Below are 57,671 nucleotides of genomic sequence, written 5' to 3'. Positions count from 1 at the left end.
AAATGCCAGCAAGCGCCTTGGTGCGTACTGCACCAAACTGCCAGCAACGCGAACACCACTTGTGTTTATGACTTGGAGTGGCAGTCGCTCAGACCTTATGACTCTGGCACATGAACTTGGCCATGCGTTCCATAACTGGGTTATTCGTGATTTGCCACTTTGCCAAACTTACTACCCAATGACGTTAGCAGAAACCGCCTCTATCTTTGCAGAAAACATCGTTCGTGATCATTTGATTTCGAAAGCGGAGAGCGTTGATGAAAAGCTAGAGATGTTGTGGGAAGAGTTGTCATCTGCGCTAGCTTTAATGATCAACATTCCGGTTCGCTACGAGTTTGAAAAATCGTTCTATGAACGCCGCCAGGATGGAGAGTTAACCGCAGATGAATTCTGTGAGTTGATGTCTGAAACTTGGAAAGAATGGTATGGCGACGTAATGAGCGAGCCGGATCCGTACTTCTGGGCAAGCAAGTTACATTTTTCTATCGATAGTGTGAGCTTTTATAACTACCCATACCTATTTGGTTTCTTATTCAGCAAGGGTATTTATGCACAGCGAGAAACCAAAGGCGGAGCGTTTTACACCGATTACATCAATTTGCTGCGCGACACCGGCTGCATGATGGCGGAAGATGTTGTCGAAAAGCATCTATCGATGGATTTAACTCAACCAACGTTTTGGCAGCAGAGCGTTGAGCTAGTGCGTGAAAAAGTCGATGAGTTTGAGCGTTTGCTCGCACAGCGCGGCTAAGTTTTTCGCATTGTTGATGCATAATCTGCTTTATAGCTACAAAAATTTGATCAAATCATAATGATCTTAATCAGGGCTGTGGTAAAGTTCACAGCCCTAACACTTTGTAATTGTTTAAAAATTAAACGCCTCAATGCTTGATTTGAGTGCCTGGCGCGAAAAGGTATCGGATTTTCGAGGGAAATAGTGATTTCTACTCATAAGTGAGATCGCAGCAACAAAAATCCTTTGTACAATTTATTAACATACCCGCCGTGCTATTAAGGAGTAACGCATGACGAAGTCTCTCTTTCGCCAATCGTTTTTAACTGACACGTTAGATGTTCATATCGATGTTGCACCAGCGGAGCAGGTGCTTTCTAACGGTGTAAAACTTAAACTCTATCAGCGTGGTGTATTAGAAGTAATCCCTGCGAATTATACTCAGGATACGAAGAACATCATCATCTCTTGTGGGGTTCACGGAGATGAAACCGCACCGATGGAGCTGGTGGATTCCATTATTCAAGACATAGAATCTGGGTTCCAGACGGTCGATACCCGTTGTCTATTCATTATCGCTCATCCAGAATCCACTCTGGCGCACACGCGATTCCTTGAAGAAAACCTCAACCGTCTTTTTGACGAAAAAGAACACAAGCAGACAAAAGAGCTTGTCATCGCTGATACACTAAAGTTGCTCGTTCGCGATTTCTATCAGGATACCGACCCGACAACACGCTGGCATCTTGATTTACACTGCGCGATTAGAGGTTCGAAGCACTATACGTTTGCAGTAAGTCCTAAGACTCGTCATCCTGTGCGAAGCAAGGCATTAATCGATTTCTTGGACAGTGCACACATTGAAGCTGTGCTCTTATCAAACTCACCATCGAGTACGTTTAGCTGGTACAGTGCCGAGAACTTTGGTGCGCAAGCTCTCACAATGGAGCTTGGTCGTGTGGCTCGTATTGGTGAAAATGACCTCGATAAATTGACTGCGTTTGATTTGTCTTTACGTAATTTGATTGCGGAAACGAAGCCAGAACACCTACCAAAACCATGCATTAAATATCGCGTAAGTCGCACAATCGTTCGCCTGAACGAAGACTTTGACTTTATGTTCGACGACAATGTTGAAAACTTCACTTCATTTGTTCACGGCGAAGTGTTTGGTCATGATGGCGACAAACCATTAATGGCGAAGAACGAAAACGAAGCGATTGTCTTCCCGAACCGCCATGTCGCAATAGGTCAACGTGCAGCTCTGATGGTTTGTGAAGTGAAAACCCGTTTTGAAGAGGGCGAGTTGGTTTACGATTAATCCAACATTGCTTTGAGAAGTTAATTGCAATTTACCGAGGCTTAACTGTAAGGTTAAGCCTCGTTTGTTTTTATCGGCCGCTATGGATTTTCAACAACTTATCCTGAACAAGGAACGACGCTGGCAACGTAACCTGATGGTTATGTCGATCGTGCTCGCTGTACTCTCTGCCATCCACTTGATGGTCGGAGAAATTTTCCTTTCTCCTTTTCAATCTTTATCTGCATTTGAACATAAGCTACTGGTGGACTTGCGTTTACCGAGGTTGGTGTCTGCGGCAATTATTGGTGCTGCGTTAGCGGTATCTGGCGCGACGTTACAAGTGTTGCTTGGGAACGTTTTGGCTGAACCCGGCGTGCTTGGTATATCTGGTGGTGCAAGCTTAGCAATGGTCTTAATCATGTTCGCGTCACCTGTTCTTCCCACCCCGATTGTTTTTATGTTGGCAGCGATTGCAGGCTCGATGGTATTCACGTTTGTTTTGGTGGCGATAGCAAGGGCAATGCATCTGACGACGGCTCGATTGCTTTTGGTTGGTGTCGCATTGGGTATTTTATCGAGCGCGATTGTGACGTGGGCATTTTACTTCAGTGATGATCTTAGCCTACGCCAACTGATGTATTGGTTAATGGGCAGCATTGGTGGCGCAAGTTGGTATCAACATACCGTTACCTTGGTGATGTTACCAGTGCTTATCTGGTTATGTTGTAAAGGCAAGTCGCTTGATAAATTGATGCTTGGTGAGATTCATGCGACCCAATTGGGAGTCGATGTACATCAAATGCGTTGGAAGCTGATCCTCGCCATTTCTGTTTTGGTGGGTAGTTCAGTCGCTTTGGGTGGCATCATCAGTTTTGTTGGTTTGGTGGTCCCGCACTTGTTGCGTTTGGCTTTTGGTACAGAAAACCGTTATTTATTGCCACTTTCTGCAATATCTGGCGCTGCGTTACTTGTATTTGCGGATATCGGCGCAAGGCTGTTATTGGACGCCGCAGAGCTACCTTTAGGTGTCATGACAACATCGATTGGCGCACCTATTTTCATCTGGATGCTGGTGAAGAGTCATGATGCACGTTAAACATATGTCGGTTGGTAGTCGATTATTGCCTCTTTCTTTTGAATGCAAAGCAGGCGAAATCGTACATGTCGTTGGGCCTAATGGTTCAGGTAAGAGTACTTTATTGGCTGCGATTTCTGGTACGTTAAGCTACCGAGAGGGTATGAGTGGTGAAGTGTACGTTGGCGACAAAAACTTGCTTACTTTACCGTTGTCAGAGCAAGCTCATGTTCGAGGTTATTTGTGTCAGCAATCACGCCCAGCGTTTAATGTCGATGTTTTTCAGTATCTCGCTTTATCTCTGCCAAGTGGTGCTGAGATTGCGGATATCAAAGTGCGTGATGCCGTCAATATGGTGGTGGAGCTGGTACAACTTCAAGATAAGCTTCATCGCAGTATTCAAACATTATCCGGTGGTGAGTGGCAACGTGTCCGATTAGCAGGCGTATGTTTGCAGGTGTGGCGTACCATTAATCCTTTTTCGCAGTTTTTAATTTTGGATGAGCCAGCAGCACCATTAGATATTGCGCAAGAGGGGCTGCTCTATCAATTGATTAACGCTATGGCGGCGCAGGGAATTGGAGTATTGGTTGCTAATCACGATCTCAATCGCACATTAAAGCACGCAGATAAAGTATTGCTGCTTAACAACGGTGTGCTGCACTCATCAGGAAATGCCGATACTGTGCTAACGGAAAAAGCACTCGGGGAAGTGTTCAATACTCAAGTCAAAAAGGTCATCGTAGATGAGCAACCTTATTTAATCTTTGATTAGTATTTAGGGACAATAAAAAACGACCTACTTGAGGTCGTTTTTTAATCGAGATAGCCAAACTCAACGTTTACTGAGTCAGCGGTTTTAGATCTGCTGGGCGGTAGTAAACTGATTTGAGTACTTTGCCTTTACGAATGGTTTTACCTTCCGATACGAAATCTTCGGCGCATTTCGCGATAATGTATTCACCTTTCTGCACCGCCATCAACTTGATGCCTTGTTCCGCGTAGAATGCTTCTGTTTCTGAGTACTCTTGCTCGTTACGGCATACTTTGCTCATGTTGCTTGAGTGTACTTCATCCCAGCAAGGAATAAATTCGATACCACGGTTTACTGCAACGTTTAATAGAAGATCAATTAAGTAGCTGATCGCTAGGTTGTCTTCTACTTTGCTGTGGCCAAGATGAACGAGACGGCCCATTAATACATACACGCTGTCTACGATGGCATCTGCTTGCTCAGTTTTACAATCTGCTTCTGCTAGCTCTGTTAGCTCTTCGATCGCCAAAGAGGTGTGTAGTGTATCTGCTTGTGCATCAAGGCTTGCAGCGTCTGCGACTGGTAAGTCGAACGTACTACGGAACTCGGTGATATCACGGTATAAGTGATCAAAAATCTCTTGGGTTAGCTTTGACAGTTGCATTCTAATTTCCATTGAATCGATTGAAGCGGCAATGATACCAAACCGCACTTTGAACCCCAAGGGCATTGAATCCAACTGGTGATAAATCTGCCTTTGGGTAATGGTGGAGCTTAACGAAATAGGTAAGGAAACAGCTTTTTACGTTCTTCCTCTGAAAGGGCGGAAACACGAGCGATGTTCGTATCGGGAATGGATTCAGGATCAGGATAGTGTTTTAGTACCTTTTCCATACTCTCTTCGCGAATCAAATGGAAGATCGGGTAAGGAGAACGATTGGTCAGGTTTTCGTCGTCTTCAGGCCTTGCGCCGCCAAAACAGTAATCAGGATGGAAAGTCGCTACTTGGAAAATACCTTCCCAGTTTTGCTGCTTAATTAATCCTTCAACCCAATCTATGCAAAAGTTGTAGTCCCAGAAATCTTGTAGCATGTTGGGAACCACAACCAACGTGGTCTCAAGTTGTTCGGGCTCTGTGTTACTCAGCTCAATCAGCTGCAATAAAATATCTTCAAGAAGCGCTTCTTCTTGAGTCGCTTCACTAACAAAGATTTTGATTTGTTTATTACGTTGCGGTTTGGCAGCAAACGGACATAGGTTGAGTCCGATTACCACATCGTTGAGCCATTGATCGACCTGTTGAGTGATCGCTTCGATATCTGTGTTTTGTGTTGAACGCGTTGACATACGACTTTCTGGTTTTATTAAAGTAGCGCAAGCATAGCAGAGTTGGTTATCCAAGTAACCAGAGAGGTATTACGTAAATGAGCGTACCTTAGCTACTCTTTAAACTCGCAGTGTCAGGTGTTTGGTCAGTGTGCTTTCTTTCGGCGATGTGTTTCAAATACGCAATCGCAGCAAACATCGCTAGGTAGACTGCGCTTCCCCCCAGAAGAACACTCGACCAACCACCATGTTGCCAACAATAAAGAAGTAAGAATCCTCCCAAACTACCGCCTACGTAGTAGTGTACTAAGTAGAGCGCTGTCGCGGTGGCTTTGGCGCGAGTGGCATTCTGACCGACCCAACCGTAGGCGAGGGTATGAGTAAAGAAGGCACCAAAACTTATCAGCAACAACCCAACTAGCATTGCAGTCAGGCTTTCAACCGCAGCAATCCACATTCCCGTCATGCTCACTATCGCGCCTAAGAACATACCGAGGATTGAGGAATAACGTTTACTCCAGTGGCCTGCACAACGAGAGGAGAAAGTCCCTCCCAAGTAACAAATAAAGATCAGTGAGGCCAACCCGACGGGTACATTGTGAGGTTCACTCACCAGACGGAAACCCATTACGGAATAAAGGTTGACGAACAAAGCAAAGTTGAGTCCTCCTATCAGCATCGCGAACCACACGCGTTGGTTTTTAAAATGACCAATAAGCGCACGATTTTGATGGCGCAAACTGCTTGATGACGGGGTGAAGTTGCGCTGTGTTGGCAATAAATAGTGAACACCAATGACACCAAGAAGAGTGAACACCATCATAACTTCAATGGCGACATCAACACTGAAATTGTCCGCCAATAAGCCGCCGCTAATACGCCCTGCAATACCGCCTAATGAGTTAGCCGCAATGTACGTTCCAATTGCCATCGAGAAAGCGTGCTTGTCGAGCTCTTCTGCCATGTAAGCCACGGCGACCGCAGCAAAAGCTGCGAGCGCGACACCGATCAGTGCTCGACATACCACCAAAAACAGAAATGAGTCACCAAACAGCATCAAAGCGGAAAGGGTAGGAATCGAAAACAGACCAACCATCATGACTGGCTTTCTTCCCACTGATTCTGACAACACAGCCATTGGAACGAGGCTAAAAGAGAGAGCGAGTGTTGAGGCCGCAAATAACCAGTTCACTTGCGTTTCTGAGATCGTGAAAATTTGAGCAAAAGTGGGCAGCATTGGCTGTAGTAGGTATAAATTTGAAAAAACCAAGAAGGAACCAAGCGCAAGCGAGAGCGTAATGCGTTTGTATTCCGGTGTGCCAAAACTGACCATGAATCCTGCCTAATGTGAGCAAATGGAGAGACTGTGATCAATCTATCAGTTCGTTGTAAATTAAAAAAATATATTAAAAATATGGACACCATATATTTTTGATCTAATGGAATCGAAACAACTTAAACATTTTCTGGCGGTCGCTGAACATGGAAACATTACCCATGCGGCGAAAGCCCTGCATATTGCCCAGCCCGCATTAAGCATTTCTATCAAAAAGTTTGAGCAGTCTTTGGGCGTTACCCTATTTCGCCGTGATGATAAAAAAATCAGCTTAACGAAAGAGGGTGAAACGCTACTTGTACATGCTAAGCGGGTGATTCAACAGTTGCACGACGCGCAGCTCGCGATTGATGAGTTGAAAGGTTTAGCGAAAGGCGAAGTACGACTAGGGACGCCATCAATGATGGGTAGTTATTTCTTTCCACGAATTGTTATGGCGTTTAAAAGCCAGTTCCCGGAGTTAAAATTGACCTTGGTCGAAGCTGGGACTCAATCGATTCGTCGTATGCTGCTCAATGGTCAACTCGATATCGGTGTGATCAGTTGTGATAACGTGCCTGATGACCTAGAAACTGACCATTTGTTTACTAGCCAAATGGTCGCCGTTGTTTCACCTGAGCATGAGTTAGCCCAGCGACACGCTCTTACTTTTGATGAGTTCTTTGAACACGATTTGGTTATGTTTCAGCATGGCTATTTTCACCGTGAATTTTTGGATCAGGTGAGTGAGGAGCATGGGTTTACCATGAAGTCATCATTCGAGACCAACTTACTGCCTTTGATTTTGAGTATTGTGAAACAAGAGTTTGCGATTACCGCGTTACTGGAATTGGTGACTCAACATGAGTCGGGCGTTGTTGGCCTACCGTTTGAACCACCCGTTACGCTAGATCTGGCACTTGCTTGGCGCAAGCAGGGGTATTTATCAATAGCAGATCGAACGTTTATCGACTTTATCAAGCGCTACGTTTAAACGCAGCGCAGATTCATTGTTCGAGCACTAGTCGCCTTTGTACATCTTCTCGAAGTTCTTTGGGTTCCAGCCAATCATTACCCGATCACCAATTTTTAAAACTGGCACTGAACGAGCACCAAGCGCATCAAGTTCTTTGCGACCGCGTTGCATCTTAGCATTGCACAAACGATAGTTAATATTTTTCGAATCCAGATAACGTTGAGCATCTTTGCAGTGAGGGCATTTGTCTTTGACGTAAAGGACGACACGTTTCATTGAGTTTCTCTCCATTATCATTGGGAGGCGAAGTTTAACGGCCTTTCACCATAAATGAAAGGCGAAAGCTAAGGTGAAACTGTCCTTTATCTCAGGTATATTGAGCGCCTTTATTTTGTCATAACAGACGTTAATTCTATGCATCCGTCACTTCGATACATTCAAGGCTACCCACAAAACATCGTAGAGCAGGTGAGCTCATTGATAGCGAGTGGCAAGTTTGTTCCTTGGTTCGAAAAGCGTTATCCCGATAGGCACCAAATCAAAAGCGAAAGGGCGCTCTATGAGTACGCCATGGCAATCAAAAACCGCTACATGAAGAAAGCCGCGCCAATCAGTAAAGTTGTCTACGATAAGAAAATTAACGCGGTAAACAACGCGCTTGGTTTGCACAGTGTAATCAGTAGAAACCATGGCGGTAAGCTGAAGTCGAAAAACGAGATTCGCATTGCCAATGTATTTAAGGATGCGCCCGAGCCACTATTAAGAATGCTGGTGGTACATGAGTTGGCGCATACTCGTGAGAAAAACCACGACAAGGCGTTCTATCAGCTATGTTGCTATATGGAGCCTGAGTATCACCAACTCGAATTTGATGCTCGTTTGTTTATGATTTACCTCGATTTAAAAGCGAATTTGAATGAAGAACAATAATCACAATGCGAAGCAAGCAAAGCCAAAGACTTCAAAGGCGGCTCAGAATAAAGACGCGAATAAAGCCAAGCCGAAGCGTGTTAAAGACAAAGTTGCGCGCAAATCTCCGCAGCCTGCAGGAAAGAGCGAAGTCGAGTTCATAAAAATAGCGAAGAATGGTTTGCATGAGCGTAATGTTCATCGAGGTCGTTACGATTTTAAAAAACTCGTGGAAAGTGAACCACAGTTAAAGCCATTCGTTATCAAAAATCCGAAAGGGGAAGACTCCATAAACTTCTCTGATCCTAACGCTGTTAAAATGCTCAATAAAGCATTGCTTGCTGCGTATTATGGTATCGAGTTCTGGGACATTCCCGACACCTACCTTTGCCCACCGATTCCGGGCCGCGCTGATTACATTCACCGAGTGGCAGAACTACTTGATGGTGAAGCAAAAGGTCAGTACGCGCACCAAAAAGTGAAAGCGTTGGACATTGGCGTGGGAGCAAACTGTATTTATCCGATTGTTGGTGTAACAAAATACGGTTGGCACTATACGGGCAGCGATGTCGATCCAAAATCCATCCAATCGGCTCAAACGATCGTAGAGCACAATCGTGTTTTGACGGGAAAAATTGCACTAATACAGCAACACAATGATGCCAATATTTATCGAGGTATCATTCAACCGAATGATCGTTATGATGTGACGACATGTAATCCGCCATTCCATCGTTCGGCGGAAGATGCCGCTATGGGCAGCCAGCGTAAAATCGATAATCTAAAAGCAAACCAGCGTAAGAAGGGGCTAAAACCTCAAACCGCACAAGTAAAGACAAGTAAACCTGCGTTGAATTTTGGCGGTCAAAACGCTGAATTGTGGTGTGAAGGCGGAGAAGCGGCGTTTATCCGAAAAATGGCGAATGAAAGCCAAGCTTTTGCTGCGCAGGTCTTGTGGTTTACGACACTTATATCCAAAAAAGACAACGTTCGCCCGATGCGCAAGCAGCTTGAAAAATTGGGTGTGAAAGCCATTCGTGTGGTTGAAATGAGTCAAGGACAGAAAGTGAGCCGCTTTGTAGCTTGGTCATACATGGATAAGCAACAGCGTAAAGCATGGATTGAATTAAAGTAACATTGACCGTTTCACACTGAGCAATAAAGTAGAAAGCCCGCTGATATCAGCGGGCTTCTATTTTGGGAGATCTAAAACTTAATGATGGGCTCACAATCTAGTGAACTGAGAGTGACAAAGGTATCTGTTTTGGCGTAGTACAAGCCACAGTTTTCACCTCTTATCTGCAACGTATATTGGTCTGGAAGATCCGTATAGCTGCCATCCAACAGTTGATTGTTGTTGCCTTTTACTCGTCCTTTTTCAATCAACAAATGCGGTGAGGATTCAAATACGTTATTCGCGATTCTAGGTGCTGGTGTCCCTTGGATTTCTGCGATCGCGTTTTGAATCTCTATGACTGTTTCCGGAGAGTTCTTTTTACTCAATGCTTCAACGGGTTCTTGTGACATAGCTTGGCATCCTATCAAAGAAATCGAAGTGCCTAAGAAAAGCGCAACCCGAATCAGCATTCGTAAAAAGTTAGTTGATCTCAACATGAATTGCCTCTGTTCGTAGCGGAGAGCGAAGATCGCTTAACTCCGGAGATGAAATGTTACGCGGCATGGCGTTGAAACTTGAAGAGGAGACTGGCGGACAGGTTCCAGTTTCCATGTAGTTTAGTGCCGCAGAAAGCATACCTTCAGACGGATCGCCTAATGGTTTTGTTAGGTCATCATTGACCCAGCAACCTTCCACTCTATTGTTTAAGCCTAGCTCGGTATTGATTTGGCTCTTTGGAGTAGGAATAAAACCATCAGAGAAGTCGCCAAATTTTTTCTCGTTCGCTGACTTGAACTGAATAGTGTAGTACATAGTGCCGCAGTTTTGTTCTGCTGAGAACCCATACGGTTTACCTGTGGTTGTTGAGCCTATTTGGATAACCTCAACATCAATGCCGCGCAAAGCGTTGATCAACAGTTCACTTGAGGAAGCCGTGCCTCCTGAAGTCAGCACATATACGCGCTTTTTGTTCAGTGTCGGCAGCATTTGGTCCGAATACTTTTGTGCTGCCCAGTCTATTGCTAGATTCGTAAAGCGATAGATGTTATCCCCATCTTTAATGGTACGCATCACTTTGTCGTTGTGAATCAATTCACTGAAGACTCGGTTCTGACCAGCACCGCTTAGCATGTAGCCTACTTGCGAGGACTGAAGTACTAAGCCACCGCCGTTGTAACGTAAATCAACGACGATCTCGTCAACATTCTCTGCCGAGAGCGTACTGAACGCCTCAATAAGTGGGGCTTGAGCGCTTGGTTCAAATGAGTTGTATTGTAGATAGCCGATCTGCATACCATTGTGTGCGATCACTTTGGCATTTTTAACTGGAGAAGTCATGACATCAGAGGCGGTAAGCGTCACGGTTTTCTCTAGGCCGTCAACACTCTCAAATGTGAAGGTGTAATCTTGATTGATGTCAGGGTTAAACAGCGTTCTATTAATAAAATCAATGTCGGACTGACTACCGGTGTTAACCACATCAATATTATTGATTTTCAGAAGCTTATCACCACGAGCAATGCCGCTTCTATCAGCTGGAGAGGCTTCTTCAGTATAGGAGATACGAACGTCTCTAGGTTGTACGCCACGTAGGAATGCCCAGTTAAAACCAAACCCAGCGACTAAACCAGATTGCGATGACTTCATATCATCTTCGTAAGGGACGGTAAAGTGGAAGCGATCTTTCGGTTTACCAGTCGTGGTAGTAGCAGAGGTGATCAATGTGTTGAAGTAATCCGTCACGGTTTTGTAGTTTGCTGGATTATTATCAGGAACTTCGTCATACCAAAGGTAAGTTTCGTTAGTAAAAGCTCTTAAAAAGAGTTTTTCGTGTAAAGCAGAACCTAATTCATCTGGATAGGCGGCATAATTGTTATATGGGTCTCGACCCACTCGTGGGGTTTCACATTGGTTGACAAACGAGCTTGATGGTTGGCTAAAATCACCGGCTTTCCATGTTGGTCCGGTTGCGCTGCTAGTTGACGGAGTAGATGAACCATCACCGCCGCCACCGCCACAACCTTGTAATAATGCGAGAGTGACTGCCGTTGCTAAAGAATACTTAAATTTCACTTTTCTATGTCCTTATAAATAATAGAATTATAATTATCTGTTTTGCTTTTGTTTTTATTAGCTAAGTGAATGTATTAATTTAATTCGTTCGTCTGCAAATTTATATTTAAAGAGTGTGAGGTAAATAACGTAAAAATGTTTATCTTTTATTCTTATAAATCCATTAGTTATTCCTTAAGTTCCTTAGTAGTTTCAGCGTAATAATAAGGAAAAAACAAAGATGAAATGGAGGGTTCTCTTAGTCGACTAATTGTTGTTTGCTAAATAGAAAGTAAGTTTCGGGACGGGAAACTCTACTTATTAGAGATTTGGTAGGAATAAATGATGCGTTCTAGGTTTGGGGTAAATTTTTAATCTGATGTTTTAATTTATTTTAGTCAAATGGGCGACGTGCTTTAACAGGCTTCCATCAATATCCGGCAAGTCATCTGCGAAAAATATCTGAGCGCCAGGAGTGCAGCGCATTAATATATTTGTTAGTTCACCTTCGTTGTTGGAAGTGTTAACTGCGTTAAGTTTCGCTAATTTATTACAAAGCTCGTCCTCTATTTGCACTTTTTGCTCTTCGGTGAGCCTAATGCGACCCACACACACACCTGGGTTGATGTTATGAGAAAGCGACTCTTGTTGAAATCGCTCTTTGAATAAGGTGTCCAATGCGGTACCTTCTTCCATAATAAATCGACGACCAGAACGGTAAAACAAGCCGTCTCCGAAGTTTTCGACATATCCTAGAATTTCCGCGATACGCAAATAGAATCGTAAGCTTGTATCAGAAAGTCCGTAAGTATGGGCTATCTCTTGCGGTTTAATATCACGAGAAGTCAGCATATAAATAAAATCAAGTAAATAAGGATGCTCAACGAAAAGGGCACTCTCTTCATCTGTTAGCATTTGCTCGTTTTGGTGCTGAAGCTCGTTGGCTAAGGTTGCGAGTTCGATGAGATCGGTATTCAGGTAGTTCAGATAAACAAGTACTTTATCCAAACCTAAAGCAGGATTATGTAGGTGGCGTTTAATACTAGATAAAGGGATGCCACTTTTCTCTGACAAGGAATTATAGCAAAGCCCTTCTTCTTTAATCTTTTGTCGTAGCGCTGCGAGTAAAAACTTTGGTCCAACATTCATCCTTGAATATCACCTTATTCGTTATTCCGTTTACTGGCTGATATTTTGCCTTTCAAGCAGCAGGTTTCGAATCGCTGTGCCTGCTTCTAGAATGTGTTTTTTCAGCAGGTACTTGGCGCCTTCTATATCGCGATTCTGGCACATTTCAAACAAGCTTAAGTGCTCTTCTTCTGCCTTTTTAATGCCTGTTGTAAACAATAGCTGCATGCGTATGTATCGGTCACACTTTGTGTTCAGGTTGTAAATGACGTCCATAGTTTCAGGCATGTTAGCTGGCGCATATAGGGCTTTATGGAATTCGTAGTTGTAGTTGCTCCATTCTTCTACTTCGTCGCCACTGTTCACTACAGACTCGAAACGTTCGCGAACTTCTCGCGCGCGTTCAAGGTCAGCGTCCGTCATGTTCTGAATCGCACGCTCTAAAATGTGGCACTCCACGACAGCGCGCAGTTCAAATAGCTCATTGATTTTCTCTGGAGATAGCTCGGTGACCGTCGCACCTTTGTGAGGTTCAAAGCTAACGAGTCCTTGTGCTTCCAATTGAACTAACGCTTCACGCACAGGAATTCGGCTAACATTAAACTCTTTTGCTAACGCATCTTGACGTAAAGGTTGACCAGTTTTTAACTCGCCCTTCAAGATCTGAGTTCGAATTGCTTCCTCAACGAGCTGAGTGCGCGTTTTAAAAACAGGTTTCTGTGACATTGAAGTCTCCCGTGAAATTAATATTGTATCCAATCCATTTTACTTTAGTAGTTTATTGTTTTTCTGGCACAAACCAACTAGGAAAGAAGGTTTTGAGAAGTAGAGTGAAATAAAAGGCATCAGTTGATGCCTTTTTGAGCCATTTGGTGATCTTATTGGGAGACTCTGCCATCTATGGCGCGTTGAATACCCAGTGGGTTCGACGCTTTTAATGAATCCGGCAATAAAGATTCTGGCAAAGCTTGATAAGCTACGGGACGCAACCAACGATGAATAGCCTCCGCTCCGACAGATGTTGAGGCAGAATTGGTTGAAGCAGGATATGGTCCACCATGAACCATAGCGTAACCAACCTCGACGCCAGTTGGCCAACCGTTGAATACAAGGCGTCCGGCGATTTCTTCCAAACTTGGAAGCAGTTGCTTCGCTTGTTCTTCGTCTTCAGCGGTGGCGTGAAGGGTTGCGGTGAGGGAACCTGCCAGCGAATCACTCAGTTTCAACATGTCTTCGAAATCTTCACAGGTTACGATTAACGATTGAGGGCCGAATATTTCTTCCTCCCATTGCGGGTTTTTACGCCAGTTTTTACTGTCCGTCACGAACAGTGCTGGTGAAACATTGGTCGCTTCTGCTTGTTCAGAACGAGTGACGTTAATGCCTGTTTCGGAAGTTCGCTTATCCACTTCGGATTCATATGTTTCTCGGATTCCTTGCGTTAGCAAAGTGGCCGTTGATTGTTGTCGAATTAACCCTTGAGCGGTTTCGATAAAGGCTTGCGTTTCTGGGCTATTCAAGACAAATACAACGCCTGGTTTTGTACAAAATTGTCCACAGCCCAAAGTCATAGAAGCCACAAACTCTTCAGCCAATGATGCGTTTGCTCGTATGGCTGAAGGGAGAATAAATGTTGGGTTAATCGCCCCTAGTTCGCCATAGAAGGGGATTGGCTCTGGTCTTTGCTGAGCTAGGTTAAACAGCGCACGGCCACCACCGACTGAGCCTGTAAAACCAACCCCTTTAATTTTTGGATGGGTAACGAGTGCTTGGCCAAGTGCGCGTTTGTTGCCTTGCAATAGCGTGAAGATGGCTTGCGGTAAGCACTCTTTCTCAAGTGCAGCCTCAATACACTCAGCAACAAGTTGACTGGTGCCAGGGTGGGCGGTATGGCCTTTTACAATCACAGGACAGCCAGCTGCCAGTGCCGACGCAGTATCACCACCTGCAGTAGAAAATGCGAGCGGAAAATTAGACGCACCAAACACGGCGACAGGGCCAATTGCGATTTGCTGACGACGAATATCTGGTTTCGGCAGTGGTTGACGGTCTGGGTTTGGCGTATCGAAAATTGCTTGATGGTGATTACCCGAGCTCACAACCTCGGCAAATAGTCGTAATTGGTTGGCGGTACGTCCTATTTCACCGCTTAAACGTGCTTCGGGAAGGGCAGTTTCTAAATGAGCACGAGCAACGATTTCTTCACTCTTCTTTTCCAATTCAGAGGCGATAGAGCAAAGTAAGCTCGCTCGCTTTGCATTGCTTAGTTGGCGAAACTCACGCGCAACGCTTTGGGCGGCTGAGGCTGCTTGATTAACTTCTTGCTCCCCATGCACCGGAAACTCTGTGGGTAGAGGCTCACCAGTAAAGGCGTTGACTGCGTAAAAAGTGGTTGGTTCTTGTGGGTTCATCATTCTTCCTTACTATCCTTATTACTTTACTTCAAATCCGTACGCATATGGGTCTTCATCGTCTACCCATATCGTGTTGTGACCGTATACTTGTGCCCATCCTTCAATACTTGGCAAAATAGCGGCTTTGCCATTCACTTCGGTAATGCCTTCTATACGTCCTTGAAATAGGCTGCCGATGATACTTTCGTGAACAAAGTCTTCCCCTTGATTGAGTTTGCCTCTTGCATGCCATTGCGCCATACGTGCACTTGTTCCCGTACCACATGGCGAACGATCCAACGCTTTGTCGCCGTAAAACACAGCATTTCGAGCGGTGGCGTTTTCTTGAGTGGGCTCTCCGGTCCATAGCACATGAGAAACACCGCATACTGTTGGATCTTCTGGATGTACGCACTCAACCGCTCGAGATACCGCTTCGCGAACTTTTGGAGAAAGCATCAAAATTTCATCTGGAGAGTAGTGTTCAAGTCCGGCGTAGTTTTCTTGAGGGTCGACGATTACGTAATAGTTTCCGCCATAAGCAACATCGACAGTGAGCTCACCTAAGCCCTCTATGTCCACGGTTACGTCTTGGTGGGCAAGGTAAGCCGGTACGTTAAATATCTTTACCGACGTGACCTTGTCACCTTTTGTTTGGTAGTGCACTTCGATTTGTCCTGCTGGGACATCAAGTATCAAACGACCTTCTTTTTTGGGAGTGATAAGGCGATTCTCGATAGCGGTAGTGACGGTTCCGATGGTGCCGTGGCCACACATTGGTAAGCAGCCACTGGTTTCAATAAACAGAATTGAAGCGTCTGCGTTATCGCTGCAAGGAGGCAAGACAACTGACCCCGACATCATTGAGTGTCCGCGAGGCTCAAACATGAGTGCCTGACGAATCCAATCATAATGCTCAAGAAAGTATTGGCGCTTTTCGCTCATGGTATTGCCTTCGAGTGGAGGCACACCGCCTGCTACCAGCCTAACTGGGTTGCCGCAGGTGTGGGCATCAATACAGAAAAAAGTTCCTTGTCTCATTTTTCGCTCCTTGCTGAAAAAATGGTTGAATTAAACAATAGTGATGTTAACGTAATGTAAAATATATTGTATACAATCTACGTTTTCAAGTGTGACTCGGAGCATATTTATGTTGGTCAAGGATGAAACCAAAAAGGAAAAGATCGCCGTGATAGGTGCGGGGATTATTGGCTTATCAATTGGATTGAAGTTGCAGCAGCAAGGTTATCAAGTCACGATTTTTGATCCCAATGGCGTGGGGAATGGATGCTCTAAAGGAAATGCAGGTCATATCGCGACTGAGCAAATCTTCCCTCTTGCAACGCCAGCGCTGCTTCCACAATTACCTAAAATGCTGCTAGATCCCAAAAGTCCGGTTTCGATCCGTTGGCAAGATATTCCAAACACAATCGGGTGGATGATTTGTTTTCTATTACAAACAAAGCCATCAGCCGCGGAGCGGGCAAAAAACGCGATTAAGAGTCTTAACGAGCGGTCAGTGGCAAGTTGGCGTGGCGTGCTTGATTCAATCGGAAAAGCGCATCTAATAAAAATGAATGGTTCATTGCTCACTTTTGAAAACGAGAAACTGTTTCAGAATTATCAAAGCACGCTTAACTCACTGGCTAAAAACGGTGTGACGCATCAAGTTTGGACACAAGAGGAGATTCGAGAACGGATACCTGATCTCAGCCATAAGGTTCGTGTCGGCGTCTTTTTTCCCGATACAGGTCATACGCTAGACCCTTATCAGCTCTGTGTTGAGCTAAGTGAAGCTTTTGAAGTTCTTGGCGGTAAGGTTTTACAAAAAGGTGTATCTGCGTTGGCGAAAAATGGCGAGGTGCTGGTTGAGTCTCAAACGTATTCATTTGACCGAATCATTGTTGCCGCTGGTGTACATTCTAAGCCTTTGATACGGCAGCTAACCGGAGTCAAAGTGCCTATTCAAGCCGAGCGAGGTTATCACCTAATGGTGGACGACAAGCATGATGTACTGCCATTTCCTATTAGCTCTGCCGATAGAAAATTCATCATGACTCCGATGTCAGGTGGGCTACGCTTGGCAGGCACTGTTGAGTATGCCGATGTAGAATCACCACCTAATATGAAACGTTCAGAAATGCTTTTTCAGTTAGGTGATGAGATGTTTGAATCGGAGTTAAATCCACTCAAGCAAGGAGAAAAGTGGATGGGTAATCGGCCTTCAACAGTCGACTCGTTACCGGTTATTGATAGCATTTGGGATGGAAATGTATTACTGGCATTTGGCCACCAACACCTTGGATTAACTCAAGCGGCGATTACGGCAGATCTCCTTTTAGAGCTTATCGAAGGAAAGCCGACATCGATTGATCTTTCACCTTTTTCATTACAACGATTTGCCTGAAAAATTTAATATTAAATATTGTATAAAATATATCAAATGCTAATGTTAACTTAATTTTAACAAAGCTGGTATCCAACAGCCGTACTCGGATGCCTCCAGAAAAACAACCAAAAGGAGTAAAACATGTCACGAATGACCAAAGCACCATTGGCGCTGTTGATTTCAGGAATGCTGTTGGGGACCTCTGCTTATGCTAAAGACAAATTGACGGTCGTATCTTGGGGTGGTGCATTCACCAAGAGCCAAGTGGAGGCATATCACAAGCCTTTCATTAAAAAAACAGGTGTAGAGATCGTATCCGAGGATTTCAGCGGCGGATTAGCCGAAATTAAAGCGCAGGTGGAAGCGAACAACGTGCGCTGGGATTTGGTTTCTCTCGACAAGCCGGACATTGTTCGTGGTTGTGCAGAAGGGCTATTAGAACCAGTGAGCCCAAGTATTTTGCCTCCGGGCGCAGATGGAACACCAGCACAAGAGGATTTCATTGATGGTGCGATTCACGAATGCGCAATCAATACCATCGTTGTGTCCACAGTATTAGCGGTGAACGAAGACGCGTTTAAAGGTAAGGCTTTGCCTAGCAAGTTGACCGATCTTTTTGACCTAAAAACTTTTCCAGGTCGACGTGCATTGCAAAAACAACCTCAGGGCAATCTTGAGTGGGCACTATTGGCTGATGGTGTAAAGCCAGAAGAGGTCTACAGCCTGCTCGAAACCGAAGCGGGGCGTGAGCGTGCTTTTGCTAAGTTGGATACGATCAAATCAGAAGTACTGTGGTGGACAACTGGTGCCCAGCCACCTCAAATGCTTGCTGACAAAGAAGTGGTGATCGCCTCGGCGTTTAACGGCCGAATTCACAATGCCCGTAAAGATGAAGGTCAACCATTTCGGATTATATGGGACCGTCAAATGGGTTACATGAATGGATGGGCGATACCTAAAGGGAGTGAGAACACAAAGCTTGCATTGGACTTCATCGCTTTTTCTTCAGGAACAAAACCATTAGCTGATCAAGCTAAGTACGTTGCCTATGGGCCTACGCGTAAGTCGTCTTCGGCGGAGGTGAACCCAGACATTTTAGCGAACCTTCCTACCGCACCTCAAAACTTCCAAACCGCCTTCCTGATTAACGATGAATGGTGGTCAGACTACGCGGATGAACTAAATGAAGAGTTCAATACCTGGCTGCTTAACTAGGCGTTAATTTGTGTGTGGGGCCGAGTTTTCATCCATAAGCGAGGTTCCGTACTTTTCCTCAACTGTATTTATGTTTTCGGAGAAATGATGAAAGTCATCGAAGCACAGCAAGTCGCGCAATGTTTAACAATGAAGTCTCTTATTGAAACGATGCGTGAAATGTACTCGCGGCCAGCGACAATACCTCAACGCCGAGTCATACCCTTAGAAGAGGGAGAATACGAGGCGTTTGCGCTACTTCCAGCTTGGAACCAGGAGTTGATTGCGGTGAAAGCCTTTACGTATTTCCCGCATAACCCTGAGCAAGGCAAAGATACGCTTGCATCTAAGCTACTTGTTTTCAGACGAAATGATGGTGAGCCGGTCGCACTCGTAGACGGTAAAGTTTTAACGTTTTGGCGCACCGCCGCAGCTTCTGCACTGGCAGCGGACTATTTAGCGCGTCCTGATGCCGATCGTCTGTTGATCTGCGGAACGGGCAATCTTGCGCCTTATTTTGCGTGGGCATACGCTGCGGTTCGCCCACTTAAGCAGGTTTACATTTGGGGGCGCAACTCAGACAAAGCCGAGGCGACGGTAGATGCCATTGTGTCATCTTCAGAGTATCAGTCGCTTCCTGATGAGCGTCGGTTTCGCGTTTCAGTTGTAGAAAATGTGGACCACGTTATCAAACACGTTGACATCATCAGCTGTATTACCGCATCAGCAGAGCCTTTGTTTGATGGCGCAGACGTGCAGCCGGGCACCCATATTGATTTGGTCGGTAATCATGACTTGGACAAGCGTGAATGCGACTCTAAAGCAGTGCAACGAGCGCAGGTGTATGTCGATAGCCGCATTAATGTATTAGCCGAAGCGGGCGATCTTCTCATTCCAATTCAAGAGGGCGTGTTCACGTCAGACGATATCAAAGGGGAATTACCGCAGCTTTGTGCCCAACAAATCTCAGGACGTCAAAACGATGAGGTCATTACTTTATACAAATCAGTTGGCAGCGCTTTGGCTGATTTGGCCGCTGTAAAGGCGGTGTTGTTAGAAAATGGCATAGATAGCCATGCCTGAGCATTTTTGCTCGTTTATTTAAATTGCATACAATATACACATAAGGAAAGTAGTTCATGAAAATTGATTGGAAAGGTGTTTATCCGGCGGTCAGTACGCAATTTCGTCAAGATCAGTCAATCGACTTAGACGCAACGCAAACTGTTATAGACAACCAGATTAAAGATGGTGTGAATGGCATTATCTGCTTGGGTACTGTCGGTGAGAACTGCGCGTTGTACCCGGAGGAGAAACGCCAGGTCTTGCAAGCGGCAAAAGAAGTCGTAAATGGCCGTGTGCCTTTGATTGCTGGTACAGCAGAGTCTATTACCACAGCAGCTGTTGATTACATGCAGGATGCGTACAAAATTGGTATCGATGGTTGTATGGTGATGCCTGCCATGGTTTACCGCACGTCTGAGAGCGAAACGTTCGAATATTACCGCACGCTAGCAGAAGCAACGCCAGAAATGCCAATCATGATTTACAACAACCCGGTTGCTTATGGTGTCGATGTAAACCTCGATATCATGGCGCAACTGGCTGAGTTTGAAAGCATTGTAGCTATCAAAGAGTCGACCACTGATACTCGTCGTATCACCGAGCTTTACAATAAATTTGATGACCGCTTTACCGTGTTCAGTGGTGTTGATGACATCGCTCTTGAATCATTGATGCTAGGTGCGACTGGCTGGATTTCTGGTTTAACCAACGCATTCCCAGAAGAGTCCGTCGCGATTTATAAACTGGCAAGCCAAGGTCGTTATGCTGAAGCGTTAGAAATCTACCGTTGGTTCTTACCGCTGCTGCGTTTAGACACCATTCCTACGCTGGTTCAGTGCATTAAACTGGCCGAGCAAGTCTGCGGGCGTGGATCTGAACAAGTTCGTGCGCCACGCCAACTTTTACAAGGTGAAGAGCGTCAACAAGTCATTCAAATGGTTGAACATGCGTTAGAAACCCGCTTAGACCTATCCAAATACAATCTGTAATTGTGCTGTTTAGTAGAGCGTTAACTGACGCTCTACTCATTCGTAATATTCAAAAAATGAGAAGAGGGAAGTCATGAGCACGGAAAACAAGGACTATGTCAGCTTTCAACACGTTAAGAAAACCTACGATGGCACGAATTTGGTGGTGAAAGACTTCAACTTAGATATTGCTCCTGGAGAGTTCGTTACTATGTTGGGGCCGTCAGGATCGGGCAAGACCACTTGCTTAATGATGCTAGCGGGCTTTGAAACCGCGACCGGTGGAGACATTTATATCGATGGCGTTCCCGTTAATCATCTCGCGCCGCACAAGCGCGATATCGGTATGGTGTTTCAAAACTATGCGTTGTTTCCACATATGACCATTGCCGAGAATCTTGCGTTTCCTTTAAAGGTGCGAAAACTCGACAGTGACACGATTCAAAGCAAAGTTCAGAGTGTATTAGAAATGGTCGAGCTTGAGCATGTTGCGACTCGATACCCAAAGCAGTTATCAGGTGGTCAACAACAACGTGTTGCGCTAGCGCGAGCATTAGTGTTTGAGCCTAAACTCGTATTGATGGATGAACCGCTCGGCGCATTAGATAAGCAGTTGCGTGAGCAAATGCAGATGGAAATTAAACATTTGCATGAAAAGCTTGGCATCACCATTTTGTATGTGACGCACGATCAAGACGAAGCTCTCACTATGTCCGACCGTATTGCGGTTTTTAATCACGGCGAAGTGCAACAACTCGCGACACCAACCGAGCTTTATGAATCTCCGAGTAATACGTTTGTTGCGCAGTTTATTGGAGAAAACAACCAACTCTCAGGTTTAGTCAAAGAGTGGAACGGAAAGTATTGCCAAGTGCTCGTTGGGAAAGAGTTATTTACTGCGAAACCTGTCAGAGTCTCTGAGCAAGGGCAGAGGACAACACTTTCCATTCGACCAGAAAAGATTGTTATTCAACCAGAGAAAGCGTCTTGTGAGAACCAAGTCTCGGGTGTCTTACGAGAATTGATTTATCACGGTGATCATTATCGTCTGGTCGTCGAAGTAGAGAGCGTTGGTCACTTCATCGTTAAAGTACCTAACGATAATCGTAAACACTTGCAGTTAACGCCTGGCTCAATTTGTCGTATTGGTTGGCAAAGTGACGATTGCCATGCTCTTGATGGGACACAAACTCAAAGTAGCGAGGTAGCAGCATGAGTCGAGAGCTAACCGCATTAGATTCTGTATTGGAAATCGAACGTCAAGTTCATCAACAAGAAACCAATCTGAAAGCGCAGTTGCAAAAGGCGGAGCGCCGAAAAAAGCTTCGCTCCATTATGCTCACAACGCCATTGGTGTGTTTTATTCTGCTTACGTTTGCTTTTCCTATCCTCGACATGCTTTATCGAAGCGTGGATAACCGAGAAATATCCCAGTCACTGCCACAAACTATTCAAGCCTTGGAAAGTTGGGATTATCAAGGTCAGCCTCATCAAGAAGTCATTGAGGCATTCTCTGTTGAAGTACTTGCGCTTTATCAAAGCAAAGAGCTACCGAAAATAGCCAGCCGGATGAATATTGAAGAGTCTGGTATGCGCAGCTTATTGATGAAAACAGGTAGAAAGTTGTCTCGTTTGACGTCGCTGCCTAGCTCGGTGACACTGTTGGCCAAGCTTGATAAGCGATGGACTAATCCTAAATATTGGGCGGCGTTTAAGAATCTTAGTGGCGCATTAACATTCAGTCATTATCTTGCTGCGCTAGACTTGCAAGTGAATGAGTTTGGAGACATTGAGCCCCAACCAGAAAAACGCCAAATATACGTCGACCTTTTCTTTAAAACTTTTTGGATGTCTATTTCAATCACCTTAATTTGTTTGGTGATGGCGTACCCCGTTGCTTACCTGCTTGCCAATTTACGTGATAAGCGCGCGAACTTACTTTTAATCATTGTGCTGCTGCCATTTTGGACGTCATTATTAGTCAGAACCACGTCTTGGATTGTTCTGCTGCAAAACCAAGGGGTCATTAATGATCTCCTTATTTGGTCGGGTTTTACTTCCGAGCGAATTCAGATGATTCACAATACCTTCGGAACGGTGGTGTCTATGGTTCACATTCTGTTGCCGTTTATGATCCTGCCTCTGTATAGCGTAATGAAAGGAATTAGCCCAACTTATTTCCGTGCCGCTCGTTCTCTAGGCGCGACGCCTTTCATTGCGTTCATCAAAGTTTATATGCCGCTTACGTTACCGGGGATAGGTGCGGGGGCCTTGCTCACTTTCATTCTTTCTATTGGTTTCTACATTACGCCCGCTTTGGTTGGTGGAAGAAGCGGACAGATGATCTCCAATATGATTGCCTATCATATGCAGACATCACTGAACTGGGGGATGGCTGGCGCATTGGGTGGACTGCTTTTGTTCGTTGTACTGGTTCTGTTTTATATGTTCAACCGTGTGGTTGGCATGAATAATCTTAAGGTAGGAGGATAACCATGGCATTACCAAACTATGCATCAAAAGTAGAGAGAGTTGCTTACGCAGGTTACTTAGCTTTTTGTGGGGTGGTGCTGTTCTTTTTAATCGCTCCAATTCTGACCATCATCCCGTTATCGTTTAATGCAACGCCTTACTTTACTTTTACCGAGGGGATGTTAAACCTTGATTCGGCAGCGTATTCTACTCGCTGGTATCAAGAAATGTTTACTAGTGATCAGTGGCTGTTGGCGCTGAAAAACAGCACGTTTATTGCTTTTATGGCGACACTCGTTGCAACAGGGCTGGGAACTCTGGCGGCGTTGGGTTTAGCCAGTAGTAATTTGCCTTTTCGTAATACCATTATGGCGCTGTTGATCTCACCCATGATCGTACCAGTCATTATCTCTGCTGCTGCGATGTACTTTTTCTACACACGCCTTGGCTTATCACAAACTTATCTAGGCGTCATTTTGGCACACGCCGCGTTAGGTACGCCTTTTGTTGTCATTACCGTTACTGCGACCTTAAGCGGCTTTGATCATAGCCTGGTAAAAGCGGCGGCTAGCTTAGGAGCAAACCCTGTTTATACTTTCAGACACATTACCTTTCCGCTGATTCGTCCGGGGATGATTTCTGGCGGCTTGTTTGCCTTTGGCACCTCGTTCGACGAGGTTGTGGTGGCGTTATTCCTGACTGGGGCAGAACAAAAAACCGTTCCGAGGCAGATGTGGTCAGGAATTCGAGAGCAAATTAGTCCGACCATATTGGCGGTCGCTACGTTGTTGATTTTTATGTCGGTGTGTTTGCTCGTGACATTAGAAGTTTTACGTAGACGTAATGCACGCATTCGGGGCATTCAAGAATAACCAGACTTTTTCTTTGTTGGTCACTATGCACTTTTATTTAGGGGCACCTCAATTTTTGACCAAGTGCGCCTTATTGTAGGCGCTTTTCTTTTGTGTTTGTCGTCAGCGATGACTGACATATCATTCTTGTAGCTTAATGCCAGCTTGCTCGAAACGTGCCAAAGGCGACTTGTTCGATTGCTGATACCAACTAGCTGGCATGTTTGATTTAAGTTGCGCTTTTTCTTCCTTGCTAATCACAACATAGTGCAAAAACGTATTAAGTGTGGTTACCATCACGTCAAACGTCATTTCCCCATCTTTGCTGATGGTTTTCAATAACCCAACGACGGTTTCCTCAGAGACTAACGGTTCAACCACCGCCTTTTTTCGCTCTTTTATTGATGTTGAAGCGGGTAGGTTTGCACGTGCCGTCTCCCAGCAAACTTTGTTGGTTTTACTGACAAGGTTGTGCTTGTAGCAGTAGTAACTGAATAAAAAGCGTGGCAGGTTTTGCCAGCGTTCGGCTTGGACTTCTATCCAAAGGTGTTGTAGCTCAATATCAGCGTCGGTCATAAATATTATGGAAGATTACTAAAGTAGTGGCATTCTAACGTTTCATCAGTAACCCCGTCTATGATCAGCATAGTCCGATGTAGTATGTTGAAATTTTGGTTCTCAATGAAATAGTGGCTTTTCATTACTGTAAATAGTGAGTGTTTTGTCCAATCTCTGACATTGATATTTGACTTTGGTAGTAGAGTGTGAGCGTTTTTGTTTTTATAGTGTCAATTTTATACCGTTACATACTTGGGATTGCCTTTTCTAAAATAAATACTTTTATCAAAGTAACTGTGTGATTTTCATTCAAATAGTTGGTGGTTCTAAGTGATGAAAATTCTGTTTATTACGTTACAATCGAGATTAGGTAGTAATGTGTAGCGTGCTGACGAAAACCTCGCGTCTTCTATCTTGCTTTTTGTGTGCTACTTTTTAGTAAGTATCTTTTGGGTGGATTTTTATGTTTGGAGTTAAAAGAAATGCTGCTATATCTGGCTTGTATCAAGCAAGTGAGTTAAAAGCAAAGCTGTTCTCCAAGGAGTTGGAAATCTTAAGACTTAGGGCTGAGTCTGAGTTTAATAAAGTGCTCGATGAGTTACTAAGAATTAAAGATAACAATACCAGACTACGTGAAAGTGGACTTATTGATAAGCTCGAGCAAGAAAAGTCTAAGTGGAACAGCGGTCAGCTTAAAGATATCGAACAGCGCATAAGTAACGTTGAGCTCTTTATCAAGGATTGTGTTTTATATATCAGCAACATTGAAACCCAATTCGCTAAAGATAGCGACTCAGGGTATGGTGAATTGAGTTGCCGTGCTCTTGAAGATGAATTGGAAACACTGTCTTTTAGTAAGATCCTTAACGCATCAGCGCATGAGTACTTTTATAATTCTAAAGAGTATGAAATGTACCTTGAAAACACACCAAATACCGAATTTTTGCACGCGTTAAAAGAACAAATTACCGCACTCTTCGACCACAAAGCAGCCTAGAACCTACAGAGTATTAGCCCATTGTCCGATTCCTTCTTTAGGGGCTTTGATTCGCGAATTTTTACCGACCCGCTTTGGAGTATACCTAGCCATTTAACGTGCTGGGTATACCCGTTTAACTACACGTTTCTTCTCTAGCTCATCTCTATTTTTTAACAAATACGAATTTTTAAAGCTCACTCCGTGTTCCTTCTGGTACCAAAAACTGATACCGCCATACCCAGTTGTTAACAAAATGTTTCTTCTTGTCTTGCGAGTAGATTATATGGAGATGCTCTTGCAGTAATAAGGGCAGTGGCGATGCAAAAGACGTAATGCATCTAAGGAAAACTCAATATAGAAGAAATTAGATGGAACTGAAGATTTTGAGTGTCGCGATTGCGACAACATTAACCAGCACTGGCGTATTTGCGTTAAGCGAGCCAGTTTCTCAAGTTACAGAGCAACATGCACATTCGGCTCATACACACGGTGTTGAATCCAATCGAGTTGAATACCAACCAACCGCAACTCTCCCAATTCAGCCCTCTAAGGCAACTCGAGTACAGTCACTTGAAAGCCTTGAGGAGTCGAGCACTGCTTGTGATTTGGAGGCATTGGTTACCGAAAGCAGTAACCAATTGATCAGCGAAATTTTAAGTCAGGGCGCGACGTGTGTGAACCAGTTATTCTCTGCTGAAAGTCGGGTTCAAGAGTCGGTATTTAGCTCCGACCATATGTACAACATCGCTAAGCACACTACGACATTGGCGAAGGGGTATACAGGTGGCGGGAGCGATGAACTAGAAACGTTGTTCTTATACCTACGCGCGGGTTATTACGCCGAGTTTTACAATGACAACATCTCATTTATTGAATGGGTCACACCAGCGGTGAAAGAATCAGTGGATGCGTTTGTTAATAACGCAAACTTCTACGAGAACAGCGACCGTCACGGCAAAGTGCTTAGTGAGGTCATCATCACTATGGATAGTGCCGGCTTGCAGCACGCGTACTTACCGCAAGTGACCCAGTGGCTTACACGTTGGAATGATCAATACGCTCAGCACTGGTATATGCGCAATGCGGTTAATGGTGTTTTCACTATTTTGTTTGGTGGGCAGTGGAACGAGCAATTTGTGCAAATAATTGGCAACCAAACGGACCTTGCCAAAGCTTTAGGCGATTTTGCTCTGAGGGCGTCATCAATCGGTGCTGAAGATGAGTTTATGGCCGCGAATGCGGGGCGAGAGCTCGGGCGTCTGACCAAGTATACGGGTAACGCGAGTTCTGTGGTGAAGAGTCAGCTGAGTCGAATCTTTGAACAGTACGAAATGTATGGTCGGGGTGACGCGATTTGGCTTGCGGCGGCGGACACCGCCTCATATTACGCAGATTGTAGTGAGTTCGGAATTTGTAATTTCGAAACTGAGCTAAAAGGCTTGGTGCTATCGCAAACTTATACTTGTAGCCCGACAATCCGAATTTTGTCTCAGAATATGACGCAAGAGCAACACGCGGCCGCATGTTCTAAAATGGGCTACGAAGAGGGTTACTTTCATCAGTCATTAGAAACTGGTGAACAGCCAGTAAAAGATGACTACAACACTCAGCTCCAAGTCAATATCTTCGATTCAAGCACCGATTATGGTAAGTACGCAGGGCCAATTTTCGATATTAGTACTGACAATGGCGGTATGTATTTGGAGGGCGACCCTTCCCAGCCGGGGAATATTCCCAACTTTATTGCTTATGAAGCCTCTTATGCGAACGCGGATCACTTTGTCTGGAACCTAGAGCACGAATATGTGCATTACTTAGATGGTCGATTTGATCTCTATGGAGGGTTTAGTCATCCAACTGAAAAAATAGTGTGGTGGAGTGAAGGTATTGCAGAGTATGTCGCTCAAGAAAATGACAACCAAGCAGCACTTGAGACGATTTTAGACGGCTCGACGTATACCTTAAGTGAGATTTTCGAGACTACTTATGATGGGTTTGATGTCGATCGAATTTATCGTTGGGGGTACTTAGCTGTACGTTTTATGTTTGAAAATCATAAAGATGACGTAAACCAAATGCTGGTGGAAACACGCCAAGGGAATTGGAGCAATTACAAAGCAACGATCACCCAATGGGCGAATTTATATCAAAGTGAGTTTGAGCAGTGGCAGCAAGCCCTTGTCTCAAATGGTGCACCTAATGCAGTCATAACCGCAAACAACAAGGGGAAAGTCGGTGAAAGCATTACATTTAGCAGTGAAAACAGTACAGACCCAAACGGGAAGATCGTCAGCGTCTTATGGGACTTCGGTGATGGCTCGACAAGTACACAAACCAAGCCGACGCACCAATATGGGAGTGAAGGGGAGTATTCGGTCAGCCTAAGTGTGACAGACAGTGAAGGCTTGACGGCAACCGCCACTCATACTGTTGTTATCTCAGCGTTGGGCGGTAATGACACATTGCCACAAGACTGCGCGGTGCAAAGTAAAGTAAGCGGTGGGCGCTTAACAGCAGGAGAACCAGTTTGCTTGGCAAATCAACAAACCATTTGGCTGAGCGTACCAGCGGTGAATGAGAGCTCAAACCTGGCGATAACGGCGGGGAATGGTACGGGCAACCTAAAGCTTGAATACAGTAACTCTGGTTGGCCGGATGATACTAATCTTCACGGGTGGTCAGATAATATTGGTAATGGAGAGTGTATTACGTTGTCAAATCAGAGTAACTATTGGGGCTACGTTAAAGTATCTGGTGACTTTGAGAATGCCGCCATCGTCGTTGATTTTGATGCTCAGAAGTGTCGTCAGTAGGACATTTCTGAGCATCACTTTAATTTAATTGATCGCCTCGCTAACATTGCGGGGCGTTTTTGTTTTTCACGCCGTTATCTCTATAAAAAGACCAGCCCGAAGGCTGGCAAACAAGGAGTTTGAGATGAAAATGAAAACGTTATAAAACTTGCTGATATCCTATTTCTCAAGAAGTTGGGTTGTGCGTTGAAGCCAGTTTTTATCTTGCGTATCAAGAAAAGGGCTAAGCGCCTGATAGACACGTGAATGGTAATGATTAAGCCAGTCTAGCTCTGCTTGATCTAGCATTGATAAATCAAGGGCGTTGGTCGCAATTGGAGCAAGAGTGATGGTCTCAAAACCGTAGAACGTGCCGAACTCATTTTGTTCTACTTCTACAACTTTAAGAATGTTCTCTATTCTTACCCCGTACTCACCTTCGCGATAAACGCCTGGTTCATTAGTAATGACCATACCTGGTTTTAGCTCAACCTCGCGGTGGCTTTGCGAGAAATTTTGTGGGCCTTCGTGAACATTCAAGCAAATGCCCACGCCGTGTCCAGTGCCGCACTTGTAATCAATACCATGTTGCCATAAGACGCCACGCGCCATGATATCAAGATTGGCACCCGTAGAGCCTTTCATGAATCGAGTCTGAGTCAGTCGGATGACCGCTTTGAGCACCAAGGTATAATCTTTGCGCTGCTTAATGGTCGGTGACCCGAAGTGGAAAGTTCGGGTGATGTCTGTTGTCCCGCCAAGGTATTGACCACCAGAGTCGACGAGAAAGAAGTTGCTTTCATTGACTACTGCATTGCTTTCTTCATCGGCGGCATAATGCATTTTTGCCCCGTGAGCTGCGAAGCCTGCGATAGTGCGGAAACTGTCGCTCACATAATGTCGGGTTTGACGGCGATAGTGATTCAGTTGTGCCTCAGCAGACAATTCTGTAACGAATCCGCTTGGAACTTGCTCTTCTAGCCAGTTCATAAACCTTACGATTGCCACACCATCGTCCGTTAATGCCTGTTCTAGGCTAGTTAGCTCGGTCGCATTTTTTATGGCCTTCATTGCCGTTACAGGGCAAGCCATTGGCTTTAGATTCACATTCCGTTCAATCGAACTCACCAATAAGCTGTCTGTGTGGGTCGTGCTAAAAGCGAGCGATAATCCCTCACATTGCTGATTCAAATACTGACTTACGTAGTTGTAATGGCGAATGTGTACACTCTGCTCGGTCAACGACTTTTCAACGTCTTGAGGCAGTTTAGCTTTATCAATAAACAGTGTCGCAAGTGATTGCTCTACGATTAGATAAGCTTCAGAAACTGGGCAATAATTCGTATCACCACCTCGAATATTCATTGTCCACATGACATCATCTAGCGTTGACACTAATAAGCTATCTACTTGGTTCTCGGTTAACCAAGAACGGATTCTCGCTAACTTATTTTCTGTGTCAACGCCAGCAAAAGCGGTGGGGTGCTCGAATACGGGTGCACTTGGGCGAGGTGGTCTTTCAAGCCAAATCGGTGCGAGTAAATCCAGGTCGAGAATGATCTTAATGTTTTTCGCTTCAAAGGCTTGTTTGAGGCCTTGATAAAAAGCGTAACTGATGGCGCGCCCGTCAACTGCGACAATACTGCTTTCTGGGAGCGTGGTAGCCAGCCATTTGGCAATTGTCGGCGTTTCTGGTTGTTTGGCTTTAAACAGTTCAAGTCCTGTGCCGTGTAACTGTTCTTCAGCTTGAATATAGTAACGACCATCAGTCCAAAGGCCACCACCTTGTTGGGTAATGACGACATCGCCTGCTGAGCCGGTAAAACCTGAAATCCAGCTTCGCGCTAACCAATGATCCGCTGAGTATTCGCTGTTATGCGGGTCATTGTTGGTCACGATATATGCAGACACGTTGTGAAAGGACATTGCCTCACGCAATAACGTAAGGCGTTGGTTTACTGAGTTAGTATTGTTCATTAAATGGTTCCTAAAGTCATATTTGAGCAATAGATATGATGCTGCTCCGAGCCTGTTTTTATTGGGTTCTGTTGCCCGCATACTTCTGTAGCTTCTGGGCATCGAGTACGAAAAACGCAACCGCTCGGTGGGTTAAGTGGAGAAGGAAGATCGCCGGGCAATAGTTGTATTTCACGGTCACGTGCTAATTGCGGATTAGCTATCGGGACAGCAGATAACAGTGCTTTGGTGTAGGGGTGTTGAGCATCATCAAATACTTTATCGTAACGTCCTACTTCCATAGGTTTACCAAGATACATCACCATAACGCGGTCGCTGATGTGGCGCACCACGCTTAAGTCGTGCGCAATCATCACCAGTGTTAACCCCATTTCTTGTTTAAGATCGTCTAGAAGATTGATGACCTGAGCTTGTATGGAGACATCTAGCGCACTAACAGGTTCATCACACACGACCAAATCTGGATTAAGAATTAACGCTCTGGCAATGCCCACACGCTGGCATTGACCTCCGGAAAATTCATGTGGATAGCGGTTTCGCTGGCTCGCCAAGAGACCCACTTTATCCATCATAGCGATGACACGCTTTTCTACCTCTGCTCGTTTAAGTTGTGGCTCATGGGTGAGCAGTGGTTCGGCGATGCATTCTGAGATGGTTAATCTCGGATTCAAACAAGCGGATGGGTCTTGAAACACCATCTGAAATTCTCTACGTCGAGAGGAAAGCTCTTTTTTACTAAACCCGAGCATGTCTTGACCTTTCCAAGTCAACTCGCCATGTGTGGGTTCAATTAAGCGAAGTAAGGCGCGTGCAAGCGTTGATTTTCCGCAGCCTGATTCCCCCACAATGCCAAGTGTTTCACCTCGATAAACATCTAAGTCGATACCATTGACCGCTTTCACGATTTTACGTCGACTTGGAATAAGGTGACGCGAAACAGGAAAGTGGACGTTTAAATCACGAGCAGACATGAGGACTTCTTTTTTATTCATAATGCCTCCTTAAGCTTTTATTTGAATAGGAGTGATAACACTGGGTGCGTTAACGTGACAGGCAATGGACTGGCTCGTGTTTAATGGAGAAAACCGTGGGGTTTCGTATTGGCAACGCGTCTCTCGATGCTCGCACCGCTCTCTAAACGGACACCCTTGATGGTTAATCAACGCACTTGGTGGGTTACCTGGGATGGTTGGTAAACGCGGCATGTCTTCAGTGATGGAAGGAATCGCCTTTAGCAAGCCTTGAGTGTAGGGATGCGCAGGTTGAGCGAACAATGTCTCGGTATCGGATTGCTCCATTTTTTGACCACCATACATGACCAATACGCGATCACACATCTCGGCGACGACGCCCATATCGTGAGTGATCAGTAAAATAGCCGTATTGAACTCTTGTTGTAAGTCTCGTAATAGCGTCAAAATTTGAGCCTGAACGGTTACATCTAATGCGGTGGTTGGTTCGTCTGCAATTAACAACTCGGGCTTACACAACAACGCCATCGCTATCATGATTCGCTGACGCATTCCGCCAGATAGCTCGTGAGGGTATTGATTCATCCGAGTTTCGGGAGAGGGAATACGCACCGCATCTAACATGTGAATCGATTCAATTTTTGCTTGTTTTCGGCTCATTCCTTTATGAATCATGAGAACTTCACAAAGCTGTTTGCCAATTTTCATGAATGGATTGAGTGACGTCATCGGATCTTGAAAGATCATTCCGATTTTCTCTGCACGGATGCGGTTGAGCTGCTTTTTAGACATCGCGAGTAAATCATCACCGTGGAACATCGCGCTGCCAGACACGGCGCCGTTGTCCGCGGTTAACCCCATTAATGCGAAAACAGACTGGCTTTTTCCCGAACCTGATTCCCCAACAATCCCAAGAGTTTCGCCCGCTTTAATCGAGTAGGAGAGATTACTGACCGCTTGCACTTGCCCATCTGGCGTATCGAAGCGCACGTTCATGTTTTCAATAGATAGCATGGGTTTGTCCTTATCGGTCTTTCGGGTCAAGAGCATCACGCAAGCCATCGCCGATGAAGTTAAAACAAAAGAGGGTGGCAACTAAAAACAGAGAGGGAAAAAGCAGCATCCACAATGCAACGTCAATCGTTTTTGCGCCTTCGGAGATTAGGATTCCCCAGCTCGTGTCTGGTGGTTGAACACCAAGTCCTAAGAAGCTCAAAAACGATTCGAACATAATGAACCCTGGTACCATTAAGGAGGAATAAACCATCACGATCCCAAGCACATTCGGCAGAACATGGCGTCGGACAATTGTCAATTTAGAAACCCCAATAGAGTGTGCGGCTTCGATGAACTCTCGCTTTTTTAGACCGAAGGTGACACCACGTACAACACGGGCAATGCCCAGCCAAGATACCATTCCGATCACGATAAAAATCAGGTAGATGTTGTTGCCAAAAAGGGTAACAAACAGGATAACCATAAACATAAATGGCACCGAATCGAGCACCTCAATAATGCGCATCATTACGCTATCGACAACGCCGCCAAGATAGCCGGAAATACTTCCCCAAATCGTACCAATAACAACGGCGACTAAGGCCCCGACAAAACCCACCAAAATAGAGAGCCTGCCGCCTTGCATCGTGCGAGCAAAGACATCTTGCCCGAGGTCATCAGTACCAAAGTAATGGCCACTGCTCAGTGAAGGTCTCCCTAGCTCGTATGGATCGATGAGCACTTCCCAGTCAATTTCATCATGGCCAAAAGCGGCAAGAGAGGGGCCGAAGGTGATGCATAAGGTAATGAACGCCAAAACATACACTGATGTCATCGCGGCTCTGTTTTTACGAAATCGAGTCCATGCATCCTGCCAAAGACTGCGACCTTCGACGGCTTCAATATTGTCGACGACTTGATCTTGAAGAGCTTGTGTATCCAGTTTTTTGATCGTTAACATGCCGGACTCCTAAACGCGTATACGAGGGTCGATAATCGTATATAGCAAGTCGACCACAAGGTTAAAGAAGATAGTGAGTGAAGCGACAATCAGAGTAATGCCCATTACTAGGCCGTAGTCGCGGTTGAGAGCCCCAGACACAAAGTGTTGTCCCATGCCACCTGTACCAAAGAAAATGTCGATAATCACCGAGCCTGTCACGACAGACACAAACGCAGGGCCGAGCATCGCAACGACGGGAATCAAGGATGGTCGCAAAGCGTGATGGAATAAAATGTAGGTTGTGGACAAACCTTTGGCTTTTGCCGTTCGAATGTATGGCTGGTTGAGCGTTTCAATCATTGCGCCACGCATGACGCGTGCAATACTTGCAATGGAACCAATCGCCAGGCTGAGCACGGGAAGAACAAGAAAAGCCAGCTTTCCTCCTTCCCAACCACCAGCAGGGAACCAGCCGAGCTGAATAGCGAAGATCATGACTAAAACTGGAGCAAGCACGAAAGCCGGAACCACAACTCCAGTCATCGAAAGTGTCATCAGGCCGTAATCTAGGCGGCTATTTCGGTTCAATGCCGCAATGGTACCAAGTAACATGCCAAGTGGAACGGAGATACAAAAAGAGAGTACGCCTAATACTGCTGAAACAGGCCATGATTGTGCGACGAGCTGTGTAACACTGAAGTCTTGATAAACGAAGCTCGGACCTAGATCTCCTTGTATGAAATTACCAATGTAAATCCAAAACTGAGTAAGGAAGGGCTGGTCCAAATGGAATTTTGCTTCGATATTCGCACGTACCACTTCTGGCATAGGCCGTTCCATATCAAATGGCCCCCCTGGTGCAATGTGCATCAGCCAAAATGATACGAGTGCGATGAATAGAAGCGTGGGGATAGCGATAGCTAATCGCTTAACAATGTACCAAATCATGATCCATCATCCTTTGGTCATCCGAAATCACTTCGAACGGTTATGAATAAAAAATGGTCTGAGCTCAGGTTGCCTTCTCCACCGAGAGATATGAGGAACGACAAGTAAACATTGAACTTGCCGACTCAGACCGAAAACATGCTTTTAGTGGGCTTTCACATAGACATTCTTGCGGTAGTACGACGACTCAGGGTTTGTCAGTTCGTAGCCGCCCACGTAAGGCTTGATGAGGTATTGATCGTTACCCGGACGATAAATAGGAATAATGGCCATGTCTTCAATCAGCATGCTTTCTGCTTGTAGATACAGTTCTGATGGGTTGCTCATGGTCTTTGAGCGAGCCATTAACTCGTCGTATTGCGGGTTGTTATAACGAGAATCGTTGTACTCGCCACTAGAAACGAAGATATCCAACCATGTAGAGGCTTCATTGTAGTCGGCCGTCCAGCCGCCGCGAGTAATGTCGGTCGGCTCTTTAAGTGCGTAGAACACTTTCGGTTCTAGCTGTTTTATTGTGACTTGCGCACCCAAACGGCTTTTCCACATACCTGCCATGGTCGTTGCCATTTTTACGTCCATCGAGAAAGTTGGTACGGTAAACGTCAACTTAAGCGGATTGCTTTTATCGTATCCAGCTTCTGACAGTAATTGCTGCGCTTTTTCGATACGTTTATGACGGTTCCAAGTTGCGAACTCAGGAGTGTGAGATTTAAAACCATCTGTTTGAGGTGGCACAAGGGTATACATTGGAACCCCACTGTTTCTCAAGATAGCACTCGTTAACAGTTGACGGTCAATGGCATATGAGAGGGCTTTACGGACCCGCACGTCTTTTGTTGGTCCTTGTTGAGTGTTGAGGTAATAGAATGTGGAGCCAAGAGACGCACTGGTGCTTGCCACTTCTTGTGGGCGTTGTTGAATTAACTTTTTCTTCTGAGCGGCAGGAATTGAAACCGCTTGGTCTATCTCACCGGCTAGGTAGCGGTTTAGCACTACGTTTGCATCACCAATTGGTAGCCAGGTGACTTTTTCCAGCACTACATTGCTTGCGTCCCAGTAATGTGGGTTTTTAACCATCACCATTTTTTCGTTAACTTTCCATTCAGAGACAGTAAACGCACCATTTGTAACGATATGCTCAGGCTGCGTCCAACGGTTGCCATATTTTTCTACGGTCGCTTTGTGAACGGGGGCAAGCACTGGATGACTTAATAGTTTCGTAAAGAAGGGAATAGGCGCTTCGAGTGTAACCTGGAATGTTTTTTCATCCAGCGCCTTCACGCCCAAAGACTCAGGCTCGGCTTCGCCCTTCATAATGGCTTGCGAGTTTTCGATATTTGGAATGGCCGCAAACCAAGCGTATGGTGAAGCAGTGCTTGGATTCAGTAAGCGTTGCCAGCTGTAGACAAAATCTTGTGCAGTGACCGTTTCGCCATTGGACCATTTTGCATCACGTAAGTGGAAGGTATAAACCGTATTGTTGTCATTGACTGACCAAGACTCAGCAACACCAGGAATGGTTTTACCTTGCTTATCTTGAATGACCAGACCTTCAAATAGGTCTCGACCGAGATTAAAAGCGGGCTCTGCGGCTTGCTTGGCTGGGTCAATAGAAGTAACTTCAGCCCCATTGTTTAGCGTAATTTCTTGTGTCTCATCGAGGGTCACACCTGCGGGATACGGCGCGGCATAGCTTGATGTTGCCAGTATTGGGCTCATCATCGATGCTAACAGAAGCAACTTAGGTAATTTCATCCTTGTCTCACTCTTTTCATCCTGAAAGATGCTAGAAATGTATATTGTATAAATTGTCCACACAATCGAGTTTTAACAATGTTGTAACAGGGTGCCAAATGTTGGGCTATTTGGTATCAAAAAGTGAGCTGGGGGGATTGATATGGAGCTGGTGCTAAGTCTGCATTACGGGGTAGGCTTTGTTTCGCGCAAATAAAAAATCCCCTTCAAGCGCGCGCTAAAAGGGGAGGGTAGTTCGTCTGCTCTTCAAAAGGTACGACGTTAACTGACTAGGAAATGTTTTACGAACTCAGTGATTTTGACCATATCACTTACCGCGATAAACTCTTCTGTCGTGTGTACTTTTGCCATGCCAGTTGAAAGATTGACCGTTGTGAGACCTTTCTTGTTAAAGTTGTTAGCATCGCTACCGCCGCCAGTGCCTTTTGTGAAAGCCTCAATTCCCAACTCTGCAAACGCCGCTTTTATAGCGCTAACGTGTGGGTGGTTTTCTTCAATAACAAATGCATCGTAGGCTCGGCTAGATTCAATGTCGACTTCTGCACTGTGTTTTTCACAGACAGACTCTAATGTTGAGATCATATGATTGACCTGAGCATCTAGTTTATCGCCATTCAGGGAGCGTGCTTCTGCCACGATTTTTAATTCAGGCATAACAATGTTTGTGGCCTGACCGCCATTCACTACACCGATGTTGGCTGTCGTTTCTTCGTCGATGCGAAGCAGCTTCATTTGGTTGATGGCATCTGCCGCCACCATGATCGCACTGATGCCTTCTTCTGGCGCAAGCCCTGCATGTGCTGGTCGACCTTTGATTGTTGCCACGATTTTTTGCTGGCCTGGGGCTGCGGTCACAATAGTGCCAATAGGACCACCCGTATCTAACACGATTGCTTCCGTTGAAGTGACGTGTGACATATCGAAGTATTGTGAACCGAATAAACCGCCTTCTTCATACACGGTGAAAGCAAGTTCTAACGTTTTGTGCTCACGGTTTTCCGCTTGAATACAACGAACGGCTTCCATGATGGCAGCAATACCAGATTTATCATCGCCACCAAGAATCGTATTGCCTTTTGAACGGATAATGCCGTCTTCGATGATTGGCTCAATGCCAATACCTGGAGTGACCGTATCCATATGACAGCTCATTAGGATAGAGCCGTCTTTTTTGCCGTCTAAACGGGCGTACAAGTTAAAACCGTTAGAAATGTGCTCAGGCACTGGAAGCTTGTGCACGGTAAAGCCTAGCTCGCCTAGCTGTTCTGCCAGTGTTTCTGCAATTTGTTTTTCGTTTTTTGATTCGCTGTCGATACGTACTAGTTGGCAAAAGTGTTCAACTAGGCGTTCTTGATTGATGTGTGTCATTAGATGTCTCTTTTTCTGATCGAGCGTGAAGCACTGTGGCTAGGGCTCGATAGGGAACAGAGCACCACTTATGGCACAGTTACTTTTGAATAAAACTGAGGTGAATCAATAAAGGGGTATCCATGACACGATTCTGACCGATGAGTCTTTCGAACTGTATGAAGCGTCACGAAACATTACTTTTGATGTTTTGCAGGATCAAATGAATAAATCGGATAGAGATAGGGTGCAATAGACTTTCCATCCCCTTTTACTTTTTGAGCTACGTTGCCAAGATAAAATGCCAAGGTAACAACTTGTTTACATTTTGTGTGTTGGCGTAAAGCCGAAAATATCAATCTAATATATTGAAAATAAGTAGTTTGTTTGATGTTTACGAAAGTGGGTTCGATGTGCTTACTGTGTGTAACATATATTTTACAATTGTGCGTAAAAATCGCCAAGGTAAAGATTTCTCCCCACGTATTCCAATTTCTCAAGACCTGCGCCAAGTTAGAAAAATAAGTCCAAACAAAAGCTACTGAGACAAGGAGAAAGTCATGGTTGATGCATATAACCCACTAGGAACAGACGGATTTGAGTTTGTTGAATATACCGCTGCTGACAACAAAGGCATTCAACAGCTTAAAGATCTGTTTATATCGTTAGGTTTTGCGGAAATTGCAAAGCATCGCTCAAAAGAAGCGTGGTTATATCGACAAGGTGACATTAGCTTTATTGTGAATGCGCAGCCGCATAGCCAAGCTGAGGGATTCGCCAAAGTCCACGGTCCGTCGGTTTGTGGCATGGCATTTCGAGTGAAAGACGCGACCGTTGCTCTGGCGCATGCGTTAGAGAATGGCGGTAAAGAATATAAAACGGAAATTGGGCCGATGGAGCTTAGCATTCCTGCTATTTATGGCATCGGTGAAAGCTTGCTTTATTTTGTCGATCGTTATGGAAAGCAGAGCATCTATGATGTCGATTTTCGTTTTTATGATGATGCTGATGAGCGTTTATCAAAAGCGAATGTTGGTCTTTACGAAATCGACCACTTAACGCACAACGTTAAGCAAGGCAACATGGATGTCTGGTCTGGTTTCTATGAGCGCATTGGTAACTTCCGCGAAATTCGTTATTTCGATATCGAAGGTAAGCTGACTGGTCTTGTCAGCCGCGCGATGACCGCACCTTGCGGCAAAATCCGAATTCCTATCAATGAGTCGTCAGATGATAAATCACAGATTGAAGAGTTTATCCGTGAATACAATGGCGAAGGCATTCAACATATCGCATTGACCACAGACGACATCTACGAAACGGTCAAAACATTGCGTGAGCGAGGCATGGACTTTATGCCAACGCCAGATACTTATTACGAGAAAGTCGATCAGCGTGTTGAAGGCCATGGTGAAGATGTAAGCAAGCTTCGTGATTTGCAGATTCTTATTGATGGTGCGCCAACGAAAGATGGCATCTTGCTACAAATCTTTACTCAAACCGTTATCGGCCCTGTGTTCTTCGAAATCATCCAACGTAAAGGCAATGAAGGCTTTGGCGAGGGTAACTTCAAAGCGTTGTTTGAATCGATAGAAGAAGACCAAATTCGCCGAGGAGTATTGAGCGATGCATAAATGGATCACATTCCCTCACCGGGAGGGAGTGTGCTCTAAACAAGCGCATGCTGACTTCCCGGAAGAGGCAATTTATGAACGTGAGGCAGGTCGAAGTGGTTTTTTTGGCCCCGCAACACATTTTCATCATCAACATGCCCCAACGGGATGGTCTGAGTGGGAGGGCGAGCTACGTCCACGAGCGTTCGATTTTAATCTAGTCGAGAAAGCCAGCCATATTACCCCTTGGGCAGTCCCGCATCTATTACACAACGCGAATTGTAAAGTTCGTGTCTGGCGTATGGATGAAAAAATGGACTTCTTAGTGAGAAACGCTGATGGCGACGAACTGCTATTCATCCACCAAGGTACGGCAGATCTGTATTGTGATTATGGTCATTTGAAAGTGAGCGAAGGGGATTATGTCATGATTCCGCGCTCAACGAGCTGGCGTTTAGAGCCAAGCGAGCCGATGTTCATTCTGATGATCGAAAACACCGATGCGGCTTATACATTGCCCGAAAAAGGCATGGTTGGAAACCACGCACTGTTTGATCCGGCGGTTTTAGAAACGCCGTCGATCAACGATCAGTTCCGTGCTCAATATTCTGAGAATCAAACACAGGTTCAGGTGAAACGCCACGATAAAGTCAGTGTTATCACTTACCCATTCAACCCGTTGGATGCGATTGGCTGGCATGGTGATTTGGCGGTGGTAAAAGTGAATTGGCGTGATATTCGTCCACTCATGTCACATCGTTACCACTTACCACCTTCTGCACATACTACATTTGTAGGAGCAGGATTTGTGGTGTGTACCTTTGTTCCTCGTCCAATTGAAAGTGATCCTGGAGCGCTCAAAGTACCGTTCTACCACAACAATGACGATTATGACGAAGTCTTGTTCTACCATGCAGGTGACTTCTTTAGTCGTGACAACATTGAAGCGGGTATGGTGACATTCCATCCAGCAGGATTTACACATGGCCCTCACCCGAAAGCTTTCAAAGCAGGGCGAGAGCATAAGAAGACTTTTACCGACGAAGTCGCGGTCATGATTGATACGCGTCACGCACTTCAGTTTTCGGATGAGCTGGAAAAAGTAGAAAACAAAGAATACGTCTATAGCTGGCAAGAGAAGTAAGAGGCAAGGATGAAATTAGCAACCAAGAAAAATGGCACTCGTGACGGTTTGTTGATGGTCGTGAGCAAAGACTTAACGCGCTGCGTACCTGCGACAGAAATTTTCCACCCCATGAACTTAGCACCGACGATGCAGGTGGCACTTGATAACTGGGATGCGCTAGCGCCGCAACTGGAAGAGCTATACGTCGCACTGAACAACGGTACGGTCGCAGGGTATGAAGAGTTTGAAGCGCACTACTGCGAGTCGCCGCTTCCTCGCGCTTATCAGTGGGCTGATGGCAGTGCTTACGTAAACCACGTTGAGTTGGTTCGAAAAGCTCGCGGCGCTGAAATGCCAGAGAGTTTTTGGACGGATCCGTTGATGTACCAAGGAGGCTCTGATGCCTTTATTGGACCTTGTGACAACATCGAGTTTGCCAGTGATGAATGGGGTATTGATTTCGAAGGTGAAGTCGCTGTGGTAACTGGTGACGTACCAATGGGCGCGAGTGTTGCAGAGGCTCAGGAGTCGATTCGTTTGATCATGCTGGTGAATGATGTCTCACTGCGTGGCCTAATTCCCGCAGAATTAGCTAAAGGGTTTGGTTTTTTCCAATCTAAACCTTCTTCTGCGTTTTCTCCTGTGGCAGTAACACCTGACGAACTAGGCGATGCGTGGTACGAAAACAAAGTGCATTTACCACTGGTCTCGACCTACAACCACAAGCCGTTTGGTCGCCCAAATGCGGGTATCGATATGACGTTTGATTTTGCAGACTTAATTGTTCATGCGACTAAAACGCGCCCGCTATCCGCTGGGGCGATTATTGGCTCAGGTACGGTATCTAATAAGCAAGGCACCGAACATGGCACTTCGATTGAGGAGGGTGGTGTTGGTTATTCATGTATCGCGGAAGTTCGCATGATTGAAACCATTCGTGATGGTAAACCGTCGACTAACTTCATGTCGTTTGGAGATTCAATCAGATTGGAAATGTTCGATGCGGATGGCAACAACATATTCGGTTCGATTGACCAACAAGTTAGCCAATATCTCAAGCATTAAGGGCGCCAGTTGGGAGATGATATGAGCGATGGCATGATTTTATACGGATACTGGCGGTCTTCAGCGGCGTATCGTGTGCGTATTTGTTTGAATCTTAAAGAGTTATCGTATGATTCAAAATCGGTACACTTGGTGCGCAATGGTGGCGAACAACACAGTGACGAGTACCATGAGTTAAACGCTTCTGAACTGGTTCCTGTGCTGGTGGATGGGGAGGTTCAGTTAACCCAGTCACTGGCCATCATTCAATACTTAGAAGAACGCTATCCGGATGTCACTGTGATCCCCGAGCAAACGCCGCTTCGATATCAAGCACTAGCTTTGGCTCAGGATATTGCAATGGAAATTCATCCCCTGAATAACTTGAGAGTTCTACAGTATTTAGAGGGGGAGTTAGCTTGCGAGCCAGAGCGCAAAGTCGCTTGGATTCATCACTGGATTCACAAAGGTTTTACAGCATTAGAAGAGAAACTTCAGAAGCATCGTAAACTAAATGGTGATTGTAAGTTTAGTCTGACAAGCTCGCCATCTATTGTCGATATTTGTCTGGTACCACAATTTTATAACGCACAACGCTTTGGTGTAGATGCTTCTCTTTACCCAACCATTAACGCGGTTGTGCAAGCATGCAATCAACTGCCTGCATTTATTGATGCGATGCCAGAGAATCAGCCAGACGCTAATCGTTGATTCTTAGCATCATAATGTATTAACAAAATTTAAACGAGCCAATCCGAGTGTGTGATTGGCTCGTTTTTATTGGGGATCCAAATTTTCTGTTTCTCGCTATCGTCGTGGATCCTCAAAACTGCGAGGTTTTGTTGCTCTGCATAGCATTTCCATTTACGCTTTGAGCAACGAGTTGTTTTGGATGCACTTTATTTATGACCAACATTTTTATCATTGTTGTTCTTCTGGTTTTATTCTTCTTTGTTATTCAAAAGTACGTGATTAAGCACGACGACACGCGTGATTATCCTTATCGCTCGAAAGGACCGTTACTCAGGGGGCAAGAGAGCGCATTCTATAATGCGTTGAGGGCAGCGGTAGGTGAGCATGCGGTGGTATTTGCGAAAGTAAACATGTCCAGTTTGGTTACGCCAAAAGAAATCAAAAATAAGAAGCAGTTTTTTGTCGCGAATAATCGCATATCTCGAAGTTATTTTGATTACGTTATTTGTGATCCTAGGACGCTAGAGCCGCGTGTGATCGTTGAATTGGATAACGGGCAAGAGTTAAGCAAGGGCAAGGTAGAAAGACAAAAGTTACTGATCCATGTTTGTAAGACGGCAAACCTACCTTTAATCGGCGCTTCGATAAAGCACAGTTATCAAGTTGGGCGATTACGTCGTTTGCTTGCGGCACATATAGATTTGATTGAGCCTGATAAAGAAGTGCGTTTTTGCAAAAAATGCGGCAGTCCGATGATCATTAAAACCGCAAGCCAAGGTGAATTCAAAGGTCGACGCTTCTTTACTTGCAGCCGCCAACCAAATTGTACTTACACCGAGAATTACAATGTGGTGTTTGAGTCGGACGAATAAAGACGACAGTTGAACAGCAAAACTGATGAGGCTTTGATTCGAGACAATCAAAGCCTTTTTTGTATTAGTCCCCAAGGCAAGACCTATACTTTGAAAAAGAGTGCAGAATAGGGAAGCCATATGCGATACGGATGGATTTTGTCAGCGTTGTTCATCGCATCTAATGTTAGTGCGATACCTAATTTGAAACCACTGGAGTGTGAATTGACAGAGACACCCCAAGATCATTTCTTGTTTTACCGAGAACAAATGGTTTACCACAGTGAGCAGTTTGTCATATTTCAAAACTTCAAAGGCAGGGTGAGCACTCAAGTGGATGTCAAAACAGGAGAGTTGATCCGTACAACCTATATCGGCGAACCATTTAAACCTAACTATCAGATTTTGTTCGGCACTTGCCCTAAGGTATCGCAAACCTTACAGATTTGGATGCTCAGTGAAGTGCCTTACGACAATTAAGTGAGATAATAAAAGTTATATAGATCACACTTTTAAACCCTGCAGGCTCAGTCCTTGTCGATAAAATCATCTGAAAACGCGTGTTGAGTTTACATTTTCGCCAAACGGTTCAAAGTTGGTAAATTTGTGCTTGCACCGTCGTTCGCTTATAGCTAATATCCTCGTCGTTCCAGAGAAATGCGTCCGTAGCTCAGCTGGTTAGAGTATCGCCTTGACATGGCGGGGGTCGGTGGTTCGAGTCCACTCGGACGCACCATTCTGAATTGAATGGTTAGGAACACAAAATTTGGGTCCGTAGCTCAGTTGGTTAGAGTACTACCTTGACATGGTAGGGGTCGGCGATTCGAGTTCGCCCGGACCCACCAAATTTTAGAAAAAGCCCACCAAGCGGTGGGCTTTTTTGTATCCATAATTTGTTGATACTCAGATTTAAACACCTTACCTTTCCTTTGCACACTTTCTACAAATACTCCGCATTGCCATCAGTGTAAATTTGAGTGGTTTTACAAGAATTTAACACGTTCATCTAAACATTCATTGGAGCCCATTTCGAATTCGCGGCAAATCCAAGGCCTATTTTCATAAATCGTACACATTAATGTGTCTCTGTCTAAAGCTGCACACCAACCATCATTTAGCCGCATCATGGTTTCGCCTCCATACTGGTCACGTGCAATAAACTCTTCAGGTACGCCAGTATCTGAAATAATCATAACCTCGAGACGGCAACAACAAGCCTTACAGTTAGAGCAAGATACATCAGAGGGCAGGGGAGAGGGAGTCTTAGTTGGTATAATCATGAATAACTACAATTTGGTCAATTGTGCATGGTACCGTAAATCTAGCATGAATGAACTTTATTTCTGAAATAGAACACCCTATGAATGATAAACCTAGTGAACGCATTTTATGCGTTCACTTGCATTTCTTTCCGAGTAAGTCGGTAGAACTGACAGTGATTCACACCAAATAACCTTATAGTCAGTGTAAATTTGAACGCGATTTTTTGTCATACGCGCACTTTACACAAGATCTGCTTCTGTAAAGTTTGTTTTAAATGTGAAAGCAAATGGCGTATCTCCGTTTTCGCGCAAATGCTGAAGGCGTAACAAGGCTTCTTGTGGTGTTGGTATATAACCGTCTTCTACCCACCACAGAACATAGCTATCCTCCGCTAGACGATGAAACCATTCGCTTTTTCGGCGCATAAAATCTCTATGACCGGTACGAAACATAAAGTTTTTAAGTGAGTCAGTACTTTCCCAAATAGACATGTTTACAATCATGTTCGGGTCATCAAATAATTTAATGCTTGTTGCATCACCGGAGTCGTCTTTTAGACGCCAGATAAAGCCTTCACTTTCTTCAGCTATACCATTAATTAAGTCCAAATTGTCTACGAAATCTTTAATTTCTGGTGCATCCAAAGGATATTTAGCAAGCGCAATATTTAATTGAGCTAATTTCATTTCATGACCCTCCCTGGTCGATAAGCCTGTAATGCTGGTAAAAAGCTCTAAGTAGCTTTTCCTATTTTATCATGCAGTGTGTTGCTAGTGCCTTCAAAGGTCAATTAGAAAGTTAGTGACTGTGGCGAGTCATTGGATGGCAAAAAAGTCGTTTTATACATTGGTTATGTTGAGCATAAGCCCCTCTTTTCTCGCGATTATCGTCGGTAAGTCTCACTCAAGAGAGTTGCTATCTTGGATATGCAGCAGTACTCTCATTTTCTGTGGCAAGCCTTGCGCTTCTATACTTCTTATTGAGATTCGAACCTCACTTTTTTGGTGTGTGAACGTGAGATAGTGTTCATGTCACTCTTTAATTTAAGTTGTTTGGCTGAACGTTAGGAGGAACTTTGATTACAAAGATAACAAGAAATGCCATTTTGCTTGGCCTAGTTCCCATTGCAGTTTTTGTTGTGGCTTTTAATTCAATAGCCAATTTTTACATCAGCTATATCAAAGAGACTAAAATAGACACCTATGTCGATTATTTACACCAACGATCCATGTATTTGGATGAGGCGATTGTAAAGCAGGTTTCGCAGTTAGATTTCACGTGCAGTAATAGTGATGTTAGAACATTACGCGACCCACGTTTTTATAATCGTTACATCCGTTTTATTGCGATGGAAACGAGTGACGGTAAAACATGCTCCACGATTGGTCGTGAAGTATCTCATTTATCCAATGCGCAACGATTTCAGCTTGGCGAAAACTTTTTTGCATCACTTATTTTACCGGAACACCAAGATCAAGTTGAGTGGATGGTCATTTATGAAAATGAACATGTTGAAGTTGTCTGGGTTCTCGATAATAGTTGGGTTAAAGAAGTGATAAAAACGCCTTGTGAAGACTGTTTGTTCGTCGAGTTTATATATGATGAGCCTGTATTTGGAGATTTAACAATAAGTCGAGGAAAACCAGCCATTGCAGCAGAAGAAGCGGCAGTTTCAAAGGAGTTATTCTTCTCGGCTGATTCTCAAGCCAATATGCTCATCAAAATACACAGTGGCGAGAAACTGAAGAGCTATGCTCAGGAAAGAGTCTTTCTATGGGGAGGCCTAGCCAGTGTGCTTATGGGGCTGGCTCTTGCGTTTGTATATGTGTCCAGTAAGAGCTTGAGAAAGTCTATCAAAGGCTTGATCCAGAATGGGATTAATAATGCGGAATTTGTCCCTTATTACCAAGCGATTGTCGATAGCCGTGATGGTGTAACAGTGGGGTATGAAGCACTGATTCGGTGGTCTCGCCGTGAGGGTATGGTGCCGCCAAATATGTTCATCGGCGCTGCAGAAGAAAGTGGTCTGATTGTCCCAATGACGAATCAGCTTATTCGTAAAATCATACAAGATCTTAGTGTGTTACCTGAGCATGTGTGGGTCAGCATCAATATTGTTTCTTCCCATTTAGAGTCAGGTGAACTCACCAAGTTACTGTCAGAACTGAATTGGCCATGTCCGAAGAGAGTGCATTTTGAGTTGACCGAGCGAATTCCTGTAAAAGATACAGAGGCAGCGAAAAAAGAGATTTTGTATCTGGCGAATAAAGGCTACAAGTTCAAAATTGACGATTTTGGGACTGGGTATGGCGGCTTTTCTTATTTGCAAGATCTGGGTATCCGATGCTTAAAAGTGGATAAGATGTTCATCGATCCAATAGGCTCTGATGACCAAAAATTGAAAGTGTTGGATTCTATTGTCTCGGCAGCAAAGAAAGCGGAATGTGAGATGATTGCAGAAGGTGTAGAGAGCGAGGCTCAAGTCGCGTATTTGGCTCAGCATTCTATTTACCTTATTCAAGGGTATGTCTACGCTAAACCAGAGCCTATTAACAACCTTGTGATGACTTAAAGCAAGGCATAATGGGGCGTATTCATTATTAAAGGTGTCTTTCGGCACCTTTTTTATTGCTGAACCTTTTTGGGTTCACTGTTCCATAAAAAACCTGTTGAAGTCTTAGAATTCAAACAGAGTTTACAGAGAATATGAACGCCCGATTTTAGCATCGGGCGTTAGGATTTTACTTAGGAAGAAAGGGCGGCTTTTTTAGTTTTTAATGAAGCGATCAATTGAGGGAGCAATGACATAACAATCATCCCTAGCATCAAGCTGTATTGGAGAGGGGTGAAAGTCTCACCTAATAGCAGCAAACCTGACACAATGCCCGCAACGGGGTTGGCAATGCCACCAAAAGTAAAGTCAACGACCGACATACGCTGCAATAGCCAAACATACATGCCGTAGCCTAATGCAGTGTTCAGAATGATCACCCACAGCAGCCCAAGGGTGTTCGTCATTGATAAGTTTTGAATGGCTGTAACGTATGGCTCTGGATTGTTTATTGCTAGCACGCTTGTTGCGACAGACATAATCACACCACCCAAAATGAGCTGCCATGTTAATACTGTCCACCAATGCATTTTCGTTCCTAGTGATTTCGTTACGCTACTGCCTACCACAATACACATGATGGCGGAGATCATCGCCAGCAAACCCATAGGGTTGAGCGAAATAGAACTAGGATCAAATAAGAACCAAGCCAAAGCAATCAAAGTCGCTCCACTTATTGCCTGTATTGCGCTTGGCTGGCGCTTATAGACTGCCCAGCCAAACAGCATCGCAAAAACGGGCACTGATACCATACCTACACCTGAGATCGCAGAAGGAAGCGTCAACGCCATGACAAAAATGAGACCAAAGAAGCAAGCGATGTTGATAGTTCCTAAAACAAGCAGCACTTTCCATTCACTCTTTTTCGGGAAAGATGGCTTTATTGCGAGCAACAAAAGACCCGCAGGCAATGCTCTTAGCGCACCAAGTAAAACGGGAGGCCAGTCCGGAAGCGTAAACTGAGTAACAGCATAAGTTGTCCCCCAAAAAAAAGCCGGGATCATTGCAAGCAAAATGTTCATGTTAAATATCTTTACGTTGAGATAATTAATTGTAAAGATATCGATAAGGTTACTTTTTGTAAAGTATCTTTATGTTAAAATAAAAATTAAATGACGTTTGGAGAGAAACCATGGACGCAATTGATAGAGTGGTAGAGCAGTGGGCTAAGGAGAAGCCAGAGCTCGACACTGAACCGATGGCAATTATGGGTCGGCTAATGCGAATTGCTAAGCACATGGAGTGTCGGGTCGCTGACCTACATAAGAAGTACGATCTTAAGATGGGTGAATTTGATGTGCTGGCGACACTTCGCCGAGCAGGTTCACCATACTGCCTTACTCCCTCGGCGCTAATTGATTCGATGATGCTCACTTCGGGCGCGATGACGAACCGATTAGATAAACTCGAGAAGAAAGGCTTTATTACCAGAACACACAGTAAAGAAGATAGACGCAGTGTCACCGTTGAGTTAACCGAAAAGGGCTTAACCTTAATTGACAAGTTGATCCTAGAGCATGTAGACGTTCAGCAATCGCTGCTACATGGTTTAGAAGGTAATGAGAAAGCGCAGGTTAACCAGGCGTTAAGACTACTATTGCCTTTGTTTGAGTAAAAGATACAGGAAGGGTGGGACGGAATGAGAAGCAAAGAGTTAGAAGGTTATTTAAGTACCTTTATGTGTGCAGGGAGTGATTTCCCATTTGGGCCAGAAGCGCTTGTATACAAAATCAAAGGTAAATGTTTGCGATTATTGCAGAGAGAAACGGTCGGGAGTATGTCAGCGTAAAAGTAAAACCAGAAGATGGAGAAGTCTTAACATCGCAGTTTACGGACATCACTCCTGGTTATCACTTAAATAAGCGTCACTGGATAACGGTTTATTTTAATGGTGATGTGGAAGATGGATTGATTCAGGATTTATGTGAACGCTCTTATACTCTCGTCGTTGCCAAACTACCAAAAGTGCAACGAGCATTGCTTGGTCAGTAATAGCTATTACAGAAAAATTCGCACCTTTTCCATCCTCAAGCTATATAAGAATAAGTAGGCGGAAAAGTAGGAATGATATGCGAGCATTATCTGAATGGCTAAAAGAATATGGGGAGAGCCATCAAAACCCCATCAACCAAAAGATTCACACAATCGCAGTTCCGGGTATTTACCTATCTGTGGTCGGTCTAATTTGGTCAATTCCTCAAATCTCCATCTTGGGTTTCGAGTTTAACTGGGTCTGGATTGCTGTCATACCGGTATGGGTTTTCTATTTTCGTTTGTCTCTCAGCGTCTTTATGATGATGTTAGGGTATACATTAGCGTGCATCGGCCTGATATGGTCTTTGGAGGTATTGGCGCTGCCCGTACTGCATATTTCGATGCTCCTATTCGGTGTACTGTGGATCTTGCAGTTCATTGGTCACAAAATAGAAGGGAAGAAACCGTCTTTTTTCGAAGATTTGCAGTTTCTTCTTATTGGTCCAATTTGGGTGTTCCGAAAACATTAACTCACTCCGTGATTAACAAGCTGATATCTCCCTGTATTGCGCGATCATGCTAGCGTCCATAAAGTCGTAAAATGCGCAGCATGATGTGCAGCTTTCTCATTGCCATGACAAGCATTCGCTTCTAATTCACACTATCATTAGAGTGCAGCTAAAGCCTGTTACTTTGCCTGAATGTTTGTGGCTAGTGACATTGTCACTTGGGGGATGAATGTACGACCGACAACATAAATATGCCTATTGGCGAGAAGAGCGTAAAAAAGGCAAATGGCATTACATCATGAAGTCTTTTTTTATGATTTGTTGCGCACTATTGCTTGGTAAAGTCATTGGTTTATTCATTTTTGGTGAGCTGCACTCCCTGAGTGATATTTTGGAGCAGCTGCCCGCGGATCTTTTTATCATGATGCTAGTGGGCTTCCCGGTTAGTGTTATCGGCTGGTATCACGAGGAGTCGAAGTTTTTCCGAGCGTTACGACGTAAAGAAAAGCGCTTGAAAATGAATCGAGATAAACAAAGCTAACTCTGCATCGATCTTTGTGTTATTTAATCGTCTGATTCACATATTTCTTTCAAGTTATTCGGTATTTTGCGTTAGGCCTCGCAAGCATGTCATTAAACTTATTGTAAAAAACGACATCATGCATTCTGTTAGCCAATCTTGACAGGAACTCGTATTGCGAGGTGTTCCAGCAGCCTGAAGCTACTGGGCAGATAGAACGGAGGATATTATGGATAGTGAATCAATGCTTCATAGTCAGAAAATATATTTTTGTAATGATGAAGCGTTAGTCGAGCAGCAAACACAGTGTTTAGAAGTTCTTTACGATTACAATCAAACTCGGCCTTCTGAATCTGAAAAGCGTACAGAAATATTACGACGTTTGCTCGGCGCTGTTGGTGACAACTGCTATTTTGAGCCGCCACTTCGGGCGAATTGGGGGAGGCATACATACGTTGGTGATAACGTGTATGCAAACTTTAACTTAACCCTAGTCGATGATACGTATATCTACATTGGCAATAGTGTCATGATTGGGCCCAATGTGACACTAGCAACGGCAGGCCACCCGGTTGAACCGGAGCTCAGAAGAGAAGTTGCGCAATTTAATATCCCTATTCATATTGGTGATAATGTATGGATCGGCGCTAACTCAGTGGTATTGCCTGGCGTCAAGATTGGAGAAAACAGCGTAATTGGTGCTGGTAGCGTGGTAACGAAAGATATACCAAGTAATGTTGTTGCGGTAGGGAACCCGTGTCGTGTATTGCGAGAGATAGGCGAACATGACAAAGAATTCTATTACAAAGAGCGTCAAATCACGCACAACATGTATCAACGATAACAAAGGTAAATGCCCATGGTTTATACGATGTCAGTATAGAAAAGTTAAAAAACGAAATTTAACATCAGGGTGTAAAGATTGGCGCTGTTATCTTCTGGTATTGATGAAAACGCGCCAGTATCGTTATTGTGGGCGTTAAACTTTTGCCATTCAGCATTCAGTGACACGTTATAATCTAGGTCGTATCTCACCCCAAACAGATAGCTGTCCCCATTCTTTGTATCACTGCTATTAAACTGTTGGCCGTAAACTATGTAGGGGGTCAATTTATTCACGTTGTAACTCGTTGTTGCGTACCAAGAGGAGGAAATGTTGCTGGTTTGTCCTTCAGCCATTATCACAACGTTATCAAGCTCATACCTTACGCCTAGAGAAAACTGGTCAATCGTATTGCCTTTTTCTTTTAGAACCAAACGGTCAATTAACATGGCTCCTCCTTCAGGTGTGGATTGCTTGGTATTGGAGAGAACCGTAGTTTGGTCATAATCGCCATGTAGATAAGAAAAGTTCAAACGGTAGGCATTTCCGCTGAGTGTTAAGTTTATTCCGGCTGTGTTGTCTGATTCGATCTTCAGTTCAGTATCTTCGTTGAGGGTGACATCACTGCTGTCTTTAAACCCTATAAACGGCATTGCAGTAAGCATGATTTGCTCATTGAGGTCGTGATTCCAGCGAATGGATAAACCATTGTAAGCGGTGATGCCTAATATGCTGTCATACACTTCATTTGGTGGTCGAGCTTGGGTAAAAGCGTGACCGACATAATTATACTCAGACATCAAAAACAGCGGCAGCCTCAATCGTCCCCCACGTATCTCTACATTTTTATAGGTATAAGCTAAATATGCCCACTCTAATTGGGGCGAGCTCCAATGATCTTGCGGACGCTTGACTATCTGTGCGGATGCTCGAAATGCCTTGTAAAAGTAATCAAGCTGCAGGCCGAAGGTTGTGTCACAATCGTAGCAGGCTTCATCATGAATAAAGCGGTTGACGAGAACCGTTGTGGAGTTATCCGACTTAGACCAAGATGTCGAACCAAAACCACTCAAAGACAGGTGATCTGATAACTCAATGGTGGCTAAGCTCGGAAAGGCGACAACACTCAGTGATAACATGGTCAAATATTTTTTCATATTAATCCTCCGAGCTCACCACACACAAAATACGAGCATTTCCAGGCACGCTCGAAGCAGGGGCATAACCAATCCGATTGGGCTTTTCTTGCATCCACGTGATCAGCGCATCAATGCTAGAGTTTGCAATCACTTTGGGTGGCCTCGCTTTGCCTGAAAAAGACAAGCTCGCCCAGTGCGCGTTCATTTGCGCCAAGTTTTTATTGAGAAGGTAGCGATAGAACTCCGCTCTCTCCGCTGATGTCGCTGGCCAGTCAGATAGCTCAATTCTCTGCCCTTGTAAGAGTTGCGTTTTTCCTCTGTACAACTTTCGCGCTTTATTGATGGTTAGGGGCGAGAACTCACTATTAAACGAGAAAACGGCGTAGCTCTCTGCAGCAAGTACTTGACTATCTATGGGTAGAAGGAAAACAACAATGAATAGGTAGCGTTTTATGCAGCGCAAAAGAAAACAGAGGAGAGAAATGTCGCCGCTCATCATCGCTACCTATATCGCATTTTCAATCTGGTACAACAGCTTTTCTCTACGAACAGGCTTGGGTACATAAGCGTCCATGCCTGAATCGAAACAGCGTTGAATGTCATCATCCACAACACTTGCCGTTAGCGCGATGATGGGAGTCTTAGGAAGACCTTTACTTGCTTCATAGGCGCGTATTTGTCGTGAGGCTTCGAACCCATCCATGATCGGCATCATGCAGTCCATCAAAATGATGTCAAACCCACCATCTTTTTGGAACATTTCGACCGCAACCTGTCCGTTTTCGGCCACTTCAAATTGATAACCAGCTTTGGATAAAAGCAGCGAAGCGACTTTTTGATTTACTCTGTTATCTTCGACGAGCAAAATCCGTTCTGAGCGAATAGGCGTCACGGTCGCTTCTGATTGTTCAGCATGCGAGGTTTTTTCAGGAGTGTGAGTGGTGTTTGTTGCCAGTCGCTTTTCATCAGAAGCAATATTGGAAATGCGTAGTCCAATGGCTTTATCTAATTTCTCTTTCAACAAACCCGCTTTAAAAGGTTTGGGCACATAATCATCCATTCCAACATCAAAACACTTTTGAATGTCATCATCGACTACACTTGCTGTTAGCGCGATAATTGGGATTCTGAACGTCCGTTTTTCTTTTGCTTCAATTTGACGGATCATTTTGGTTGCTTCAAACCCATCCATCACAGGCATCATGCAATCCATTAAGATTAAGCAGTATTGATTCTGTTGAAACATATCTACGGCTTCTTCTCCGTTTACGGCGATATCAAAGTCGAAGCCCGCTTTTGTGACGTGTAATCCAGCGATTTTTTGATTGACGGTGTTGTCGTCGACCACCAAAATTTTTGGGAAAGTCTTAGTATTGGGTGTTGTCGTGTTCTCTTTGTTTGCTTGAGGGAAGTTTGCAGCACAAGTTTCAAGTGCTTTTACTAAACGCTGTCCTAAGAGGGGTTGAGTGACCAATGCACTAATGCTGTTACCAAAATCACGTTGAGCACTATGAAGGTGTTTAATAAGACACACTCGAACATTTTGCATGCAAAGTCTTTTCATTTCACCTAGATGTTTGGCTGTGGTATTTGGAGAAGTTTCTACGTTGATAACAACGATGCGCTCGTTATCAATCCACGTTGGCAGAGCATCCAGTGTATTTACTGATTGCTGAACATTGATGTGGAAAAAGCTCAACTCGTCACGCAGCTTTTGCTCCAAAGTAGGGTTGTTGCAAACTATCCATATATCGTTGTGATTAAGGGAGTGATAGCCATTGAACTCTTGAGTCACAATTGGAGCCGTAAGTTCGAAGAAAAATCGGCTACCTTTGCCTTTCTCGGATTCAAGCTGAATCTCACCGCCCATCAACTCTACCAGCTGCGTGCTAATTGCAAGCCCGAGCCCTGTCCCTCCAAACTGTCGGGTGGTGGAGTTATCTTCTTGGGCGAAAGGAGCAAATATCTTCTTTTGTTGCTGCTCATCAATACCGATCCCTGAGTCTTTGACTGAAAACTCGATACTCGCTTCACCATTTTTGATTTCTCTAGTGATGACAGAGAGTTCAACGCTACCTTGTTTGGTGAACTTTACGGCATTGGACATGAAGTTCATCATAATTTGGCGTATACGGTGATCATCCAACATAACGTGATAGGGCGTATTGCGGCTGATGCTGACTTGAACATCGATGCCTTTTTCTTTCGCTTTCGGGGAAATAATAGAAGCAATATCGTAGATGGATTCACGAACGCAGGTTGAATGAGGGCTGATAAGCAACATACCAGATTCAATTTTAGAGAAGTCCAGAACGTCATTTATTAAGCTCAACAGTAATTGCGAGGAGGTTTCTATCGTGTCGACATAATCACGTTGTGTCGCCGTTAGCGGCGTGTCTGACAAAACTTCTGAAATGCCAATAACGCCGTTTAAAGGGGTTCGAATCTCATGAGACATATTCGCCAGAAAGCTACTTTTGGCTTTGCTTGCCTCGATGGCATCATCTTTCGCCTTTTCAGCATCTTCTTTGGCTTGAGTTAACTTTTGTCTTGACTGCTCACGTTCGTAACTCAGTTTTTTTACCTCTTTAGCAAACTTACTGAGTTCATCTTTCCCTTTGGTCAACTCTGTCAGTGGTGAGTTTTCATTGTTGTCCTCTTCGTAAGTGTCTCGACTTAGGAATTCGAGGACTAAATTCAAGTTGCCAGTGACCTTGCGCACTAACCTCAGGGTTAAACTCACGACCAGCAATGTCACGAGGCTCATTAGCGCAATGAAGCCAATGCGGTGCTGTGTTGTTTCACTGATCGTCTTGGTTATATCCTCAACAAGTTGTCGTTCCATCTGGTCATCAACGTTACGTAATAAACTTAAGCGTTTATAAAGCGCAGACAACCCGTCATCTATTTGAGCGGGGGTCAACACGCTAAGGTTTGTTGGCTGCAACAAATTGGTTCGAAATGCTTGGCTTTTAACAAACACATTATCGGTAAAGGTTTCGATGAGGAGGTTGACTTGCTGCTTATTCGCATTAAGTGTGACAAAACGTTCGAACAGCAGTTGTTGGTTCTGGATTAATGATTGGATACTGGCTTGGATAGCTGGATCGTACATCTGCCCCTGTTCTGTGGATTCCACTAAGTATTTGCTGAGTCTATGTTCTTCTGTTGACCAAAACATTAACCACTCAAGCTGCATCAATGAGGAGAGGTGAGTGTTGGTTTCATAACTTACATGGCTGAAGTAGACTCTATCCAAACTCAAAAGAATCTCTTTGAATGTGTCGGCACGCCACTCAGCAGCATCTAACTTATCTTCTGTATTATTGGACGAGAGCATTGACAGTGTTGCTTCTTCGAAATTCGCGAGCTGATTTAATATATCGGCATTGTCACCAAAAACAGGTGAAGCTGTATCTTGTAAAGTTTGAACGAGTTGGCGGGTTTCTTGAGCGTTATTCGCGACCCTTGGATCGCTCGTCAAATAATACAGTGAGGAAACACGATCTATATATTGGGAGAAGAGTTGTGCTTTTTGAAGTTCTTGAGCTTGGATAGAGAGGTTTTGTACATGTTTACCTGCAAGAAGCAATAACAATAAGATTGGTAGTAGGACCAATCCAAAAAGTTTCTGCTTTACAGACAGGTTGTTCCAAGCAAATATCCCGACCACACGCGTTTCCATATCCAAAGAGTTGATATGAAAAGTGTAGTTTACCTATCTCAAATGTTAGATTTTAAGAGGAAATTCATACTTGTGAGATGGCGAAGTGTGACCAATATTGCAGAACGAATCCCCTTTAATTCAATGAACGCGATAAATTATTCAGTTAAGCGTAGTTGCTGGCGGTTGAATCATCTATTGCTTGACGTTGTTGCTCAAACTCTATGATTTCTTCTGCCGGCACCGGTCTACCCAAGAAAAAGCCTTGAACAACGTCGCAGTGAAGTGATTCCATTTTTGTTAGTTGGGTCTGGGTTTCTATGCCTTCAGCTACCACTCTCATTCTTAGGTTATGAGCCATGGATATAATCGCACGGATTAATGAATCATCTTGTTCATTTTTTTGGATTTGAGCGATAAATGAACGGTCAATTTTAAGCCCATCAAACGACATTTGTTGTAGGTAGGCGAGGGCAGAGTACCCAGTTCCAAAATCATCTAGCCACACTTCTACGCCGTTATCTTTTAGTTTTTTGAGCACGTACTGCGCTTTCTCAATATCATCAATAAACAGAGACTCTGTCACTTCAACATGAATGGTTTGAGGAGGGACTTGATATTGTTGTAAATATTTCGAAAAGAGCTGACTTAAATCTTGGCGGTAGATCTGCCTAGGAGACAAATTTAATGCGATATGAAAATCAGCAGCGAAATGATCCGCCCATTGTGCTCGCTGGCTAATTGCTGTCTCGATGAGGTATTCACCAAGCTCTAAAATTAAGTCACTTTGTTCTGCAATCGGGATAAATAATTCTGGGCTAATATAACCCTTCTCCGGATGATTCCACCTAACCAATGCTTCAACACCAATCAACTGGTAGGTGTTGAGGTCGAACTGGGGTTGATACCAAAGCTCGAACTGAGACAAATCACGTATTGAGCGGCGCAGTTCTTTTTCTATGTATAAGCGCTGCTTCACTGTCTCATCAAACGCGGAATCGTATATCGTCATGATATCTTTGCCGCGTCGTTTAGATTCTTGCGCCGCCAGTGAGGAGAGTTGTAAAAGAGACTCTGCGTTTGAGCCAAATTCCGGATACACCGCTACTCCAAGGCTTGCCGTAATTTGAATATCGTTCTCTTCCAAATTAAAAGGAGAAAGCAATTGGCGATGAATATCGTCCGCTTTTTCTCTAGCGTGGAGGCTGTCTTTGCATGGAAAGACCAGCACAAATTCGTCAGCGCCGACTCGGCTTACGATGGTTGAAAGACGGTAAAGAGGCTGGAAGTAACTCGGCAAACGACCTTGAAGTTCTGAGGCGAGATGACCTAGCAATTTATCTCCGATGCTATGCCCGTAGTTATCGTTAATATGTTTAAAGTCATCCAGATCAATAAAAACAACCGCGAGTGAGGGTGATTTGCGGTTCGTTATTTGCTTTTGGATATCAATGAGCAACTTTTCTCGGTTAGGCAGGGAGGTAAGAATGTCGTGATACGCCATGAACTCTACCCGGCTTGTGTATCTGTTCACTTTGTTCGACATTTTGTTATACGCCGAAATAAGATCACCCACTTCATCTTTACTTTTTATATCAGTGATTGGCAGTGCTTGAGTATTTGACTCTGTAAATTGTTCTTTAAGTTGTTTGAGTGGTTTTATTAATGAGCGACCTAAAGCATACGCGATGGCACTTCCGAGCAGAACGGATATCGCACTGATCGTGAGCAGCAAGTTAAACATCTTTTGCTTATCGTTTGAGGTAAGCGCTTGTACTTGCGCAATGTTTTGTTCTTTCTCTTCTAATAGATGTGCTAGGTTCAGTTCAAGATACACAGCGCCCAGTGTGATATTCGATTGCTGAATCGGTGCCGCAATTTCTAATTGATGTTTAGAAAAAGAAATGAGAATTCTAGACTCTTCTATTGCTTTCAAAATAAAGCGAGAACGGTAATGAGGCTGGGCAAACATACTCAGCTGAGTCGTACCGTCGTGAAAGATTAGCCCTTCATTATCAACAACGTGTATCTTCGAGACATCTGGTTGGCTTAATGTTGCTTTAATCTGCTCGTATGCTTGGCTGATATTATCCGTATAGAGTGGGTCAAAAAGTTGCTTTGATAATAACTCTGCGTAAACCAATCCTTTTTGCTTGACGTAAGACTCTGTTTTTTCTTGTGAGTTCTCGGTGATTTGGCGGGTTAAGTTATTTGAGTACGTATCGTAACCATGCATATATAGTGCGAGGTTTATCACTACGACAAACAGGACAACAAAAATGGTCGAGCAAATGTATTTAGTTTCGAGTGAGAGTTTGTGGAACATCAATCCACCTTCGGTAACAAGTGAATAGATGTTCGAACGGTATTTAAGGACGCGGACATTTCTGGCGTTAGAGCGGTGATCTTTTTCGTGTTTTGGAACTGTTTAAGTGCTAGAGCACCTTGCTGAGATGTCTCCATACCGAGCAATATTGACGTGATTTTATGTTGCTGATCTTGGCTTAAGGTCGGAGAGGCGAGAATTAAGTCTCTAGGTATTTCTACCGAGCGAG

53 protein-coding genes, 2 tRNA genes and 1 pseudogene (2 of these 56 only partly in view) are annotated in these 57,671 nt (G+C 44.4%); 30 read left to right on the top strand and 26 right to left on the bottom strand.

Going from position 1 to position 57,671, the window contains the following annotated elements:
* From CBX98_RS01535 to btuD, 4 genes are all read left to right on the top strand, one after another.
* Positions 1 to 751, top strand: the final stretch of a protein-coding gene (locus CBX98_RS01535) for a M3 family oligoendopeptidase (protein ID WP_109168435.1). Its footprint begins 1,046 nt before the window's first position; the window shows 751 of its 1,797 coding nt (coding positions 1,047–1,797); its start codon lies beyond the left edge, outside the window; the stop codon is at positions 749 to 751.
* Between the two features lie 274 nt (positions 752 to 1,025).
* Complete coding sequence (locus CBX98_RS01530) at positions 1,026 to 2,054, top strand: succinylglutamate desuccinylase (RefSeq protein WP_005377878.1); 1,029 nt, start codon at positions 1,026 to 1,028, stop codon at positions 2,052 to 2,054.
* A gap of 82 nt (positions 2,055 to 2,136) precedes the next feature.
* Entirely contained in the window at positions 2,137 to 3,132 is a 996-nt protein-coding gene (gene btuC / locus CBX98_RS01525; RefSeq protein WP_031780659.1) for a vitamin B12 ABC transporter permease BtuC, read from the top strand.
* Positions 3,119 to 3,886 (top strand): vitamin B12 ABC transporter ATP-binding protein BtuD, encoded by a 768-nt coding sequence (gene btuD / locus CBX98_RS01520; protein WP_109168434.1) that lies wholly within the window; start codon positions 3,119 to 3,121, stop codon positions 3,884 to 3,886. The genes btuC and btuD overlap by 14 nt, the downstream gene beginning before the upstream one ends.
* Before the next feature lie 67 nt (positions 3,887 to 3,953).
* On the opposite strand, the gene CBX98_RS01515 is transcribed toward btuD, so the two are convergent.
* The 3 genes from CBX98_RS01515 to CBX98_RS01505 form a co-directional block, all read right to left on the bottom strand.
* Positions 3,954 to 4,529: a nucleoside triphosphate pyrophosphohydrolase family protein gene (locus CBX98_RS01515; protein WP_005397767.1), complete on the bottom strand. Its 576-nt coding sequence runs from the start codon at positions 4,527 to 4,529 to the stop codon at positions 3,954 to 3,956.
* Positions 4,530 to 4,639: 110 nt separating this feature from the next.
* Positions 4,640 to 5,212: a DUF1415 domain-containing protein gene (locus CBX98_RS01510; protein ID WP_053807305.1), complete on the bottom strand. Its 573-nt coding sequence runs from the start codon at positions 5,210 to 5,212 to the stop codon at positions 4,640 to 4,642.
* A gap of 88 nt (positions 5,213 to 5,300) precedes the next feature.
* A complete protein-coding gene (locus tag CBX98_RS01505; protein WP_109168433.1) occupies positions 5,301 to 6,524 on the bottom strand; it encodes an MFS transporter in 1,224 nt (407 codons plus the stop codon).
* Between the two features lie 106 nt (positions 6,525 to 6,630).
* On the opposite strand from CBX98_RS01505, the gene CBX98_RS01500 reads away from it, so the two are divergent.
* Positions 6,631 to 7,500, top strand: coding sequence for a LysR family transcriptional regulator (locus CBX98_RS01500; protein ID WP_109168432.1), 870 nt, complete (start codon positions 6,631 to 6,633; stop codon positions 7,498 to 7,500).
* Positions 7,501 to 7,527: 27 nt separating this feature from the next.
* On the opposite strand, the gene CBX98_RS01495 is transcribed toward CBX98_RS01500, so the two are convergent.
* Entirely contained in the window at positions 7,528 to 7,758 is a 231-nt protein-coding gene (locus CBX98_RS01495; protein WP_005377871.1) for a glutaredoxin family protein, read from the bottom strand.
* A 138-nt stretch (positions 7,759 to 7,896) separates the two neighbouring features.
* On the opposite strand from CBX98_RS01495, the gene CBX98_RS01490 reads away from it, so the two are divergent.
* Complete coding sequence (locus CBX98_RS01490; protein ID WP_109168431.1) at positions 7,897 to 8,412, top strand: M48 family metallopeptidase; 516 nt, start codon at positions 7,897 to 7,899, stop codon at positions 8,410 to 8,412.
* Positions 8,399 to 9,526, top strand: a complete 1,128-nt coding sequence (rlmF, locus tag CBX98_RS01485) for a 23S rRNA (adenine(1618)-N(6))-methyltransferase RlmF (RefSeq protein WP_109168430.1) — start codon at positions 8,399 to 8,401, stop codon at positions 9,524 to 9,526. Before CBX98_RS01490 ends, rlmF begins: the two co-directional genes overlap by 14 nt.
* Before the next feature lie 71 nt (positions 9,527 to 9,597).
* On the opposite strand, the gene CBX98_RS01480 is transcribed toward rlmF, so the two are convergent.
* From CBX98_RS01480 to CBX98_RS01455, 6 genes are all read right to left on the bottom strand, one after another.
* The gene (locus CBX98_RS01480) at positions 9,598 to 9,918 is read right to left on the bottom strand and encodes a hypothetical protein (protein ID WP_109168429.1); all 321 of its coding nucleotides are present in this window, start codon (positions 9,916 to 9,918) and stop codon (positions 9,598 to 9,600) included.
* 70 nt (positions 9,919 to 9,988) lie between these two features.
* Positions 9,989 to 11,581, bottom strand: a complete 1,593-nt coding sequence (locus tag CBX98_RS01475) for a S41 family peptidase (protein WP_109168428.1) — start codon at positions 11,579 to 11,581, stop codon at positions 9,989 to 9,991.
* 363 nt (positions 11,582 to 11,944) lie between these two features.
* Positions 11,945 to 12,709, bottom strand: coding sequence for a transcriptional regulator (locus CBX98_RS01470; protein WP_109168427.1), 765 nt, complete (start codon positions 12,707 to 12,709; stop codon positions 11,945 to 11,947).
* A gap of 30 nt (positions 12,710 to 12,739) precedes the next feature.
* Positions 12,740 to 13,414 (bottom strand): GntR family transcriptional regulator, encoded by a 675-nt coding sequence (locus CBX98_RS01465; RefSeq protein WP_005377862.1) that lies wholly within the window; start codon positions 13,412 to 13,414, stop codon positions 12,740 to 12,742.
* A gap of 152 nt (positions 13,415 to 13,566) precedes the next feature.
* A complete protein-coding gene (locus CBX98_RS01460) occupies positions 13,567 to 15,099 on the bottom strand; it encodes an aldehyde dehydrogenase (NADP(+)) (RefSeq protein WP_109168426.1) in 1,533 nt (510 codons plus the stop codon).
* A 21-nt stretch (positions 15,100 to 15,120) separates the two neighbouring features.
* Positions 15,121 to 16,122, bottom strand: coding sequence for a 4-hydroxyproline epimerase (locus tag CBX98_RS01455; RefSeq protein WP_005389764.1), 1,002 nt, complete (start codon positions 16,120 to 16,122; stop codon positions 15,121 to 15,123).
* Positions 16,123 to 16,231: 109 nt separating this feature from the next.
* On the opposite strand from CBX98_RS01455, the gene CBX98_RS01450 reads away from it, so the two are divergent.
* The 7 genes from CBX98_RS01450 (at position 16,232) to CBX98_RS01420 (ending at position 24,041) form a co-directional block, all read left to right on the top strand.
* The gene (locus CBX98_RS01450; RefSeq protein ID WP_109168425.1) at positions 16,232 to 17,488 is read left to right on the top strand and encodes an FAD-dependent oxidoreductase; all 1,257 of its coding nucleotides are present in this window, start codon (positions 16,232 to 16,234) and stop codon (positions 17,486 to 17,488) included.
* A gap of 123 nt (positions 17,489 to 17,611) precedes the next feature.
* Positions 17,612 to 18,685: an ABC transporter substrate-binding protein gene (locus CBX98_RS01445; RefSeq protein WP_109168424.1), complete on the top strand. Its 1,074-nt coding sequence runs from the start codon at positions 17,612 to 17,614 to the stop codon at positions 18,683 to 18,685.
* An 87-nt stretch (positions 18,686 to 18,772) separates the two neighbouring features.
* Complete coding sequence (locus CBX98_RS01440) at positions 18,773 to 19,747, top strand: ornithine cyclodeaminase family protein (protein ID WP_109168423.1); 975 nt, start codon at positions 18,773 to 18,775, stop codon at positions 19,745 to 19,747.
* Positions 19,748 to 19,803: 56 nt separating this feature from the next.
* On the top strand, positions 19,804 to 20,718 hold the full coding sequence (locus CBX98_RS01435) for a dihydrodipicolinate synthase family protein (protein ID WP_047008681.1): 915 nt from the start codon (positions 19,804 to 19,806) through the stop codon (positions 20,716 to 20,718).
* A gap of 73 nt (positions 20,719 to 20,791) precedes the next feature.
* Positions 20,792 to 21,913 (top strand): ABC transporter ATP-binding protein, encoded by a 1,122-nt coding sequence (locus CBX98_RS01430; protein ID WP_048626301.1) that lies wholly within the window; start codon positions 20,792 to 20,794, stop codon positions 21,911 to 21,913.
* Positions 21,910 to 23,190, top strand: coding sequence for an ABC transporter permease (locus tag CBX98_RS01425; protein WP_109168422.1), 1,281 nt, complete (start codon positions 21,910 to 21,912; stop codon positions 23,188 to 23,190). Before CBX98_RS01430 ends, CBX98_RS01425 begins: the two co-directional genes overlap by 4 nt.
* A gap of 2 nt (positions 23,191 to 23,192) precedes the next feature.
* Positions 23,193 to 24,041 (top strand): ABC transporter permease, encoded by an 849-nt coding sequence (locus CBX98_RS01420; RefSeq protein WP_109168421.1) that lies wholly within the window; start codon positions 23,193 to 23,195, stop codon positions 24,039 to 24,041.
* A 120-nt stretch (positions 24,042 to 24,161) separates the two neighbouring features.
* Here the strand turns inward: CBX98_RS01420 and CBX98_RS01415 are convergent, their stop codons facing one another.
* The gene (locus CBX98_RS01415) at positions 24,162 to 24,596 is read right to left on the bottom strand and encodes a hypothetical protein (protein WP_172605909.1); all 435 of its coding nucleotides are present in this window, start codon (positions 24,594 to 24,596) and stop codon (positions 24,162 to 24,164) included.
* 445 nt (positions 24,597 to 25,041) lie between these two features.
* Between CBX98_RS01415 and CBX98_RS01410 the strand changes: the two genes are divergently transcribed.
* Positions 25,042 to 25,575: a hypothetical protein gene (locus CBX98_RS01410; RefSeq protein WP_012841894.1), complete on the top strand. Its 534-nt coding sequence runs from the start codon at positions 25,042 to 25,044 to the stop codon at positions 25,573 to 25,575.
* Positions 25,576 to 25,925: 350 nt separating this feature from the next.
* Entirely contained in the window at positions 25,926 to 28,370 is a 2,445-nt protein-coding gene (locus CBX98_RS01405; RefSeq protein ID WP_109168419.1) for a collagenase, read from the top strand.
* A 159-nt stretch (positions 28,371 to 28,529) separates the two neighbouring features.
* On the opposite strand, the gene CBX98_RS01400 is transcribed toward CBX98_RS01405, so the two are convergent.
* The 7 genes from CBX98_RS01400 to CBX98_RS01370 form a co-directional block, all read right to left on the bottom strand.
* The gene (locus CBX98_RS01400; protein ID WP_109168418.1) at positions 28,530 to 30,326 is read right to left on the bottom strand and encodes an aminopeptidase P family protein; all 1,797 of its coding nucleotides are present in this window, start codon (positions 30,324 to 30,326) and stop codon (positions 28,530 to 28,532) included.
* Positions 30,326 to 31,318, bottom strand: coding sequence for an oligopeptide/dipeptide ABC transporter ATP-binding protein (locus CBX98_RS01395; RefSeq protein WP_053306923.1), 993 nt, complete (start codon positions 31,316 to 31,318; stop codon positions 30,326 to 30,328). Before CBX98_RS01395 ends, CBX98_RS01400 begins: the two co-directional genes overlap by 1 nt.
* Positions 31,319 to 31,327: 9 nt before the next feature.
* Positions 31,328 to 32,311 carry an oligopeptide/dipeptide ABC transporter ATP-binding protein gene (locus CBX98_RS01390; protein WP_109168417.1) on the bottom strand — a complete coding sequence of 328 codons (984 nt, stop codon included), beginning with the start codon at positions 32,309 to 32,311 and terminating at the stop codon, positions 31,328 to 31,330.
* 10 nt (positions 32,312 to 32,321) lie between these two features.
* Positions 32,322 to 33,254 (bottom strand): ABC transporter permease subunit, encoded by a 933-nt coding sequence (locus tag CBX98_RS01385; RefSeq protein ID WP_074191232.1) that lies wholly within the window; start codon positions 33,252 to 33,254, stop codon positions 32,322 to 32,324.
* Positions 33,255 to 33,263: 9 nt separating this feature from the next.
* Positions 33,264 to 34,184 carry an oligopeptide ABC transporter permease OppB gene (gene oppB, locus CBX98_RS01380; protein ID WP_005377838.1) on the bottom strand — a complete coding sequence of 307 codons (921 nt, stop codon included), beginning with the start codon at positions 34,182 to 34,184 and terminating at the stop codon, positions 33,264 to 33,266.
* Between the two features lie 144 nt (positions 34,185 to 34,328).
* Positions 34,329 to 35,939, bottom strand: a complete 1,611-nt coding sequence (locus CBX98_RS01375; protein ID WP_109168416.1) for a peptide ABC transporter substrate-binding protein — start codon at positions 35,937 to 35,939, stop codon at positions 34,329 to 34,331.
* Between the two features lie 261 nt (positions 35,940 to 36,200).
* Positions 36,201 to 37,307, bottom strand: a complete 1,107-nt coding sequence (locus tag CBX98_RS01370; RefSeq protein ID WP_109168415.1) for a M20/M25/M40 family metallo-hydrolase — start codon at positions 37,305 to 37,307, stop codon at positions 36,201 to 36,203.
* A gap of 539 nt (positions 37,308 to 37,846) precedes the next feature.
* Here CBX98_RS01370 and hppD point away from each other — a divergent pair.
* The 8 genes from hppD to CBX98_RS01330 all read left to right on the top strand — a co-directional run bounded on the left by hppD (position 37,847) and on the right by CBX98_RS01330 (position 43,458).
* Positions 37,847 to 38,920 carry a 4-hydroxyphenylpyruvate dioxygenase gene (gene hppD, locus CBX98_RS01365; protein WP_005377835.1) on the top strand — a complete coding sequence of 358 codons (1,074 nt, stop codon included), beginning with the start codon at positions 37,847 to 37,849 and terminating at the stop codon, positions 38,918 to 38,920.
* The gene (locus tag CBX98_RS01360; protein ID WP_109168414.1) at positions 38,913 to 40,043 is read left to right on the top strand and encodes a homogentisate 1,2-dioxygenase; all 1,131 of its coding nucleotides are present in this window, start codon (positions 38,913 to 38,915) and stop codon (positions 40,041 to 40,043) included. Before hppD ends, CBX98_RS01360 begins: the two co-directional genes overlap by 8 nt.
* Before the next feature lie 9 nt (positions 40,044 to 40,052).
* Positions 40,053 to 41,090: a fumarylacetoacetate hydrolase family protein gene (locus CBX98_RS01355; protein WP_047008690.1), complete on the top strand. Its 1,038-nt coding sequence runs from the start codon at positions 40,053 to 40,055 to the stop codon at positions 41,088 to 41,090.
* A 21-nt stretch (positions 41,091 to 41,111) separates the two neighbouring features.
* Positions 41,112 to 41,780, top strand: a complete 669-nt coding sequence (gene maiA, locus CBX98_RS01350; protein ID WP_109168413.1) for a maleylacetoacetate isomerase — start codon at positions 41,112 to 41,114, stop codon at positions 41,778 to 41,780.
* 194 nt (positions 41,781 to 41,974) lie between these two features.
* Entirely contained in the window at positions 41,975 to 42,634 is a 660-nt protein-coding gene (locus CBX98_RS01345; RefSeq protein ID WP_109168412.1) for a DUF2726 domain-containing protein, read from the top strand.
* A gap of 120 nt (positions 42,635 to 42,754) precedes the next feature.
* Positions 42,755 to 43,093: a hypothetical protein gene (locus tag CBX98_RS01340; RefSeq protein WP_109168411.1), complete on the top strand. Its 339-nt coding sequence runs from the start codon at positions 42,755 to 42,757 to the stop codon at positions 43,091 to 43,093.
* Between the two features lie 179 nt (positions 43,094 to 43,272).
* Positions 43,273 to 43,349, top strand: a tRNA-Val gene (locus CBX98_RS01335).
* A gap of 32 nt (positions 43,350 to 43,381) precedes the next feature.
* Positions 43,382 to 43,458 (top strand) — tRNA-Val (locus tag CBX98_RS01330).
* A 138-nt stretch (positions 43,459 to 43,596) separates the two neighbouring features.
* Here CBX98_RS01330 and CBX98_RS01325 read toward each other — a convergent pair.
* Positions 43,597 to 43,893, bottom strand: coding sequence for a YkgJ family cysteine cluster protein (locus CBX98_RS01325; protein ID WP_074191235.1), 297 nt, complete (start codon positions 43,891 to 43,893; stop codon positions 43,597 to 43,599).
* Between the two features lie 222 nt (positions 43,894 to 44,115).
* Positions 44,116 to 44,562, bottom strand: coding sequence for a DUF3291 domain-containing protein (locus CBX98_RS01320; RefSeq protein ID WP_005393454.1), 447 nt, complete (start codon positions 44,560 to 44,562; stop codon positions 44,116 to 44,118).
* A 389-nt stretch (positions 44,563 to 44,951) separates the two neighbouring features.
* Between CBX98_RS01320 and CBX98_RS01315 the strand changes: the two genes are divergently transcribed.
* Positions 44,952 to 46,448 (top strand): EAL domain-containing protein, encoded by a 1,497-nt coding sequence (locus tag CBX98_RS01315; protein ID WP_109168410.1) that lies wholly within the window; start codon positions 44,952 to 44,954, stop codon positions 46,446 to 46,448.
* 173 nt (positions 46,449 to 46,621) lie between these two features.
* On the opposite strand, the gene CBX98_RS01310 is transcribed toward CBX98_RS01315, so the two are convergent.
* Positions 46,622 to 47,509, bottom strand: coding sequence for a DMT family transporter (locus CBX98_RS01310; RefSeq protein WP_005393452.1), 888 nt, complete (start codon positions 47,507 to 47,509; stop codon positions 46,622 to 46,624).
* Between the two features lie 110 nt (positions 47,510 to 47,619).
* Here CBX98_RS01310 and CBX98_RS01305 point away from each other — a divergent pair, with 110 nt between their 5' ends.
* From CBX98_RS01305 to CBX98_RS01285, 5 genes and pseudogenes are all read left to right on the top strand, one after another.
* The gene (locus tag CBX98_RS01305; protein WP_005393451.1) at positions 47,620 to 48,102 is read left to right on the top strand and encodes a MarR family transcriptional regulator; all 483 of its coding nucleotides are present in this window, start codon (positions 47,620 to 47,622) and stop codon (positions 48,100 to 48,102) included.
* Between the two features lie 24 nt (positions 48,103 to 48,126).
* A pseudogene (locus tag CBX98_RS01300) lies at positions 48,127 to 48,479 on the top strand (MmcQ/YjbR family DNA-binding protein).
* Between the two features lie 77 nt (positions 48,480 to 48,556).
* Positions 48,557 to 48,991 carry an Mpo1-like protein gene (locus CBX98_RS01295; RefSeq protein ID WP_012841889.1) on the top strand — a complete coding sequence of 145 codons (435 nt, stop codon included), beginning with the start codon at positions 48,557 to 48,559 and terminating at the stop codon, positions 48,989 to 48,991.
* A gap of 208 nt (positions 48,992 to 49,199) precedes the next feature.
* The gene (locus CBX98_RS01290; protein WP_005393448.1) at positions 49,200 to 49,511 is read left to right on the top strand and encodes a hypothetical protein; all 312 of its coding nucleotides are present in this window, start codon (positions 49,200 to 49,202) and stop codon (positions 49,509 to 49,511) included.
* Between the two features lie 208 nt (positions 49,512 to 49,719).
* Positions 49,720 to 50,334: a sugar O-acetyltransferase gene (locus CBX98_RS01285; protein ID WP_109168409.1), complete on the top strand. Its 615-nt coding sequence runs from the start codon at positions 49,720 to 49,722 to the stop codon at positions 50,332 to 50,334.
* A 44-nt stretch (positions 50,335 to 50,378) separates the two neighbouring features.
* On the opposite strand, the gene CBX98_RS01280 is transcribed toward CBX98_RS01285, so the two are convergent.
* The 5 genes from CBX98_RS01280 to CBX98_RS01260 all read right to left on the bottom strand — a co-directional run.
* Positions 50,379 to 51,470, bottom strand: coding sequence for a sulfate ABC transporter permease (locus tag CBX98_RS01280; RefSeq protein ID WP_065646794.1), 1,092 nt, complete (start codon positions 51,468 to 51,470; stop codon positions 50,379 to 50,381).
* A gap of 1 nt (position 51,471) precedes the next feature.
* On the bottom strand, positions 51,472 to 51,948 hold the full coding sequence (locus CBX98_RS01275) for a hypothetical protein (protein WP_005393443.1): 477 nt from the start codon (positions 51,946 to 51,948) through the stop codon (positions 51,472 to 51,474).
* Positions 51,949 to 51,957: 9 nt separating this feature from the next.
* A complete protein-coding gene (locus CBX98_RS01270) occupies positions 51,958 to 55,137 on the bottom strand; it encodes a response regulator (protein WP_109168408.1) in 3,180 nt (1,059 codons plus the stop codon).
* 145 nt (positions 55,138 to 55,282) lie between these two features.
* On the bottom strand, positions 55,283 to 57,442 hold the full coding sequence (locus CBX98_RS01265) for a GGDEF domain-containing phosphodiesterase (protein ID WP_109168407.1): 2,160 nt from the start codon (positions 57,440 to 57,442) through the stop codon (positions 55,283 to 55,285).
* Positions 57,442 to 57,671 carry the end of a phosphate/phosphite/phosphonate ABC transporter substrate-binding protein gene (locus tag CBX98_RS01260; RefSeq protein WP_109168406.1) on the bottom strand. 700 nt of this gene lie beyond the right edge of the window, so 230 of the gene's 930 nt are visible here — the last part of the coding sequence; its start codon lies beyond the right edge, outside the window; the stop codon is at positions 57,442 to 57,444. Before CBX98_RS01260 ends, CBX98_RS01265 begins: the two co-directional genes overlap by 1 nt.

Origin of the sequence: Vibrio sp. T9 (assembly GCF_003123985.1) — a bacterium.
Taxonomy (GTDB): Bacteria; Pseudomonadota; Gammaproteobacteria; order Enterobacterales; family Vibrionaceae; genus Vibrio; species Vibrio diabolicus.
This window is presented reverse-complemented; position numbering and strand designations above follow the sequence as displayed.

Bases quoted from the DNA above. Each gene is read 5' to 3' on its own strand.
- CBX98_RS01530 (WP_005377878.1), top strand. From the start codon at position 1,026: ATGACGAAGTCTCTCTTTCGCCAATCGTTTTTAACTGACACGTTAGAT.
- btuC (WP_031780659.1), top strand. From the start codon at position 2,137: ATGGATTTTCAACAACTTATCCTGAACAAGGAACGACGCTGGCAACGT.
- btuD (WP_109168434.1), top strand. From the start codon at position 3,119: ATGATGCACGTTAAACATATGTCGGTTGGTAGTCGATTATTGCCTCTT.
- CBX98_RS01515 (WP_005397767.1), bottom strand. From the start codon at position 4,529: ATGCAACTGTCAAAGCTAACCCAAGAGATTTTTGATCACTTATACCGT.
- CBX98_RS01510 (WP_053807305.1), bottom strand. From the start codon at position 5,212: ATGTCAACGCGTTCAACACAAAACACAGATATCGAAGCGATCACTCAA.
- CBX98_RS01505 (WP_109168433.1), bottom strand. From the start codon at position 6,524: ATGGTCAGTTTTGGCACACCGGAATACAAACGCATTACGCTCTCGCTT.
- CBX98_RS01500 (WP_109168432.1), top strand. From the start codon at position 6,631: ATGGAATCGAAACAACTTAAACATTTTCTGGCGGTCGCTGAACATGGA.
- CBX98_RS01495 (WP_005377871.1), bottom strand. From the start codon at position 7,758: ATGAAACGTGTCGTCCTTTACGTCAAAGACAAATGCCCTCACTGCAAA.
- CBX98_RS01490 (WP_109168431.1), top strand. From the start codon at position 7,897: ATGCATCCGTCACTTCGATACATTCAAGGCTACCCACAAAACATCGTA.
- rlmF (WP_109168430.1), top strand. From the start codon at position 8,399: ATGAAGAACAATAATCACAATGCGAAGCAAGCAAAGCCAAAGACTTCA.
- CBX98_RS01480 (WP_109168429.1), bottom strand. From the start codon at position 9,918: ATGTCACAAGAACCCGTTGAAGCATTGAGTAAAAAGAACTCTCCGGAA.
- CBX98_RS01470 (WP_109168427.1), bottom strand. From the start codon at position 12,709: ATGAATGTTGGACCAAAGTTTTTACTCGCAGCGCTACGACAAAAGATT.
- CBX98_RS01465 (WP_005377862.1), bottom strand. From the start codon at position 13,414: ATGTCACAGAAACCTGTTTTTAAAACGCGCACTCAGCTCGTTGAGGAA.
- CBX98_RS01460 (WP_109168426.1), bottom strand. From the start codon at position 15,099: ATGAACCCACAAGAACCAACCACTTTTTACGCAGTCAACGCCTTTACT.
- CBX98_RS01455 (WP_005389764.1), bottom strand. From the start codon at position 16,122: ATGAGACAAGGAACTTTTTTCTGTATTGATGCCCACACCTGCGGCAAC.
- CBX98_RS01450 (WP_109168425.1), top strand. From the start codon at position 16,232: ATGTTGGTCAAGGATGAAACCAAAAAGGAAAAGATCGCCGTGATAGGT.
- CBX98_RS01445 (WP_109168424.1), top strand. From the start codon at position 17,612: ATGTCACGAATGACCAAAGCACCATTGGCGCTGTTGATTTCAGGAATG.
- CBX98_RS01440 (WP_109168423.1), top strand. From the start codon at position 18,773: ATGAAAGTCATCGAAGCACAGCAAGTCGCGCAATGTTTAACAATGAAG.
- CBX98_RS01435 (WP_047008681.1), top strand. From the start codon at position 19,804: ATGAAAATTGATTGGAAAGGTGTTTATCCGGCGGTCAGTACGCAATTT.
- CBX98_RS01430 (WP_048626301.1), top strand. From the start codon at position 20,792: ATGAGCACGGAAAACAAGGACTATGTCAGCTTTCAACACGTTAAGAAA.
- CBX98_RS01425 (WP_109168422.1), top strand. From the start codon at position 21,910: ATGAGTCGAGAGCTAACCGCATTAGATTCTGTATTGGAAATCGAACGT.
- CBX98_RS01420 (WP_109168421.1), top strand. From the start codon at position 23,193: ATGGCATTACCAAACTATGCATCAAAAGTAGAGAGAGTTGCTTACGCA.
- CBX98_RS01415 (WP_172605909.1), bottom strand. From the start codon at position 24,596: ATGACCGACGCTGATATTGAGCTACAACACCTTTGGATAGAAGTCCAA.
- CBX98_RS01410 (WP_012841894.1), top strand. From the start codon at position 25,042: ATGTTTGGAGTTAAAAGAAATGCTGCTATATCTGGCTTGTATCAAGCA.
- CBX98_RS01405 (WP_109168419.1), top strand. From the start codon at position 25,926: ATGGAACTGAAGATTTTGAGTGTCGCGATTGCGACAACATTAACCAGC.
- CBX98_RS01400 (WP_109168418.1), bottom strand. From the start codon at position 30,326: ATGAACAATACTAACTCAGTAAACCAACGCCTTACGTTATTGCGTGAG.
- CBX98_RS01395 (WP_053306923.1), bottom strand. From the start codon at position 31,318: ATGAATAAAAAAGAAGTCCTCATGTCTGCTCGTGATTTAAACGTCCAC.
- CBX98_RS01390 (WP_109168417.1), bottom strand. From the start codon at position 32,311: ATGCTATCTATTGAAAACATGAACGTGCGCTTCGATACGCCAGATGGG.
- CBX98_RS01385 (WP_074191232.1), bottom strand. From the start codon at position 33,254: ATGTTAACGATCAAAAAACTGGATACACAAGCTCTTCAAGATCAAGTC.
- oppB (WP_005377838.1), bottom strand. From the start codon at position 34,184: ATGATTTGGTACATTGTTAAGCGATTAGCTATCGCTATCCCCACGCTT.
- CBX98_RS01375 (WP_109168416.1), bottom strand. From the start codon at position 35,939: ATGAAATTACCTAAGTTGCTTCTGTTAGCATCGATGATGAGCCCAATA.
- CBX98_RS01370 (WP_109168415.1), bottom strand. From the start codon at position 37,307: ATGACACACATCAATCAAGAACGCCTAGTTGAACACTTTTGCCAACTA.
- hppD (WP_005377835.1), top strand. From the start codon at position 37,847: ATGGTTGATGCATATAACCCACTAGGAACAGACGGATTTGAGTTTGTT.
- CBX98_RS01360 (WP_109168414.1), top strand. From the start codon at position 38,913: ATGCATAAATGGATCACATTCCCTCACCGGGAGGGAGTGTGCTCTAAA.
- CBX98_RS01355 (WP_047008690.1), top strand. From the start codon at position 40,053: ATGAAATTAGCAACCAAGAAAAATGGCACTCGTGACGGTTTGTTGATG.
- maiA (WP_109168413.1), top strand. From the start codon at position 41,112: ATGAGCGATGGCATGATTTTATACGGATACTGGCGGTCTTCAGCGGCG.
- CBX98_RS01345 (WP_109168412.1), top strand. From the start codon at position 41,975: ATGACCAACATTTTTATCATTGTTGTTCTTCTGGTTTTATTCTTCTTT.
- CBX98_RS01340 (WP_109168411.1), top strand. From the start codon at position 42,755: ATGCGATACGGATGGATTTTGTCAGCGTTGTTCATCGCATCTAATGTT.
- CBX98_RS01325 (WP_074191235.1), bottom strand. From the start codon at position 43,893: ATGATTATACCAACTAAGACTCCCTCTCCCCTGCCCTCTGATGTATCT.
- CBX98_RS01320 (WP_005393454.1), bottom strand. From the start codon at position 44,562: ATGAAATTAGCTCAATTAAATATTGCGCTTGCTAAATATCCTTTGGAT.
- CBX98_RS01310 (WP_005393452.1), bottom strand. From the start codon at position 47,509: ATGAACATTTTGCTTGCAATGATCCCGGCTTTTTTTTGGGGGACAACT.
- CBX98_RS01305 (WP_005393451.1), top strand. From the start codon at position 47,620: ATGGACGCAATTGATAGAGTGGTAGAGCAGTGGGCTAAGGAGAAGCCA.
- CBX98_RS01295 (WP_012841889.1), top strand. From the start codon at position 48,557: ATGCGAGCATTATCTGAATGGCTAAAAGAATATGGGGAGAGCCATCAA.
- CBX98_RS01290 (WP_005393448.1), top strand. From the start codon at position 49,200: ATGTACGACCGACAACATAAATATGCCTATTGGCGAGAAGAGCGTAAA.
- CBX98_RS01285 (WP_109168409.1), top strand. From the start codon at position 49,720: ATGGATAGTGAATCAATGCTTCATAGTCAGAAAATATATTTTTGTAAT.
- CBX98_RS01280 (WP_065646794.1), bottom strand. From the start codon at position 51,470: ATGAAAAAATATTTGACCATGTTATCACTGAGTGTTGTCGCCTTTCCG.
- CBX98_RS01275 (WP_005393443.1), bottom strand. From the start codon at position 51,948: ATGAGCGGCGACATTTCTCTCCTCTGTTTTCTTTTGCGCTGCATAAAA.
- CBX98_RS01270 (WP_109168408.1), bottom strand. From the start codon at position 55,137: ATGGAAACGCGTGTGGTCGGGATATTTGCTTGGAACAACCTGTCTGTA.
- CBX98_RS01265 (WP_109168407.1), bottom strand. From the start codon at position 57,442: ATGTTCCACAAACTCTCACTCGAAACTAAATACATTTGCTCGACCATT.